The organism is Nocardioides alcanivorans, from assembly GCF_021555175.1.
GTDB lineage: Bacteria > Actinomycetota > Actinomycetes > Propionibacteriales > Nocardioidaceae > Nocardioides > Nocardioides alcanivorans.
On record NZ_JAKGRW010000006.1, the window covers coordinates 167,715 to 224,616 of the forward strand.

Genomic DNA, 56,902 nt, shown 5'->3' on the forward strand with positions numbered 1-56,902 from the left:
TCAGCAATGACCTCGGTCGCATCCAGCAGGGCCAGGCGCAGTACACCCTGTGCCTCGACCCGGAGACCGGTGGGATCGTCGACGACCTGATCGCCTACCTCCACGACGACGAACACGTGCTCATCGTGCCCAACGCGGCGAACTCCGCCGAGGTGCTCGGTCGCCTCGGCGACGAGCTCCCCGACGGCGTCAGCATCACCGACCACCACGAGAAGTACGCCGTCCTCGCAGTCCAGGGGCCGAAGTCCGACGAGACGTTGGAGGCTCTCGGCCTGCCGGTCGGCCACGACTACATGTCCTTCGTCGAGGCCGAGTTCCAGGGCTCCGGCCTGGTGTTGTGTCGCACCGGATACACCGGTGAGCGGGGCTATGAACTCATCATCAACAACGATCTCGCCGAGGCGTTGTGGGACGCACTCCTCGAGGCCGGGGCCGAGTACGGCATCGTGCCCTGCGGGCTGGGGGCACGAGACACCCTGCGCACCGAGATGGGTTATCCACTGCACGGGCAGGACCTCTCGCTCGACATCAACCCGCTCGAGGGCCGCGTCGGTTGGGCCGTGGGTTGGAAGAAGCCCGAGTTCTGGGGACGCGACGTGCTGCTGGCCGCCAAGGAGAAGGGCGCCGAGCGGGTGCTGCGCGGCCTCATCGCCACCGGTCGCGGCATCCCGCGTCCGGGCATGGGCGTGAGCCTCACCGCCGACGTCCTTCTCGGCGAGGTCACGTCGGGCACCTTCTCTCCCACCCTGCGCAAGGGCATCGGTCTGGCGTTGCTCCCGAAGTTCGTCGAGGACGGCGCCGAGGTCGGTGTCGACATCCGAGGCCGTCGCGAGATCTTCACCGTCGTGAAGCCCCCTTCGTCGACACCTCCGTGCGCGAGGCCTGACCCGCTCGTCGTTGGTCGAGCCGCTGTCGTTGGTCGAGCTTGTCGAGACCCCGCCCGTCGTTGGTCGAGCCGCTGTCGTTGGTCGAGCCGCTGCCGTTGGTCGAGCCTGTCGAGACCTGCTGCTAGACCCGCGCAACCTCGGCGGGATTCCGCGCAACCTCGCCCAGAATCCGGGCAACCTCGGGCAGAATTTGCGCGCCCTCGACGGGGTCAGAGGGAGGCGCCGAGGGCGGCGGTGACGAGGGCAGCGGTGAAGGCGATCTCGATGGAGGCCCCGTAGACATCGCCGGTGACCCCGCCGAAACGGTCCTTGGCGGTGATGGCACGCAGCAGGCCGGCGAGGATGCCGAGCGGCCCACACGCGCACAGCCACAACCGCCCCTGGCCCGTGAGGACGGTCTGGCTCGCGAGGAGTCCGGCCGTCGCCACGACGGCGACGATCAGGAGCATCCCCACCACGAGTCTCGCGCCGGTGACGCTCTGGGCGACGGTGGCTCCGAGGCCGCGGTCGCTGGCCGCCGGATAGCCGCTGGTGCCCAGGAGGACCAGGGTTCCGCGGCTGCAGGCGATGGCGGCGAAGAGCACCAGGCTCGTGCCGTCGACCCCGAAGCTGACCATGATCTGGCTCAGCGCGCCGACCTGCAGAAGCAGCACGAGCACCACGGTGATCACGCCGAACGGGCCGATGTCGGAGCGCTTCATGATCGCCCGTGCTTCGGTGGCCGCCTTGCCCGAGCCGAGGCCGTCCGCGACGTCGGCCAGCCCGTCGAGATGCATCGCCCGGGTGGCCCACGCGATGCTCCCGACGAGCAGCACCGAGATCAGCAGCGGGGACGAGTTGGGGAAGATCTCGTGCGTGACCGTCCACACGAGCACCACGAGCCCGCCGAGCAGGGCTCCGGTGAAGGGGAGAGCGCCAGCGACCAGCCTGCTGCACCGCGGTCGACCTTCTTCGGCATCGGCACCGGAAACCGGGTCAAGGTGCCGAGCGACAACCACAGCGCGCTCACAGTGCCACCACCCGGCCGGCCACGACGAGCCGCACGTCTTCGCTGACCGCGGCGATCGCTGCGTTGAGCCGGCCCATCTCGTCGCGGAACCGGCGAGTGCCCGCCCCGTCCGGCACGACGCCCTGGCCGACCTCGTTGGAGACCGCGACGACGCGCCGCGTCGTGGTCTGCCAGGCCTTGACGAGCGCGGTGATCTCTTCGCCGACGGCCTTCTGGGCGTTCGCCTCCCAGGTCTCGTCGTCCCAGGCGTCGTGGCGGTCCATCACCCGGGTCAGCCACAGGGTCAGGCAGTCGACGAGCAGGGGAGCTCCGTCGTCCTGCAGGAGCCCGACCAGGTCCAGGGTCTCCAACGTCTGCCAGTGGTCCGGCCGTTGCGCCACGTGTCGGGCCACGCGCTCCTGCCACTCGACATCGGGCCCCGGCGGATAGGAAGTGGCCACATAGGTGACGTCGGCGACGCCTGCCAGGATCCGCTCGGCCTCCCTCGACTTGCCTGACCGGGCACCGCCGATCACCAAGGTGCGCAGGGTGCCCCGCCGCTCCGGTGCTGCAGCCCCGGTCAGCACCTCCGCCCCGTCCGGGAGTACGTCGACTCCCCAGTCAGCGAGCCGACGCGTCAACTCCGGGGTGGGCGGGTTGTGGTGCGAGAGATGCGTGGCGACCACGCGTGTGCCCGCGACGACCGCGCCCACGGCGCGGAGGCGGCGTACCTGTTCGGGGAAGGTGGTGAGGTCCAGGTGGCGGGTGCCGTGGTCGTGCTTGTCCCCGAAGGACTCCTCGAGCACCACCGCGTCGAAGGCGGCGTCGCGGACCGCACCGACCGTCGCCTCCGGGAGCGGGCCGGTGTCGGTGGCGTAGAGCACTCGACCGGAAGGGCCCGAGACGTCGAAGAGCACGGCGTCCGGCTCGTCCTCGACGCCGAGTCCGGTGGCGTGGTCGGCCGCGAGCACCCGCACCCGGTGGGCGCCGTGGGTGAAGGAGTCCCCGGGACGCACCGGCACGAAGTCGACTCCGCTGTCGGGGAGCACCCACTGGGCGGCGGTCCGCACCACGTCGGGAGGACCGGCCACGGTGAGGGGAGCAGCACTGCTCCAGGAGCGATACATCAACGTGGCGGGCGAGAAGTGGTCGCTGTGCTGGTGCGTGAAGAGCACCAAGGACACGTCGGCGAGCGAGATCCCGAGCCGTTCGGCCGCCAAGGGCGTGCTGGGAGCGCAGTCGAGCAGCACGCTGTCGTCAAGCAGTGCCGCTGACTGTGCCCGCACCCGGCCCGCGGCGCGCTCGGTGGTGCACGACGAGCAGGTGCAGAAGGCAGCGGGCCAGCCGTCGGCGGCACCGGTCCCGAGCAGGCGAAGAGTCACGGGCGACAGACTACGGACCCCGCGCCGACCGCTGGCTCCGCGCCGTGCGGCGGCGCCGCCACCGCGTTGGCGGCGCGCTGATCTAGGCTGGGCGCATGCTGCCCGACCAGCCGCCAACGTTCCGTGACTCACCCGCTTCCGACCAGCCGTGGCGTTGGCGCCTGCTCGACGCGAGCGGCGCAGAGGTTGCGGTCTCCGGCGACCTCGCCGATCAGGCCTTCCCGAGCCAGTCGGACGCCGAGTCGTGGTTGGGTGAGTTCTTCCCCGACCTCGCCGACGCGGGGGTCGACCAGGTGACGCTGCTCGAGGCCGACCGCGAGGTCTACGGCCCGATGTCCCTGAGCGCCTGACGGAGCACGGGAGAGATGCAGCAGTACCTCGACCTGGTCCAGCAGATCCTCGATGAGGGTGTCGACAAGGGTGACCGCACCGGCACCGGGACCCGCAGTGTCTTCGGCCACCAGATGCGCTTCGACCTGCGCAAGGGTTTCCCCCTGGTCACCACGAAGAAGATCCACACCCGCTCGGTCTTCGCGGAGCTGCTGTGGTTCCTGCGCGGCGACACCAACGTGCGTTGGCTGCAGGAGCGTGGTGTCTCGATCTGGGACGAGTGGGCAGACGAGGACGGCGATCTCGGCCCGGTCTACGGCTACCAGTGGCGTTCCTGGCCCACGCCCGACGGCCGGAGCATCGACCAGATCAAGGGCCTCGTCGACGGCATCCGCACCAACCCCGACTCGCGCCGCCACATCGTGTCGGCGTGGAACGTGGCCGACGTCGACGACATGGCGCTGCCGCCGTGCCACACGATGTTCCAGTTCTACGTGCGCCCCGTCGAGGACGGCCCGGCCGAGCTCAGCTGCCAGCTCTACCAGCGCAGTGCCGACGTGTTCCTGGGGGTGCCGTTCAACATCGCTTCCTATGCTCTCCTGACCCACATGGTCGCCCAGGTGACCGGCCTGGCGGTCGGCGACTTCGTGCACACGATGGGCGACGCCCACCTCTACAGCAACCACCTCGAGCAGGCGCAGCTCCAGCTCACCCGAGACCCGCGCCCGTTGCCCACCCTCTGGCTCGACCCGTCGGTGACCGAGATCGATGCCTTCGACCTGCCACACATCGAGGTGCGCGACTACGACCCGCACCCCGGCATCAAGGCGCCGATCGCGGTATGACGCTCACCTTGATCGCTGCCCACGCCCGGGGCCGGGTGATCGGCAACGGGCCCGACATCCCGTGGCACAGTCGCGAGGACTTCGCGCACTTCAAGGCAACGACCCTCGGACACACCCTCGTCATGGGGCGGCTCACCCACGAGTCCATCGGCCGTCCGTTGCCCGGCCGGCGGACCATCGTGATCACCCGCAACCCGGACTGGGCCGCTGACGGTGTCGACGTCGCGCACTCACTCGACGAAGCCCTGGCCCTGGCCGAGGGATCCGAGGTGTTCGTGGCCGGCGGCGCGCAGATCTATGCCCTCGCGCTGCCACGCGCCACCCACCAAGTGCTCACCGAGATGCACATCGAGGTGGAGGGCGATGCCTTCTACCCGGCCTTCGACGAGGCCGAATGGGTCGAGACGAGGCGCGAGTCCCGCAGGGATCTCGACCCGCCGCTCGACTGGGTCTGGTGGGCCCGACGGTGAAGATCGTCATCGACGTCCATGCCGCAGAGGCGCCGTACGAGCAGGTGAAGTTGCAGATCGTCGCCGCGGTGGATGCCGGTGTCCTGGCGCCGGGCGACAAGCTGCCACCGGTCCGTACCCTGGCCACTGAGCTCGGCCTTGCCGCCAACACCGTCGCGCGCGCCTACAAGGAACTGGAATCCACCGGGGTCGTCGCGACTCGTGGTCGGGCCGGGACCGTCGTGCTGGGCCCCGGACGGGAGAGAGCCGTCCGCGAGGCGGCGGCCGGCTTCGTGTCGCGCATGCGGGAACTCGGCGTGAGCGACGCGGAGGCCGTCGAGCTCGTACGTCGGACCCAAGGTTCCTGACCTTCATCGTCTTGCCAGCCAGTGGCAGGGTGGGCCCCATGGAACTGCGCATCTTCACCGAGCCCCAACAGGGGGCGACCTACGACGACCTCCTCCGCGTCGCCCTCGCCGCCGAAGACCTCGGTTTCGGGGCCTTCTTCCGCTCCGACCACTATCTGGGGATGGGCACCGAGGGCCTGCCCGGTCCCTCGGACGCATGGACCACCCTGGCTGGCCTGGCCCGCGACACCAGCACGATCCGCCTCGGCACGATGATGACGTCTGCCACCTTCCGGCATCCCGGCGTGCTGGCCATCCAGGTCGCCAACGTCGATCAGATGAGCGGGGGCCGCATCGAGCTCGGCATCGGTGCTGGCTGGTTCGAGGCCGAGCACACGCAGTACGGCATCCCGTTTCCGGCCACCGCGGACCGTTTCGACCGCTTCGAGGAGCAGTTGGCGGTCATCACCGGGCTCTGGACGACGCCGTTGGGGGAGCGCTACGACTTCGCGGGTGAGCACTACCAGCTCACGGACTCGCTCGCGCTTCCCAAGCCCACCCAGGACCCGCACCCGCCGGTGCTCATCGGAGGACTCGGCAAGCGCCGTACGCCGGCCCTCGCTGCCCGCCATGCCGACGAGTTCAACCTGCCGTTCGTCTCGCTCGAGACCACACGTGACCAGTTCGCCCGGGTGCGCGCGGCGTGCGACGCCGTGGGCCGCAACCCCGATGACCTCACGTGGTCCAACGCGTTGGTCGTCTGCGTAGGAAGGGACGAGGCCGAGATCGCCCGTCGGGCCGGCCGGATCGGGCGTGAGTCCGACGAACTGCGTGAGAACGGGCTCGCTGGCACGCCGGACGAGGTGATCGCCAAGATCAAGCAGTACGGCGAGGTTGGTGCCGAGCGCATCTACCTGCAGGTGCTCGATCTCGAGGACCTCGACCAGCTGCAGCTCATCGCCGACGAGGTCATGCCGCACGTCTGAACGGCATGACCGTGGCGGGTCAGATCCAGCCCGGGTCGCGCAGGGCTGCTGCGGCCTCCTGCCGCGACACGCGCGAACGCGACGACGTCCGGCAGCGCCCGGCCACCTCGACCAGTGGCTGGGCGTCGCCCTGCGGCTGCTCCACCACCACCAGCTGGTTGCCGTCATCGAACGTGAGTCTGAGACCGATGGACGCGTCTCCTCGAGGTGAGTCGATGTCGAGGAGGACGGCGGTCACGGCCCCGTAAGGGGCGCCACGCACGCCACCGCGGAGACGTTCGACCACGAGCCCGCCGTCGAACGTGTGCAGCATCAGGTGTGCGGCCTTGCGTCGACGAGCTCCGCCGAGGGTGGCGAGGAGGCCGCTTCGGGCCTGCTCCGAGCCGAGGCTCGTGCGCACCTGGGTGCTGCGCTCCCAGAAGCCGAGTCCGGCCCCGAGCGCGAGCTCGTAGGCTCGGTGCGTCACGTCGCCGCATGTGTCGGCCATCACACCTCCCAGTGGACGGCGGTCAGGCTAGTTGGGGCAGGCAAGCTCTGTCGAGGGCTGCCCCCGCGTGGTGGCCGCGTCCTCGCAGACCGAGCTGGGCGAGCCCATCCGCATCGGGCCCGGCGGAGAGGGATAACCTCATGCCATGACCTCCGCTGCTCCGCAGGCCCCGCTCGGCACCGTGCTGACCGCGATGGCCACCGCGTTCAACGACGACGGTTCCGTCGACTTCGTGGGCACTGCCCGCATTGCCCAGCACCTCGTGGCCCACGGGCACGACGGACTGGTCGTCTCCGGAACCACCGGTGAGTCGCCCACCACCAGCATCGAGGAGGACGGCGAGATCCTCGCCGCCGTGCGCAAGGCTGTCGGTCCCGACACCAAACTCGTCGCCGGCGTGGGCACCAACACGACCGTGCACTCTGTCGAGTTGGCCAAGCAGGCCCAGGAGCGCGGCGCCGACGGCGTACTCCTGGTGACGCCCTACTACAACAAGCCCTCGCAGAAGGGCCTGCTGCACCACTTCGAGCAGGTCGTCGCCGCCAGCGACCTGCCGGTGATGCTCTACGACGTGCCCAGCCGCACTGGCACGACCATCGCCTTCGACACCTACCGGGTCGCAGCGCAATGGGACCAGGTCGTCGCGGTCAAGGACGCCGTCGGTGACTTCGTCCGTGGCCTGAGGATCTCCGAGGAGCTCGGGCTGGCCGTCTATTCCGGTGACGACGGCAACAACCTCGGCTGGCTCGCGCATGGTGCCGTCGGCTTCGTCTCCGTCGCCGGCCATGCCGCTGGCGACCAACTGCGAGCCATGCACGACGCCTGGTTCGCGGGTGATGCGGCCGGGGCCCGACAGATCTTCTCGCGGATGCTCCCCGCGATCGACGCCATCATGGGCGTCCCCAACTACGGAGCCACGACCGCCAAGGCAACCCTGCAGTTGCTGGGAGTGATCGACAACCGGTTCGTGCGAAGCCCGCTCGTCCCGCTCGACGACGACGAGGTCGTGGCCCTCCGGGCCGGGCTCTCGGCGTCCGGCCTCCTGTGAGGGGCCCCATCCGATCAAAGGAGATCGATGAGCCATCCGCATCCTGAACTGAGCGAACCCAGCGCGCTGCCGAGTGGGGGTCTGCGGATCACCGCGCTCGGCGGCCTCGGCGAGGTCGGCCGCAACATGACCGTCTTCGAGTACGACGACCGTCTCCTGATCGTCGACTGCGGGGTGCTCTTCCCCGAGGACCACCACCCGGGCGTCGACCTGATCCTTCCCGACTTCACGTCGATCCGTGATCGGCTCGACAAGGTCGAGGCGCTCGTGCTCACCCACGGTCACGAGGACCACATCGGCGCCACTCCCTACCTGCTGCGTGAGCGTCAGGACATCCCGCTGGTGGGCTCCGAGCTCACTTTGGCGCTGCTCGGCTCCAAGCTGCGAGAGCACCGGCTCCGCGAGACCGTGCACCACGTGGTCAAGGAGGGCGAGCGGATCCAGTTCGGTCCCTTCGACCTCGAGTTCGTCGCGGTCAACCACTCCATCCCCGATGCGCTCGCCGTCGCGATCCGCACCGGCGCCGGCATGGTGCTCCACACCGGCGACTTCAAGATGGACCAGCTGCCGCTCGACGGGCGCATCACCGACCTGCGTGCGTTCGCCCGCCTCGGTGAGGAGGGCGTCGATCTCTTCATGACCGACTCCACCAACGCCGAGGTGCCGGGTTTCACTACAGCCGAGAAGTCGATCTCCCCGGTGCTCGACCGGGTCTTCCACGAGAGCAACCAACGCATCATCGTGGCCTGTTTCGCCTCGCACGTGCATCGCGTGCAGCAGGTGCTCGACGCCGCGGTCACCCACAACCGCAAGGTGGCCTGGGTGGGCCGGTCGATGGTGCGCAACATGGGCGTGGCCCGTGACCTCGGCTACCTGCAGGTGCCTCCGGGGGTCGTCGTCGACGCCAAGGCGCTCGCCGACCTGCCACCCGAGCGTCAGGTGCTCATCTCCACCGGTTCACAAGGCGAGCCTCTCTCCGCCCTGAGCCGCATCGCCCAGCGCAGCCACAACTTCGTGCACATCGAGGAGGGCGACACCGTCGTGCTCGCCTCCTCGCTGATCCCTGGCAACGAGAACGCCGTCTACCGGGTGATCAACGGCTTGGCGCGCTGGGGTGCCAAGGTGGTCCACAAGGGCAACGCGCTCGTCCACGTCAGTGGCCACGCCAGCGCCGGTGAGCTGCTCTACTGCTACAACATCGTCAAGCCGCGCAACGTGCTGCCCGTGCACGGCGAGATCCGTCACATGCAGGCCAACGCCGAGCTGGCTCGCCAAACCGGCGTCGAGAACGTCGTGATCGCCGAGGACGGCGTGGTCGTCGACCTCATCGACGGCAAGGCCGAGATCGTCGGCAAGGTCGAGTGCGGCTATGTCTTCGTCGACGGCCAGTCGGTCGGCGACATCACCGAGGCGTCGCTCAAGGACCGCCGCATCCTGGGCGAGGAGGGCTTCATCTCCGTCATCGCCGTGGTCGACACCAGCGCCGGCAAGGTCGGCGAGCTCGAGATCCATGCGCGTGGCTTCGCCGAGGGCGACCAGACCTTCGCCGCCATCCGTGAGCCGATCCTCGACGTACTCCAGCGGGCGCTCGACGAGGGCGTCAGCGACACCCACCAGCTGCAACAGCAGATGCGCCGGGTCATCGGTCGCTGGGTCTCCAACACCCACCGCCGACGCCCGATGATCGTGCCCGTGGTGATCGAGGTCTGACCTCCCACCCCGGATAGTCCCGGACGAACTTGTTCCTCGCAGTGTCGAATGAGGACAAGTTCGTCCGGGACTATCGCGATTTCAGCCTTCAGCGGATCAACTTGGCGTTGTTCTTGATCTTCACGGCCTTGGTGGTGATGACCAGCGGGTGGTGGCCGGGGCGGGTGATGGTGATGCGGGCCTTGAGCCTCTTCTTGCGGTCGGCCTTCTTGATCTGGTGGGCCTTCTTGGTGGACTTCTTGAGCGCCTTGCCGTTGCGGAGCCACTGGTAGGTGATCTTCGCGTCCGGTGCCGCTGCCCGCTTCAGGATCTTCTTGGGGCCGAGGGCGACCTTGACCTTCTTCTTCACCTTGTCCTTGCCCTTGAGGGCGACCTTCTTGCCCGTCCACACCGGCTTCGGTGCGAGCTGGACCTTGCCGACCGCCACGGTCGCCGTGCCGGACGGATGGCCGTCGCGCTGGGCGTTCACCCGGACGCTGACGGTGGTGCCGACGTCCTTCACACCCGGCTGGTACGTCGCCGCGGTGGCTCCGGCGATCGGCTGTCCGTCGCGCAGCCACTGGCGGTCGATGCTGGTCGGGGTGGGTGCCCAGGCTCCGTCGTCGACGGTGAGGGTCTCGCCGTAGACCGGGTTGCCGGTGACACTGGGAGCGGTGCTGGCGGTGACGGCGTCACCGGGGAGCACGGTGGCCGTCGTCGGCGTCCTCGTCGCAGCGAGGTGACCGGCCAGGACGGTGCTGACCTCGACCCGCAATTGCTTGCCCTGGTCGGCGCCGGTCGGTGTGTAGTCACGGCCGGTGCCGCGGTGGGTGCCGTCATCATCGCCCCCGTGCCAGCGCCAGACGTACTCGAACGAGTCCGGTGTGGGACTCCAGACGCCGGGGTTGGCCCGAAGGGTGACGCCGACCTTGGGGGTGCCGGTGACCGTGGGGGCCGACGACGGGACCGGGGCACTGCCCTGGGTCGCGGCGGCGGTGTCATCGGAGAACTCGTCCTTCACACACGCTGGGTCCGACCCGAGGCCACGGACCCAGAGACGAACAGGTTTGCCGATGTCGTCGGCCTTGACGGTGTAGGACAACGTGCGGTTGGAGACGTAGCTGGCGAAGCTCTGGGTGCTGCCGACGCCGCTGGTGCCGACGTACCAGCGGACCTTCATGCTCGAGGCATTGCTCCAGACGCCGGTCCGGGCGGTGACGGTGTCGCCGACCTTGGGTTGAGCCGGGCTCACCGGGGCCTCGATCCACGGATCGGTGGTGGCATTGATGGTGGGACAGTTGGGTCCGCCGGGGCCGGGGAGCTCCGGGTCATCACAGCCGTGGCACGGACGCGCGGTGGCGCTGGGTGCGGTGAGCAGTGCAGCGACGACGGTGGTCGCCACGAGGGTGGTGGTGGTTCGCATCAGGGTGCGCAAACCCATGGGAAGGACTCCTCCGGTCGAGAGATGGACTCGCCCCGGAGAGCTGGTCATCAGCGACCGCGGGGCGGGCCGATGAGTCTAGAAATTGTTACTGGCCGTTCACATCGCCCGAAGGTCGCGAATCTGGATCAACCTTCGGATGACGGACGCGGGTGCGGAGGAGTGGGGGCCTCGAGGTGCAGCCCGGACTGGAAACCGAGCACGACGGCCTGCACCCGGTCGCGCACCTCGAGCTTGCCGAGCAGCCGGGTCACGTAGGTCTTGACGGTCGCCTCGCTCAGGTGGAGGCGTCGCGAGATCTCCGCGTTGCTGAGGCCCTCGCTGAGGGCACGCCAGACCTCGAGCTCGCGCTGGCTGAGCCGGCCGAGCAAGTGGGCCAGGGCTGCCTGTGGGGAGTCGGGTCGTTGGAGGTAGGCGTCGACAAGCCGCTCCCCGACGGGCCGCGAGAAGACCAGCCTGCCGGCATGTGCGTCGCGCACCGCTGCGGTGATCTCCTCCGGCGGGCTGGTCTTGAGCAGGAAGCCGTCGGCACCGGCGCGGAGGGCACCGGTGACGTAGTCGTCGAGGTCGTAGAGGGTGAGCATGAGAACGGCGGCGCGCAGCTTGCGCTGTCGGATGTGGTGGAGCCCGCTGAGTCCGTCGTGGGTGGGCATCTCGACGTCCATGAGCACCACGTCGACGTCGTGGTGAGCGGCCAGATCGGCCGCTTCGAGCCCGTTCGCGGCCTCTGCGGTCACCGAGATGTCGTGCTCCGCCTCGAGCACGGCGCGGATGCCGTTGCGTACGAGAGGGTGGTCGTCCGCCACCACCACGCTGATCATGAGCGACTCCGAGATGAGGGTAGTTCGAAGCGGGCCGTCACCCGAAAACCTTTACCCCGGGAGACAGCGGTGAAGTGGCCCAGATTGGCCACCACGCGTTCGCGCAGCCCGGCCAGCCCCATTTCGCCGCTTGATGTGGAAGATACCGCTTTGGTGGCACCGGTGTCCTCCACTTCGACCAAGAACTGTCTGCGATGGGTGAGCACGCGCACCTCGACCTCGCCTCCCGGGGCATGGCGTGAGGCATTGGTGAGCGCCTCCTGGACGACGCGGTAGCAGGTGACGGCGAGTTCCGGCGGCACGAGCAGCGGTGGGTTGATCGTGGCCTTCACCCTCATCCCGCAGGCGCGCCACTGCTGCACCAGGGCCACCAACTCGGTCCTCAGCGTGTCGACCCCCGGCAGGTCGGACGCGCCCAGTCCCGGTAGCAGGGGGTTGCTGGCCTCCTTCGCCTGCTCACCAGCCTGCTTGGCGGTGGCCAGGGCTGCCAGGGCCAGCTGCGGGTCGGTACGCAGCTGGGCCTCGGCAGCGCTGACCTGGAGCAGCATCACGCCCACTGCGTGGCTCGTCGCGTCGTGCAGGTCGCGGGCGATGCGCAACCGCTCCTGACGGACGGCCTCGGCAGTGGCCTCCTCCAGCGCAGTGCGCAGCAGCTGGCTGCGCGCTCGGGCACGGATCAGCATGCGATCGGGTTCATACCAGGCCATGCCCGAGGCGAGGGAGATCACGAGGACGACGCCGATGAAGGCGGCACCGTCGGCACCGAAGCGGCTACCGAGCGCCAGAGAGACCGCTGCGAGGGCGGCGATCACCGCAATGCGGCGGCGGCCACCGAGCGTGCTCAGGACCCAACAGACAGCCGCATCGCCAGCCGCGATGAGGAGCAGCGACTCGGGGTCCTGGGGCGGGACCAGCGCCAAGGGGATCGCTGCGATGGTGAGGATCGAACCGGCGACCAGCGGCGCCGTACGGCGGAGCGCGAGCGCCGTGACCACGCCCGCGTAGGCGAGTGGCAGCCCATGGTTGCCCGCCCAGCCGTCGACCCGCCACAGGCCCAGGAGTGCGAAGGCCGCAGCGACAGCAGCCAGGGCCAGGTCGAAGCGCAGCGGGTTCGGGGAGGTGGCGCGGAGCCGAGCGTGGGTGCAGGCTCGGCACGGAGGATCACGAGGAGGTTGCGCAGCTCCTCGACGGTACGGGCGCCGCGCTCCCGGACGCGGCGGACGGCAGCCAGGTCCGGAGCGTGATCGCTCAAGATGGCGTCGATCGCCGTGACCATGTCGTGGACGGCGACGCGGAGGTTGCGAGCGGCGCCGTCGGCCACCCGGCGCCGCTCGTCGGCTGTTCGCGGGTGGGCCAGGGCGCGGGGATCGGTGTGGGCAAGTTCCTCGGCCTCCTCGATCGCGCGCGCGGCGGCGATCGCGCGGTGCCGGACGAGTCGTCCGAAGAGCCATACGGAGCCGAAGACGAACGTGCTGACGACGAGCTTGCGCAGGGTGAAGCCGTCGCGCAGGGATGCGGACCCGGCGACGAGGGCGACGCCCAGGATGCCGACCCACACGGAGATGGCGTAGCGGCCAGCCCAACCGAGCACGACGAGGCAGCCCACGAAGAGCTCGAGCTCGCCGTAGCTCAGACCGATGAGCACGGCAAAGGCGCCGGTCGCTCCCAGCACCAGCACGCCGAGCAGCGGCCGGCGCAGGCCCACCGCCACGGCCGCCATGAGCATCGGGACGATCAGCAGGTTGGGGCCGGAACGGTCCTCGAGGAAGACGAGCGCCCAGACCCCTGAGTTGAGCGCGGGAACCAGCGATGCGCCCAGCCGGGAGAAAATTCCCATGGGAGGTGCTTACACCTGATCAGCCCCGTGCGTCAGAGGTTTGCCGGATCGAGTCACAACGTGACGACCTCGTCCATCCGATCGAGCGCGATGCCGTCGTGGGTGATCCACACGAGTGGGCGCGCAGGATCTGTGTCGAGGAGGGTGTCCGCCACGGCGCGGGCGGTCTCGGGATCCAGATGGGCCGTGGGCTCGTCGACGACCAGCACCGGAGTGTCGGCCAGGACCGCACGAGCGATGCCCAGCCGCGCCCGCTCTCCGCCGGAGACTGCGGCCGCACCGTCGCCGATGTGGGTGTGCATGCCGTCGGGAAGGTCAGCGACCCACGCATCCAGCTGGGCCGCCTCGAGCGCCCGCCACACGTCGGCGTCGCTCGCTTCTGGCCGGGCCAGGCGCACGTTCTCCAGCACGCTGGAGGCGAAGACGTGCGGGTCGTCGGCAAGGTGGCCGACCGTCGCGCGGACGTCGTCGAGACGCAGGTCGCGGCTGCGCGTGTCACCGAGGGTGTGCGAGCCGGTGTCGGTGTCGAGGTGGCGCACCAGCACGGCGGCGAGTGTCGACTTGCCGCTGCCCGAGGGACCGACGACACCGATGCGGCTGCCGGGGCCGATCGCCACGTCGGGCAGGTCGATCGCAGGGTGCTGGGCTCCCAACGCGCCGTGGCACCGGCGAGGCGTACGTCGCCAGCGTGCCCCGGCAGCGGAGCCGGGCGTACGGGGTCGCTCACCGCGGGGGCGGTCGAGGCCAAGGCGTCGATCCGTGCGCGGGCGGCGCGGACCCAGGTGGCGAGGGCGCCAGCATCTGCCAACGGCGTGATGACATCGGCCAGCGCGAGGGGAGCAGCAGCGCCAGGGCTGCCATCGGGGCGCGGAGCTCTCCGCCCGCGAGTGGCCCGGCCAGCAGGGCAGCCGTGCCCACGACTCCGATGACGGCGACCGTGCCGGCGACCGCTCGAGCTGTCGCGACGGCTCGAGCTGCGGCGACGGAGGCCTGAGCGATTCCCCGGTCGGCTGCGGCCACCGCCTCGAGTCTCTCGCGGTCCCGCTGCCACAGCACCAGTTGCCGGGCGTCCGTCACCAGGTCGTGCACGTTGCGTGACACCTCACCGCGTCCGGTGACCACGTCGGCCTCGTGACGATGCCCCCGACTCGCCCCACGACGTACGCCAGAGCGCCTCCGAGAAGCGAGACCGCGGCCACGACGGGAGCGGTGATCGGCAGGATCCATGCGGCCACGGCCGTGGCGATCGCCGTCACGCCGAGCCAGACGAGGAGGGCAGGCGGACCCGAAGCAACTCGTCGACCAGCGCGTCGACGTCGTCGACGACCGCAGCGAGGGCGTCGCCGCGTCGCCCGAGTCGGGCGGGCGCCAGGGGCACGAGGTCGGCATAGACCTGGGCGCGACGATCGGCCAGCAGCGACAGGGCCACGTCGTGGGACACGAGGCGCTCCAGCCAGCGCAGGACCGGTCGAGCCAGGCCGAACGTGCGGACGCCGACGATCGCGACCGTCAGCACCATCACGGGGGCTGCTCGGCACTGCGTGCGATCAACCAGCCGGCGGTGGCGGTGAGCGCGATGCCGGAGGCGGCAGCGAGGGTGCCCAGCAGGACCGCGAGCGCCCAGCGCCACCGCGACGTCGCGAGAATCGGGCCGCGAGGTCGCGCTCCTGGGGCGTCGAGGTCGCGCTCCTGGGGCGCCGAGGTCGCCCTTCTGGGGCGTCGAGAGAGCGTCTCTTGTTGTGCTGCGCGATGGCTGGTGCCGCGCTGTGGCGGCGTTCGGCGACCCGGCAGCCGCACCACGTGATCGGCGGCCACGGCCACGGCCGGACGGTGGGCAACGACCAGCACCGTGCGGTCGCGGCCGAGGGCGGCGATGGCGTCCAGCAGGAGTGACTCGCTGGTGTCGTCCAGGTGGGCCGAGGGCTCGTCGAGCAGCACGATCGGGCGATCCGTCAGGAGTACCCGCGCCATCGCGAGCCGGGCACGTTGTCCCGCCGAGAGGCCGGCGCCGTCTTCGCCGAGCGTGGTCTCGAGCCCCTCCGGGAGCGCCCGTACGGCGTCACGCAGCCCGACCCTGTCGAGTGCGGTCAGGAGCTCCTCATCGGTGGCCCGGGCCGCCCCGATGCGGAGGTTGTCGGCGATGGTGTCGGGCGTGAGCCACGGGCGCTGAGGGAGGTGGGCGACTTGTCGCAGCCAAAGATCGCGGTCGAGCCCGGACAGGTCGTGGCCGTCGACCAGGATCCGCCCGGTGACGAGCGGAAGCTCACCGAGCAGGGCTTGGAGCAGGGTGGTCTTGCCCGCGCCGGAGGGCCCGACGAGCGCCGTCACACCGGGCCCCGGGATCGTGAGATCGAGGTGTTCCTGCACGGGGGAGCGGTCGGGCCAGCCGAGTGAGACGTCGATGAACTCCAGGGTGGGCGCGGTCGGGCGGCAGGGCGCCGCATCCGGAGCAGCGGAGGCGCAGGAGCCGTCACCTCGGCTCCCCACTCGTGCAACTTCGATGCGCGACTTGAGGAGGGCGTTGACCTCGGTGAAGGCAGCCGTGCCCTCGGCGGCGGCGTGGAACTCGGCGCCGACACGGCGCAGTGGCCAGTAGGCCTCGGGCGCGAGGAGCAGGACCGTCAGTGCCGTCTGGAGCTCGATGTGGCCGGCTGCGAGTCGGAGGCCGACGCAGACCGCGACCAGGGCCACCGAGATCGTGGCGATCAGCTCCAGCACGGCAGACGAGGCGAAGGCGACTCGCAAGGTCGCCCGGGAGGCGAGGCGGTAGCGCTCGGTGACCTCCCGGATCTTGCCGACCTGGGGCCGGGCGCGGCGATGGGCGACCAATGTCGGGAGCCCCTTGACGACGTCGAGGAAGTGGCTGGCGAGCTGGCTGAGCGTCCGCCACTCCTGGTCCGCCTTCTCCTGGGTGGCCATCCCGATCAGCACGGCGAAGACCGGCACCAGGGGCAGGGTGCACAGCACGATCAGGGCGCTCCACAGATCCTGGGTGGCGATCGCGATGACGGTGGCGACCGGCAGCAGCACTCCGAGCACCAGGGCGGGCAGGTAGCGCGTGACGTAGGGCTCGACAGCGGTGACGCCGCGCGTCGCCAGGGCGGTGACCGAGCCGGTGCTCCGGCTGGACAGGTCGGTTGCCGGGAGGTCGAGGGCATGTTGCAGCACCCGCTGCCGGAGATCCGCGCCGACCCTGCTGGCGGCGCGGGCCGAGGCCGCTTCCACGAGCCACGCGACGGCGTACCGGACGAGGCTCAGGGCGACCAACCAGGCCCCCGGCGTCTGCCAGCCACCGGCGGGGTCATCCAGGAGACCCGCCACGAGAGCACCGACCGCGAAGGCCTGGCCGACGACCAGCAGGGCCACGACGGTGTTGCCGACGAGCACCGTGCCGAGTGGTCGGGCGGCGGGCTTCAGCAGGGGCAGGACCTGCGGGTCGACGGGCTTCACTTGGCCAGTGCCTCGGTGGGGATGTGGTGCGTGCCGATCCGCTTGCGGAAGACCCAGTAGCTCCAGGCCTGGTAGCCGATCACCATCGGCGTGAACGCCAACGCCACCCAACTCATCACCTTCAGGGTGTAGGCCGTGGCCGATGCGTTGACCACCGTCAACGAGTTCGCCGCGTCGGTGCTCGAGGGCATCACGTCGGGGAACAGGGCCAGGAAGAGTCCGCCGACCGCGAGGCCGATGGCCACGAAGGTGCCGGTGAACGCCCAGCCCTCGCGTGCCTTCGACGCCGCGCTCAGGGCCAGCAGGAGCAGGACAGCGGCGCCGGTGAACGCTGCCAGGGAGCGAGCGTTGCCGGTCTCCGCCTGGGTCCACAGGCAGAAGACGACGGCCGCTGCCGCTGCGGCGAGTCCGGTACGGATGCCCAGGACACGGGCACGGATCCGGATGTCGCCCACCGTCTTGAGCGCCACGTAGAAGGCGCCGTGGGTGAGGAAGAGGAGCAGGGTCACCACACCGCCGAGCAGCCCGTGCGGGTTGAGCAGCGTGAACACCGTGCCGGTGAACTCGAAGTCCGCATCGATCGGTACGCCGCGCACGATGTTGGCGAACGCCACGCCCCACAGGAAGGCCGGCACGAGTGAGCCCCAGAAGATGGCCTTGTCCCAGTTCGCCTTCCACGCAGCCTCATCGCGCTTGTGCCGGTACTCGAAGGCGAGTCCGCGCAGGATCAGGGCGACGAGGATCAGCAGCAGCGGCAGGTAGAAGCCGCTGAACAACGTCGCGTACCACTCGGGGAACGCGGCGAAGGTCGCCCCGCCAGCGACCAGCAGCCAGACCTCGTTGCCGTCCCAGACGGGACCGATCGTGTTGATCATGACCCGGCGTTCGGTCTCGTTGCGGGAGAGCACCGGGAGGAGCATCCCGACGCCGAAGTCGAAGCCCTCGAGGGTGAAGTAGCCGATCCACAGGACGGCGATCAGGATGAACCAGACAGTGGTGAGTTCCATGGCATTCCTTTCGGTGAGCGCCGTCGAGATCAGTAGGCGAAGGTCATCGGTTCGTCGTCGGCGGGCGCCGCCAGCGACGGGTCCGGGGGCTCCACGAAGGGTTCAGGCCCCTTGCGGATGTAGCGCGCCAGCAGGCCGAACTCGACCACGGCCAGCGCTGCGTAGAGGAGGGTGAGCACGGTCAGTGAGGTCAGCGCCTCAGCGACCGAGACGCTTGGCGACACCGCGTTCTCGACGGTCATGAGGCCGTAGACGACCCAGGGCTGACGTCCCATCTCGGTGAAGATCCATCCGAAGGAGCTGGCCAGCACGGTCGCCACCGGCACCATGAGCGCGAAGCGGCCCCACCACACGCTCTTCGGCCGGCGACCGCCTCGGGTCACCCACAGGATCAGCGCCGCACCGAAGGCGGCCGCCATGCCGAGGCCCATCATGAAGCGGAAGCTCCAGTAGGTCACCGGGACGACCGGCACGTAGTCGTCGGCGTGGAAGTAGGTTGCACCCGGGTCGGTGCCGTAGGTCTCGGCATACTTCTCGCGGAGCGGGTTGATCCCCTCCACCTTGCCGTCGAAGGTGCCGGTGCCGAGGAACGACAGCAGGCAGGGCACGGTGACGGCGAACTTCTCCTCCTTGCCGTCGGGCGTGCCGATGGTGAAGACCGAGAACGGGGCGCAACTGTCCGACGTCTCGTAGAGGCCTTCGGCGGCCGCCATCTTCATCGGCTGTACGTCGGTCATCACCTTGCCCTGGAGGTCACCGGAGATGGTCACGCCCAGACCAGCGACCAGGGTCACGACGGCGCCGATGCGGATCGCCTTGCGGTAGAGGCTGGCGTCCTCGGCAGCGAGCTCGGCGTCCTCGGTGCCCTCGACCAACGAAGCGGCCTGCTTGCGGCGACGCAGGTAGAGCCACGCGGAGACCCCCAGCACGAACGCGCCGCCGGTCATGTAGGCCGCGGTGATCACGTGCGGGAAGGCAACGAGCTGCACGTCGTTGAACATCACTGCCCAGAAGTCGGTGAGCTCGGCGCGGCCGGTCTCGGGGTTGTAGGTGTGACCGACGGGATGTTGCATCCACGAGTTCGCGGCGAGGATGAACCACGACGAGATGAGCGTTCCGATGTGGACGATCCACATGCAGCCGGCGTGGAGCGCCCGCGGCAGCTTGTCCCAGCCGAAGATCCACAGGCCGAGGAAGGTCGACTCGAGGAAGAACGCGAGCAGGCCCTCGATGGCCAGCGGCGCGCCGAACACGTCTCCGACGAAGCGGGAGTAGTCCGACCAGTTCATGCCGAACTGGAACTCCTGCACGATGCCGGTGACGACGCCGATCGCGAAGTTGATCAGCAGCAACTTGCCGAAGAACTTCGTCAGGCGGAGATAGGCCGGATCCTTCTTGACCACCCAGATCGTCTCGAAGGTGGCCACGACCGCTGTGAGGCCGATCGTCAATGGGACGAAGAGGAAGTGGTAGACGGTGATGATGCCGAACTGCCACCGTGCGATGTCGAGGACTTCCATGGGTTTCCCTCCGGGCTCGCTACTACGCCGCGTAGTAATTACTACCGATCGTAGTACGTAGAGATTCGTAGGTACACTTGACCCCATGGCAAGGACGCGTACGAACATCGGTGACCTCGAGCGCTCGGTGATGGAGGTGCTCTGGGCCACGCCCGACGGCGGCTCGCGGACGGTGCGCGAGGTGCATGCCGAACTGGCCGAGCAGCGCGACATCGCCTACACGACCGTGATGACGGTGATGGATCGTCTCGCGCGCAAGGAGATGGTCAACCAGGAACGCGACGGACGCGCCTATCGCTACAGTCCGCGCGGAACTCGGGGCGAGATGACCGCCGACCTCATGCGCGACACCCTCGACGAGTTCTCCAGTCACGACCGGCAGACGGCACTCGCGGCCTTCGTCGAGGATGCCTCTGCCGAGGACGTCAAGGCGCTGCGTGAAGCGCTGGCCCGCCTCGACGGGGCCTGACTGCAGCCATGACGCCCCTCGTGCTCGCCGTGATCGCGGTGTTGCTGGCCGGCCCAGTGCCGGCAGGGCTCGCACGCCTGTCGTGGGTCCGGCGTACGCCGATCGCCGCGCTGGTGCTGTGGCAGAGCGTCGCGGCCGCCGCGGTGCTCGCCGCACTCGGGGCCGGTCTCTCCCTGGTCACCCACCACGCCTGGCGGGGTACGTCGGAGCTCACCCAGTGGGCGGTCGCGGCGGCCTCGTTGGGGCTCACCGTGCTGGTGGCCGCCCGGCTCCTGCTCAGTGCCCACCGGGTCGGCACGTCGCTGCGTGCGATCCGCAGGCGCCACAGCGACCAGCTCGACCTCGTGGCCCGTGCCGGCGGCCGGGTGCACATCATCGAGCACGAGGTGCCGGTGGCCTACTGCATCCCCGGCTTCGGGCACCAGCGGATCGTGGTCAGTGAGGGCGCCCGGGGAGTGCTGAGCCCCGAGGAGCTCGACGCGGTGCTCGAGCACGAACGCGCCCACCTGCGGGCTCGCCACGACCTGGTGCTGGAGGCGTTCAGCGCATTGCGTGAGGCATTCCCGCGCTGGGTCTCCAGCGATGCGGCGCTGCGGGAGGTGCGATTGCTGGTGGAGGTGCTGGCGGACCGCGTCGCCGTCCGCGTCAGTGGCCGTCACGCGCTCGGACGAGCGCTGGTCCAGCTCGCCGAGGGCCGCGCCCCCGAAGCGGCGCTGGGTGCAGGTGGCAACGGGCTGCTCACCCGGGTCGAGCTGCTCGCCGACACCCGGGCCCGTCCGGTCCAGGCGGCAGGGCTCGTCACCCTCGCCGTCGGCGTGCTGGTGCTGCCCACGGCCTTCGTCGTCGTGCCTTGGCTGACCGCCCTGTTCTGACCCGCGAACCGGAGGTCGCACGCGAGGAATGCGCCGAACCGGCAGAGAGTGCGGGTGCGCAGCTTCTCTGCCGGTTCGACTGATTCCTGTTGCTGGTTTGCGCGGGTGCTACTTCTTGCGCTTGATCACGAACTTCGCAGAACTCGACGTCTTCACGGTGTCGGATCCGAGGTAGTTGGCGACCAACTTGTTCTTGCCCTTCGTGAGCTTCTTGCCCTTGACGTTGAGCGTGACCTTGCCGTTGGACAACGTGCCCTTGGCGACGACCTTCTTCTTCAAGGTGATGGTCACCTTGCCGGTCGGCGTCATGCCTGCCGCGGTCACCTTGACGTTCACCTTGGCGGACTTCTTCTTGTTGGCCAGCTTCTTCGGCTTGGCGTTGGCCTTCGTCTTCGAGGCGACCGGCTCGGTGACCGGAGCCACGTCGCAGACGGTCACCTCGACGTCGTCGACATACCAACCGTCGAAGCCGTTGCAGCCGTCACGACCCATCACGAAGGAGAACCGGACGGTGTCGCCGGCCTCCACACCGAGCTGGGTCAGGTCGACCCGGCTGGTGCCCCAGGTGCCATGCAGCTTGCCACCGTCGGTGCCGGTGAAGCCCTCCTGCCCGGCCAACGGGCTGGTGTTGTTGGGCGCCGGGGCCATGGTGTCGTTGGGGCCGTTGACGATGTAGGCGTCCGTGGGGATCGCCTCGAAGTCGCCGCCGTTGACGCTGGCTCGCACCAGCCCACCGTCATAGCCGAGCTCGGTTGCCACGTAGTGGTCGAAGGAGAGCACCGGGTGCTCGCCGTCGTCCGGCACCGTGACCTCCGGGCTGATCAACGAAGCGGCCGACGAGTAGTCGTCGCTGTCCGGGATGCAGTCGCCGTACGACGGGGGTCGGGCGCGAACGCCGTCGCCGAGTCGTGCTGGGGTGCATCGTAGGTCTGCTCCCAGTCCATGGTCTTGCTGCCTTCGGGGATCTCGGCAGTCTGCTCCCAGCCGTCGATCCCGGCCTCGAAGTCCTCGCTCCAGACGGTCCGAGCAGTGAAGCCCGTGCCGCAGGGGGCGCCAGCCTCGTCGGGCAGCAGTGGCTCGAAGGCGCACTGGACCGGCTCCTTGCGGAGCTCGATGGCCTGGGTCATCTTCGCCACCTGGGCGCAGTCGCCGGCGTTGATCTTGTCGTTGAACGGCTGCTGGTCGTCCTCGGCCGTGCTCAGCTTGTTGAGCTTCTTGCCGGTCAGGTCGGCGCAGGATGCCTCCAAGGAGTTCGCGTGGTCGACGAAGTCGCTGATGGGGGTCTGGTACTCGTTCATCGCCTTGTAGTAGATGTGAGCGGCCTTCTGCAGGCCGATCCCCTCCACCGTCACGCCGTTGAACGTGCCACCGTCGACGAGCAGCGCATAACCGTGGTTGGGAACACCCGAGTTGCCGTGCACGCCGCCGTTGTCGTCGGTGCTGCACTTGTATTCGGCATCGGACACCTTGCCCGGGTCGCCGTAGCAGTTCGGGTTCCACATGTCGCGGATGGCGCCACCGAAGGCCGTCGACTTCTCGCTGAGCAACCAGCGGTAGGAGTCGACCCGGTCGCCGCCCGCGTCCTTCATCGTCACGTTGACGGTCTCGCCGGCACCGAGCGCCGTACGGATCGCCTCCCGGTCGCTCAGGCCGATCGAGACGGTGCTGACGAGATCGGGATCGTCACCCGACATGCCGATGGGGAGTCGTCGGTGTTGCCGATGATGAGCGCGGCAGCTCCCTCCTGCGTGGCCACCTCTGCCTTTTCGGTGAAGGCGCAGGTGCCCCGGTCCACGAGCACGACCTTGCCCGTGACGTCCTCGTTGTAGGCGGAGCAGCCATCGGTCGCGGTGCTGCCGTCGTCGGAGGCATCGGTCGGCGCGACGACGTCACCGGTGAGGCCGTCGGCATCCAGCTGCTGACCGAAGGAGGCTCCTCCGGTCAGGCACTCCTTGGCGATCGACGGCGGGGCGTTGATCGTCAGCACGGGAAGCGCGGGGGAGTTGCTGGAGCACTGTCCCACGGGACGCTTGGTGTTGAGGTTGCCCTCGCCCTCGTCCTCGCGACGGTTGATGAGGTCGATGGTCTCGCCCCAGATGTCGGAGTAGGACTCGTTGAGGGCACCTGCCTGCCACTGGTAGATCAGGCCGTGGGTGTATTCGGTGTAGGCGTGCCCCCACTCGTGGGCGACGACGTCATCGGAGGTGACGCCGTTGCAGTAGTTGGTGGTGACGCCGTTCCAGTTGGCGTTGGGGCACTGGATCGCGGGGTCGTTGTTGATGGTGCGCATGATCGCACCCTTGCCGTCGTAGGAGTCGCGGTTGAACGAGTTCATGAAGAACCAGTAGGTCTCGCCGGCGGAGGTCACCAGGTTCTGCTGGTCCTGGTTGAGGTCGCCGGGGAACTCGTCGCCCTCCTTCCACACCTGGGTGAGGTTGCGATCGGGATCGGCCTCGTAGAGCTCGCGGTCGAGCGCGTCGTGGATCATCGAGTAGCGGTTGACCGGCTTGTTGGTCATCGCGTCGATGAAGACGATGTCGCGCACGTTCTTCTCGTTGGTGACCTCGACGCGCCACACGAGGACGTTGTCACCCTCGTCGCCCTTCACGAGACCTGTCCGGTAGACCATGAGCTCGGGGGTCACGGCCTTCACCCCGGTCGTGTCGGCGCTGCCGTCGTGCCCCGGCGGATCGGCCTTGACCATGCTCACCGCACTCGCGCCGGCCTGGTCGGCGTCGAAGCGGGGTTCGACCGACAACTCGATGTCGGGAACCGCCTCGCCGTTGACCCCGGTGAGGTCGCCGTCGGCGTCCACGTGGGCCCGGAGCAGCGCGCCGAAGACCGGCACGCCCCGGTAGGTCTGCGTGTAGTCGACAGTGGTGCCGTGCTCGCCCTTGGTGACGTTCTGGCGCACGAGTTGTGCTCGCGGTGCGCCGAAGGCCTCGGCATAGGAGTCCAGGTAGGCATCGGCCTTGGCGGCCGGGGCGAGATCCTTGCCCGGGAGGAGGTCGCCGTTGCCCTTGGCTCGGATGAATCCGACCTGACCGGTGGCCTTTTCGCGCTGGACGACGGTGTTGCCGTCGGCCTGCGACTGCATCTTTGCGACCATGGACGTGGTGTCGTCCGGTCCCTGGGGCGCTGCCTGTGCGGTGAGGGTGGGGACTGCCGCGAGCCCCGCGCCCACCATCAGCAGGGCTACGCCCGGCTTGATCAACTTCACTGTGGATCCCTTCAGGCTGTTCCGAGATGCTCGGAAGGGTTGTTGTGGCCTGCGCCACACTAGGGAGAGTTGCCGGTTCGGGTCCAGACACGCCGGAAGTTGTTGCCGCTCCGTGACGGTGCGGGTGTGGGCGACACGCACCTGTGGGGTCCCTGTGGCTGGTGGGACTTTAACCTAGGGTGCTGAGCATGGCGACCCGTACGTCTTCCCCGCCGGGGTCGCGGAGTTCGAGCACGTCCCGGAGCAAGAGTTCCGGCTCGAGTGCGAGCACCCGATCACGGAGTACCTCCAAGAAGCCCACCTCCAAGGCCGCGTCGAAGAAGGCGCCGGCCAAGAAGGCGACTTCGCGCAACTCTCGACCGGCCCCTCGTGCCGTGCGCAGCGGACCGGGCCCGGTGGCCCGGTTCTTCACCGCGCTCGGACGCGGACTGGCGGCGATCTGGATGGGCATCGCCCATGGGCTGGGCTCGTTGGCCCGCTCGATCGGTCACGGTGCCCGCGAGATCGAACCCGAGCAGCGTCGCGACGGCGCCGGTCTCTTCCTCTGCGGCCTCGCCGTGGTGGTTGCTGCCTCCGTCTGGTGGCGGCTGCCCGGAGGGATGATGGACGGGGTGCGTACGGCGGTCGCCGGCTCGGTCGGCAAGCTCGCCTGGTTCGTGCCGATGGTTCTCGTCTACGTGGGCTGGCGCAACATGCGCGACCCCGAGCGCAACGGCCCGGTCGGACGCCAGGTGATCGGTTGGCTGGCGCTGTCGTTCAGCGTGCTGGGCATCGTGCACATCGCCAACGGCAGCCCGCGCCCGAAGATGAGCGACACCGAGGAGCTCCAGCAGGCCGGCGGCGCCGTCGGCTACGTCATCTCGAGCCTGCTGCTCGACCTGCTCCGTGAGCCCTACGTCGTCATCCCGGTGCTCGCACTCGTGGGCATCTTCGGGGTCCTCATCATCACGGCGACCCCGATCTACCAGATCCCCGAGCGGTTGGCCGATGTGCGAGACCGCCTGCTCGGTCGTGACTACTACGACGACGACGATTCGAGCTCACGACGTGGTCGCCGCGACGACTTCGAGCTGGACCCCGAGGCCGGGGACCCGGCCTACGACACCGCCCTGGTCGTCGAGGAGGAGAAGGCCAAGCGGGGCCGCAAGAAGTCGGAGGCCGACGAGCCCGTCGACGAGGACGATGTCTTCGACCCGTTCTCCTCGACGTCGGTGCCTGCGGCGCCCGAGAGCGTCGCGGTCGTCGCCGACGACAAGGTCGAACTCGTCCCGCCGCCACACAGCGAGTTGCCGCAGCGCGTGGAGCAGCTGGCGCTGTCCGGCGACATCACCTACTCGTTGCCCGCGAGTGACATCCTGAAGCCGGGCTCGCCCCACAAGCCCAAGTCGGCCGCGTCCGACGCGGTGGTCGACAGTCTCACCCGGGTGCTCGACGAGTTCGGCATCGACGCTCGCGTGACGGGCTACAGCCGGGGTCCGACGGTGACCCGCTACGAGGTCGAGCTCGGTCCGGCGGTCAAGGTCGAGAAGATCACCGGCATCCAGAAGAACATCGCCTACGCCGTCGCCTCTGCCGACGTACGCATCCTCAGCCCCATCCCGGGCAAGTCGGCCGTCGGTGTGGAGATCCCCAACACCGACAAGGAGGTCGTCTCCCTCGGCGACGTGCTGCGTTCCAACACCGCGCGCAGCAACCACCACCCGATGGTCGTGGGATTGGGCAAGGACGTGGAGGGTGGCTTCGTCGTCGCCAACATGGCGAAGATGCCGCACCTCCTGGTCGCCGGTGCCACGGGCTCCGGAAAATCGTCCTTCATCAACTCGATGATCACCTCGGTCCTCATGCGCTCCACGCCTGACGAGGTCCGGATGATCATGGTCGACCCCAAGCGGGTGGAGCTCAACGCCTACGAGGGCATCCCGCACCTGATCACCCCGATCATCACCAACCCCAAGAAGGCCGCGGAGGCGCTGCAGTGGGTCGTGCGCGAGATGGACATGCGCTACGACGACCTGGCGAACTTCGGTTTCCGTCACGTCGACGACTTCAACAAGGCGGTGCGGGCCGGCACCGTAGAGGTGCCCCCGGGCAGCGAGCGCGTGCTGTCGCCGTACCCCTACCTGTTGGTGGTCGTCGACGAGCTCGCCGACCTGATGATGGTCGCCCCGCGAGACGTCGAGGACGCTGTCGTACGCATCACGCAGCTGGCGCGTGCGGCGGGCATCCACCTGGTGCTGGCGACGCAACGTCCGTCGGTCGACGTCGTGACCGGTCTGATCAAGGCCAACGTCCCGTCACGCCTGGCCTTCGCCACGTCGTCGCTCGGCGACAGCCGCGTCATCCTCGACCAGCCCGGCGCCGAGAAGCTCGTCGGTCAAGGTGATGGGCTGTTCCTGCCGATGGGGAGAGCAAGCCCATCCGCGTCCAGGGTTCGTGGGTGACCGAGGCCGAGATCGCCGAAGTGGTCAAGAGCTGCAAGACGCAGCTCGAGCCGACCTACGTCGAGGACGTCACGGCCAGCGCTGCCTCCAAGCGCGACCTGGACGACGACATCGGTGACGACCTGGAGCTGGTCATCCAGGCGGTCGAGCTGGTGGTCAACTCGCAGTTCGGCTCGACCTCGATGTTGCAGCGCAAACTGCGTGTCGGTTTCGCCAAGGCGGGCCGTCTCATGGACATCATGGAGAGCCGCGGCGTCGTGGGCCCGAGCGAGGGTTCGAAGGCGCGCGACGTGTTGATCAAGCCCGATGAACTCGACGGTGTGCTGATGACCTTGCAGGGGGAGATGTGACCACGACGGAGCACTACGACCCGGTCGCCCGGGAGACGGTGGAAGTACGCCGCAACGCAGGTCTCGCAGCCCTCATCGGCGTCCTTGCCGCTGCGGTGGCCATTGCCTGGCTCGGCCGCGCGACCCAGTCCGCCGCCGTGCTCGACTGGATCGTCGTCGCGGTCATGACCGTCGTGGCTGTCGGCTGGTTGGCCTCGTTCGTCGATGCACGCTCGCCACTGCTGGTCGCCGACGACCACGGGGTGCGGATCCGTCTCGGTCACGCGTGGCAGGGACTTCCGTGGGACGCACTTGCCTCGATCGAGCACCACCCGCGTCAGGCCTGGTGGCGTGACGGCGTGCTGGCGCTCGAGCCGAGCGACGTCGATCACGTGCTCACCGAGGCCGACGCCGGTGTCCGTCGGCGGGCCTGGCTCAACCGTCGCCTGCACGGCGCCCCGCTGGCGGTGCCGATCGGCCTCGCCACCCGCACTGTCGGCGCCGGTGACGACCTCACCGCGACCCTGCGCCGGCTGGCCCAGGGGCGCGACCGCTGTCGTGGTCGCCGAGCCTGCTGCCGCGGTCGAGGACGGCGAGCCTGGCGGACGATGTCACCGAAGACGTCGCCGACGGCGTCGGCCCCGTGCCCGGGACGGACGACCTCGACGCAGCGTTCGAGGGGTGCTGGTGTTCGAGCGCATGCCCGACGCGCCCTTCGGCGAGGAGGTCGTCCTCGAGGAGATCGGCGACGAGGCTCCGCGGCCGCCACGGAGGCCGACGAGGTGGGTGTCGACGTACCGTTCTCCGACGGCAGCGCTCCTGCCGCCGGCTTCGGTCTCCGGGTGAGGCGCCGCGTCGCCCGGATGGTCGAGCTGCGTCGTGAGACCGCAGCACGTCGCGACGAGGTCGTGGCTGAGGTCGAGGCCGATCTGGCCTTCGCCGAGGCCGACACCCAGGATTCGATCCCTGCCGTGGAGCCGGTGCGCCCGGTGGTCCAGGCGCGCCGGAGCGTCGTGCACCACGAGGTCGAGGAGGCGCATCCGGTCCCAGGTCGCGAGTTGCGACGTGACGGACGCGTCAGCCTGGTCGAGGAGTCCGGGGCCCAGCCCAGCGTGACGCTCGGCGAGGTCGACGAGGTCAGTGGGTTCGACGAGGCCGACGAGGCGATGCCGCGTCCGGAGCCGGTCATCGGGCCGGTCCTGACCCGGGCTCGCGAACGCATCGGACTCACGGTCGATGCCCTGGCCGAGCGCACCCGGATCCGTCCGCACGTGATCGAGGCCATCGAGGTCGACGACTTCGCGCCGTGCGGTGGTGACTTCTACGCTCGCGGCCACCTGCGGACCCTGGGCCGGATCCTCGGATTGGAAGCGGGACCGCTGGTCAAGCTCTATGACGAGCGCTACGCCGACGCACCCATCAACGCGCGCAAGGTCTTCGAGGCGGAGCTCGCGACCGGTACCGGCGGCATCCGTGCCGTGCGGGGAGGTCCGAACTGGTCCGTCGTCGTGGCCGCGGTCATGGCCGTGGTGCTGGCCTGGTCGGTCGCCAAGTTGGCGATGGACGACAAGCCCGAGCCTGACGGCGTGATGTCGCTCAGCCAGGGGTCCGGCGGCCCCAACGGCTCGGCGCAACAGGCCGAGCGGGTGACCATCAAGGTCACGGCGACCAGCAGCTCCCAGGTGGAGATCAGCAATGCGAAGGGCCGTGTCGTGTTCAGCGAGGAGTTGTCGGCGGGTGACATCCACCGCATCGACGTCGTCGCGCCGGTGAAGGTCAAGGCCACCGACGCAGGCGCGGTGGAGGTCGAGATCGACAACGTTGCGCAGGGGACGGTCGGCAAGGCCGGTCAGGCCGGCAGCAGGAAGTTCGGCGGCTGAGCGACGCGGTGGATCCTCACCAGACGTGCCGAGGCCCGTCGCGGAGTTCGGCTCCGCGGCGGGTTTCGGCCCTTTCGGGCCACGGGGGCGAGGCCGAAGCGGGGGAACGTGCCGTCACACGGCATACTTCACGGTAGCCATGACGACTTCACAGACCACCCAGCCCGACGACCTCGTGTCCGTCGCGATGGTGACCCTCGGATGTGCCCGCAACGAGGTGGATTCCGAGGAGCTGGCCGGCCGCCTGGCCGCCGACGGTTTCCGCCTGGTCGACGACCCGGAGGACGCCGACACCGTCGTGGTCAACACGTGCGGATTCGTCGAGGCCGCGAAGAAGGACTCCGTCGACACCCTCCTCGAGGCGGCGGACCTCAAGGAGACCGGACGCACCCAGGCCGTGGTTGCCGTGGGCTGCATGGCCGAGCGCTACGGCAAGGACCTCGCGCAGTCGTTGCCCGAGGCCGACGCCGTGCTCGGCTTCGACGACTATCCCGAGATCGCCGATCGGCTCCGTTCGGTCCTCGCGGGGGAGACGCTCCACCCGCACACGCCGCAGGATCGTCGCAAGCTGCTCCCGATCACGCCGGCAGAGCGTGACGCGTCCACGTTGAGCGTCCCCGGCCACCAGCCGGTCGCCTCGGTCGACGACGTGGGCGCTGGTGGTCCCGCGACCGGGCCCCGCGCCGTACGCCGCCGTTTGGGCTCCGGCCCCACCGCACCCTTGAAGCTCGCCAGCGGCTGCGACCGTCGGTGCACGTTCTGCGCCATCCCAGCCTTCCGCGGCGCCTTCGTGAGCCGTAGGCCCTCCGACGTGCTGCAGGAGGCCCAATGGCTGGCCACGCAGGACGTCAAGGAGATCTTCCTCGTCAGCGAGAACTCGACCTCCTACGGCAAGGATCTCGGTGACCTGAGGTTGCTCGAGACGATGCTCCCCGAGCTTTCCGCCATCGAGGGGATCGAGCGGGTGCGGGTCTCCTACCTTCAGCCCGCCGAGACCCGTCCCGGGCTGATCGAGGCCATCGCCACGACGCCCGGTGTGGTGCCCTACTTCGATCTCTCCTTCCAGCACGCCAGTGCCACGGTGCTGCGCCGGATGCGTCGCTTCGGTGACCCCGAGAGCTTCCTGGGACTGCTGCAGCAGATCCGCGCGCTGCGCCCCGATGCTGGGGTGCGCTCCAACGTGATCGTCGGTTTCCCGGGCGAGACCGAGGAGGAGTTCCGCACGCTGTGCGACTTCCTGGTCGAGGCCCGCCTCGACGTGACCGGTGTCTTCGGCTACTCCGACGAGGACGGCACCGCCGCCGAACAGCTGCCCGGCAAGCTCGACGCAGATCTCATTGCCGAGCGCACTGCTGAGGTGAGCGCACTCGTGGAGGAGCTGAACGCCCAGCGGGCCGAGGATCGGATCGGTGACCGGGTGAGTGTGCTCGTCGAGTCCCTCGATGACGGCGTCGTCGAGGGGCGTGCCGAGCAGCAGGGGCCCGAGGTCGACGGCTGCACCCGGATCGAAGGCGATGTCGCGGCACTGCGGATCGGCGACATCGTCGAAGCGACCGTCATCGCGACGGAAGGTGTCGATCTGGTGGCCGAGCTGGGGAGGGATCGTGACCGAAGCCGAGGCCAAGCCCAGCAACTGGAACATCCCCAACGCGCTCACGACTCTGCGCATCCTCATGGTGCCGCTCTTCGGGTGGGCCCTGCTGCAGGACGGCGGTGACTCGGTCGGCTGGCGGGTCGTGGCCTTCGTGATCTTCGCACTGGCGATGGTCACCGACAAGATCGACGGCGACATCGCGCGTTCACGCAACCTGGTCACCGATTTCGGCAAGATCGCCGACCCCATCGCTGACAAGGCGATCACCGGCATGGCCTTCATCGGCCTGTCCATCGTCGGTGACGTCTGGTGGTGGGTGACGATCCTGGTGCTCGTTCGGGAGTGGAGCATCACGCTGCTGCGACTGTCGATCATGAAGAACGTCGTGATCCCCGCGGCCCAGAGCGGCAAGATCAAGACTGCTTTGCAGGGCGTGGCGCTGGCCGGGCTGGCGCTGCCGCTGCGGCAGGTGGACGGATGGATGGACCTGCCCGGCGACGTCCTGTTCTACGCGAGCCAGGCCCTCCTGGCCGGTGCCGTGGCCATGACCGTCTGGTCGGGTTACGAGTTCTATCGCGAGGCGTGGAAGCAGCGGCACGCCTTGTCCGGCCGTGGCTGACTGGTCGTTCCTGCGTCTCGCATTTCGCCGTTGCTTCTCGCGCTGCGATGTGACCGAGACCACTTCGTGACCTTTTTGGGCTCCCGGAGTCGGTGATCCTGTCCTAGGGTGACGGGATCCTGACGACAGATCTTCGTCCTTCCTGGACCATCAACGGCGAATCGCGGTTCGCGCCTGAGGGCTGCCGGAAACCTTCTTTTCACCGAGTGCTCACGCATTCGACGGGTTGCTGCACGCGTGATGTGTGTGTGCTGGGGATCTGACCGTCGGGAGATCTCGGGGACGGTTTCGACGGTGACGAGGCGAGGAGCAACGCAGAATCATGACAATCTTGCAGAAGAAGGCAGCCGTAGGAGCTGCCGCGGCGCTGGTGCTGGGGGGACTGGCGGCACTGCCCACCGGCGCGGCCCAGGCAGCGCCCGAGGACGTGGTGCAGGTCCAGATCCTGGCCACCAACGACTTCCACGGCCGGATCCTGCCGAACGGGGCGGAATCGGGCGCGGCGGTGATCGCGGGCGCGGTGCAGGAGCTTGAGGCCGACAACCCCAACACGGTCTTCGCGGCCGCCGGTGACCTGATCGGCGCGTCCACGTTCGAGTCCTTCATCAGCCAGGACAAGCCCACGATCGACGCGCTCAACGCAGCCGGCCTCGACGTGTCGGCCGTCGGCAACCACGAGTTCGACCAGGGCTACGACGACCTGGTCAACCGGGTGATGGCGCCGTACGACGCGACGACGAACCCGCTGGGCGGCGCGGAGTGGGAGTACATCGGCGCCAACGTGAAGAAGAAGGTCGACGGCACGCAGGCAGACGGCATCGAGGCTTCCTGGATGGAGACCTTCACCGAGGGCAGCAACACCGTCGACGTCGGTTTCGTGGGTGCGGTCACCGAGCACCTCGACGAGCTGGTGTCTCCGGCCGGCATCGCCGACATCGAAGCCGCCGACATCGTGTCGTCGGTCAACGCAGAGGCAGCTGACCTGAAGGATGCCGGCGCGGAGCTCGTCGTGCTGCTCGTTCACGAAGGTGCCGCGACGACCGCCTTGGCGTCCGCAACCGACCCGGCGTCCGACTTCGGCAAGATCGTGACCGGGGTCAGCGACGACATCGGTGCGATCGTCTCGGGCCACACCCATCTGGCCTACAACCACACCATCGACGGGATGCCGGTGGTCTCCGCCGGTCAGTACGGCGTGAACCTCAACCAGCTCGTCTTCGACATCGACTCGGCCACCGGCGAGGTGGAGGTCGTCTCGCAGGAGATCCTCCCGCTGATGCGCAACGAACCTGTCGGCGGTCAGGACAACTGGATCGCCAACTATGCGCCGGACCCGGTGGTCGCGCAGATCGTCCAGGACGCCAAGGACGAGGCCGACGTGCTCGGTGCCGAGCAGATCGGCGAGATCGGTGCTGCGTTCCAGCGCGCGAAGCTGAGCAACGGCACCACGGAGAACCGCGGCGGTGAGTCGACCCTCGGCAACCTGGTCGCCGAGGTGCAGCGCGCCCAGACCCCTGAGTCCATCGGGGGCGCCGAGATCGCCTTCATGAACCCCGGCGGTCTCCGGGCCGACATGGTCGGTGAGGACGGCAAGCTCACCTACAAGCAGGCCGCCGTCGTGCAGCCCTTTGCCAACACCCTGGTACGCATGGACTTGACCGGCGCACAGATCAAGCAGGTTCTCGAGGAGCAGTGGCAGCCGGACGGTGCCTCGCGCCCCTTCCTGCGGCTCGGCATCTCGGAGGGATTCACCTACACCTACGACCCGTCGGCTGCGCGCAACAAGCGGGTCACTGGGATGTGGCTGGACGGCACGGCCATCAAGCCGGCATCGAGCTACTCGGTGACGGTGAACTCCTTCCTCTCCACGGGTGGTGACAACTTCTTCACCCTGAACGCCGGTGCGAACAAGCAGGACACCGGGGTCACCGACCTGCAGGCGATGGTCGACTACATGGCTGCGGCGGAGGACGCCGTGTCCCCGGACTTCAGCCAGCGCTCGGTCGGTGTGTCCACGGACAAGGCCAGCTATGCGCCGGGTGACACCGCTACGGTCGATCTCAGCTCGTTGATCATGACCGGCCCCGGTGACACCGTTGACGAGGAGGTCAGTGTCGCTGTCGGGAGTGCTGCCCCGGTGAGCGTGCCGGTCGACGCGACGGTCACGGACGAGGTGACCGACGAGGACGGCGTTGCCCAGGTCCAGCTCACCATCCCTGCCGGGACCAAGCGCGGTTCGTCGCTGGCCGTCACCGTCACGGGTGAGGCCAGTGGCACGCAGCTCTCGTTCAGCCTTCCCGTCGCGCCGAAGGTCGCCCCGAAGCTGCAGGTGAAGGTCAAGCCCAAGAAGGTCAAGGCGAAGAAGACCAAGGCCAAGGTGGTCATCGCGGTCAAGGCCAAGGGCGTCGACGTCACCGGCAAGGTGCAGGTCAAGGCCAACGGCAAGAAGAAGACGGTCAAGGTGAACAAGGCGGGGAAGGCGAAGGTCAACCTCGGCAAGTTCAAGAAGAAGGGCAAGAAGAAGGTGGTCGTGACCTACCTGGGCGACGACAACCTGAAGAAGGCCAAGAAGAAGTTCAAGGTCAAGGTCACGCGCTGACCCAGGTGCGTCGACACAGTTGACCCCGATGACAGGGGGCCGCCACTCGGGCGGTGGCCCCCTGTCGTCGTCCCCGCAGGTCTCGGTTGCCTGCTCCAGGAGACACATTCACGCGGTTCTCGGAGGAACCAACATGTCCCGACACAAACTCGTGGCACCGCTCGCGGTCGCCGCCCTCACCGCGGCCACGCTGGCCGCGGTCCCCACCACTGCACAGGCAGCACCCGTTGCGGATTCAGCGCTGGTGATCAGCGAGGTCTACGGAGGTGGCGGCAACTCTGGAGCGCCGCTCAACCAAGACTTCGTGGAACTTCACAACAAGGGCGACGTGCCCATCGACCTGACCGGTTATTCGGTGCAGTACAAGAGCGCCGCCGGCGCGGTGTGGACCGGTCGGATCGATCTGTCAGGAACGCTGGCGCCCGGGGACTACTACCTCGCAGCGGGCGCAACCGGCGCCAACGGCGGGCCGCTCCCGACGCCGGACGTGGTCAACACGGGCGTCAACCTGTCCGGAACGACGGGCAATGTTGCTCTGTCATCCTCGACGACAACCCTGACGTGCGTGACCACGGCCTGCGCCGCTGACCCGGCAGTGGTCGACCTCGTGGGTTTCGGCGGAGGCGACACCTTCCTCGGCACAGCTCCAGCCCCGGCCCCGTCCAATTCCACCTCGGTGGCTCGTGACGTGGACTCCTCCAACACCCTCCAGAACGTGGACGACTTCACTGCCGGCGCGCCCACGCCGGGCGAGGAGCCAGCGGTGGTCGAGCCGCCGGAAGAGGTCGAGCTGACGATCCCCGAGATCCAGGGCACCGGGCTGGTCTCCGACCACGTCGGCGACATCGCCACGACCACCGGCGTGGTCACGGCGGCCTATCCGGCAGGTGGCCTCTTCGGGTTCTACCTGCAGACACCAGGCACCGGTGGCGCGACCGATGTCGCCTCGCGCACGGCCTCCGACGGCATCTTCGTGCGGGTCGCCGCATCGGCGGGCGCCGTCACCGTGCAGCCGGGTGACCACGTGCAGGTCAAGGGCGCCGTGGCCGAGTATGCCGGTGCCACCCAGGTCGAGGTGACGGCGGCGGCCGACATCGTCCCCCTCGACGACGATGCCGATCCGGTGACCCCAGTGACGCTGGAGGCCTGGCCGAGCGCCCCCGCCGAGCGGGAGGTGCTGGAGGGCATGCTTTTCCAACCGACCGGTGACTTCACCGTCACCAACACCTACTTCGGGGGCAGCAACCCCGGTGACAGCCGCTACGGCGAGGTCGGTCTGGCGCAGGGCGACAAGCCGCTGATGACGCCGACCGAGGTGGCCGATGCGCAGGACGCTGCCGCGGTTGCCGCGGTCGAGGCCGACAACGCGGCCCGGCAGGTCGTGCTCGACGACGGCTCGTCGTGGAGCTTCTTCGGTGGCAGCTATGACGGCAATGGCACCCCGGCCTACGTCTCCCAGTCCCAGCCGGCCGTGGTCGGTGCCTCGGTCACATTCGACGAGCCCGTGGTCTTCACGGAGGGCGGTAGCCCCTCCGCGCCGACCTGGCGCTTCCAGCCCACCTCGTGGGTGCAGGGGCCGGACAACACGACGAGCCCGGTGACGTTCGAGAACACGCGTACGCCGGCACCGGAGGCGGCGCAGATCGATCCGGACGGTACCGCCGACGTGCGGGTGGCGTCGTTCAACGTGCTCAACTACTTCACCACCCTGGGTGACGCGGACGACGACAACGTCGGCGATGGTGGCTGCACCGCCTACAACGACCGCAACGGCGACGGCAACAACGTCAACACCGGGTGTGCCCAGCGCGGCGCCTGGGACCCCGAGGACCTGGAGCGTCAGCAGAACAAGATCGTGGCCGCGATCAACGCGCTCGACGCCGACGTGGTCGGGCTGATGGAGATCGAGAACTCCGCAGCCCTCGGTGAGGAGGCCGACGAGGCAACCGAGACGCTGGTGGCCGCACTCAACGCGGATGCTGGCGACGAGGTCTGGGCGGCCAACCCGTCGTCCGAGGAACTGCCCGACGCCTCCGAGCAGGACGTGATCACCAACGCGATCATCTACAAGGTCGCCTCGGTGGAGCGGGTCGGTGAGGCGCACGCTCTCGGCGATCAGAGCAGCGGTTCGGGCGCGTTCGCCAACGCTCGTGAGCCCATCGCGCAGACGTTCCGCTCGACCGACGGCGGCGACTCCTTCCTGGTCGTCGTCAACCACTTCAAGTCGAAGGGGTCGGGGGCCGACGACGGCACCGGGCAGGGCGCGGCCAACCCGGACCGCATCGCCCAGGCCGAAGCACTGCGCGACTGGGTGCCGTCGGTGCAGGCGAGCGAGGACGTCGAGGCGGTGCTGCTGACCGGTGACTTCAACGCCTACACGATGGAGGACCCGCTGCAGGTGCTCTACGACGCCGGCTACGCAGACGCCGCCACCGAGTTCGGCAGCGGGGACGAGTGGACCTACTCCTTCCAGGCGATGTCGGGTTCGCTCGACCACGTGCTGCTGAACGAAGCGGCGCAGGCAGCCACGACCGGAGCAGACATCTGGGGCATCAACTCGGGTGAGTCGCTGCTCTTCGAGTACAGCCGGTGGAACTACCACGCCACCGACTTCCACGAGGACACGCCGTATCGCTCCTCCGACCACGACCCGGTGCTGGTGGGCCTCGACCTGGTGGCCGACGACTCCGAGCCGGAGCCGGTCAAGGCCCAGAAGGCCGTGATCAAGGCGAAGTTCAAGCCCGCCAAGCTCAAGGTCGGCAAGAACGGCAAGATCGTCGTCACCGTCAAGGGCAAGCAGGGCGCCAAGGCGACCGGCAAGGTCAAGATCAAGGTGAAGGGGAAGGTCACGGGCAAGAAGACCATCACCGTCAAGCTGAACAAGAACGGCAAGGCGAAGATCAAGCTGCCCAAGGCCAAGAAGGTCGGCAAGCTCCAGGTCGCGGTCAAGTACCTCGGCTCCGATGCCGTGAAGGCCGGCAAGAAGAAGTTCAAGGTCAAGGTGGTTCGCAAGAAGTAGCGGCACACCAGCGTCGTGAGGGGTCGGGTCGACCCGACCCTCACTGCGCCGTTCCGTCCACAGAAGTGGTGAGTCACTCGACGGGAACAACCCACCTCGGGGTAGCGTTGTGACATCACCTGACGGTGGAAAGAAAGGACCGGCCCATGACGCTCTTCCGACGACTGCTCGGAGAGGCGCTGCGCGCGCAGCGCATGGAGCGTGGGTTGACCCTGCGTGAGGTCTCCGCAGACGCCCGGGTGAGTCTGGGCTACATCTCCGAGATTGAGCGTGGCCAGAAGGAAGCCTCCTCCGAGCTGCTCGCCTCCCTGTGCGGCGCGCTCGAGATGCCGTTGTCGCTGCTGCTGCACAACGTGAGCCAGGCCGCTGCCATCGAGGAGCAGCTCCTCACGGTGCCCGCCACGACGCTGCCGGTGCGTACCGGTGCCGACGTGGTCGCCTCCGCCGCCTGACCCTGTCTCCCGAGGGCGACCGGCCTCAGTTGCCCCAGGGCGGCTGGCACGACGGGCACCAGTACGTCGCCCGCTCCCGCCCCTCGGGGCCCAGCATTGCCTGCTCCACCCGACTTCCGCACCTCAGGCACGCTCGGCCCGCGCGGCCGTAGACCCAGGTCCGACGCCCCCTGGCCAGCGAACCGGTGGTGGTCTGCACGTCGCGCTCGACGTTGGCTCGCAGCACCTTGCGGGCCAGCTCCACCACATCGGCCAGCCGGGGAACGCTCGCGGTCGGCGTGCGGGGATCCACGCCGGAGAGGAAGAGCACCTCCGACAGATACATGTTGCCGATGCCGGCGAGGTTGCGCTGGTCGAGGAGGGCCTGGCCGACGGGTCGGTCTGGGACCGCGGCCAGCCGGCCCAGTGCGATGTCGAGGTCCCAGTCGTTGCCGAGCAGGTCGGGGCCGAGATGACCCACGACCGTCTCCTCGTCGTTGCGAGCCAGCAGCTCGACCACGCCCAGGGCGAACCCGACAGCCTGCCACTCGGTAGTGCTCAGCACGACGCGCGCCTCGTGGGCCGGTCGTCTCCAGCGACCGCCCGGGCGCAGCAGGTGCCACGATCCCTCCATCTTCAAGTGGGTGTGCAAGGTCCACTGCGCACCGATCCGGAGCAGCAGGTGCTTGCCTCGCGCCAGGGACTCCACCACCACCTCACCGGTCAGGTCCGTGGTGGCCAGGGCCGGCACCCGGAAGTCGGTCCCGGTCAGTGCCCGGCCCCGCAGCGCCGCACCCAGCCGGCGTGCGGTGCGATGCACGGTGTCGCCCTCAGGCACGGATCCGCAGTCCCTTCGAGGTCGCCACGAATCCCGCGGCCGTCAGCGCCTCACGCAGCGGGTCATCACTACGGCCAAGCAGCTGCGATCCGTCAGCCTTCTCGACGGTGAGCTTGCCGAGCGCACCGCGTCGTACGGCGTCTGCCAGCGAGCGGCACGCAAGGGTCAGGATCTCGACGGAGTCGTCGTAGGTGAGCAGGGTACGACCACCGCGTTCGACATAGAGCACCAGTCGACCGTCGACGAGCACCACCAGTGCGCCCGCCTTTCGTCCCGGTCGGTGGCCCCTTTCCGCAGCCGGCCAGGGAGCGCCGCGCCGTAGGGACTGGCAGGGTCGGTGGCAGCAAGTGTCAGCGTCGTCGGCGAGTCGCCAGCCTCCAGGTGGCTGCGCAACCGGTCGACCGCGCCACTGGTGCCGAACTGCGCGGCGCCGAGACCCGCGACGAAGTAGCCTCGCCGGCAGCGGCCGGACTCCTCCCAGGCCGAGAGCACCTTGTAGATCGCGGCAAAGCCACCCGGAAGACGCTCGCTGGCCACGGCACCTCGGGTGACGACCCCATGTCGCTCCAGCAATGCCTCGGCACGGGCGTGGGTACGGCGGGTGGGGTCGGTCTCCCGCTCAGGGAGCAACCCCCAGCGACCGGCGGTTCCCGGCGGGCCAACGCGTGGTGGCACCGCCAGGCGGCCACCGATCCGTGCCCGCGGCGGTCGGCGCCGGGACCGATGGCTGGGAGCACCGCTGCTGGTCAGGGCGCGCAACGGAGCGAGCGTGTCGTTGCCGACGTGACCACTCCACACCAACTGCCACAGGGCGTCGGCGAGAGCGGCGTCGGTGCACGGCTCACCCAGCGCGGTGACCTGGTCGAAGAGTTGCCGGAAGAAGAACCCGCCGCCGCCCGACAACACCGTCAGCAGCCGGTGCCCGAGCTCGGGCAGCTCCTCGTCGTCGGGCTCGGGGAGGGTGAGATGGGCCTGGTCGGCGAGGTGCAACGAGACCCAACCGTCGCTGCCGGGCAACTCCCCGTGACCTGCCCAGATCACCTCACCGGACGCGGTGAGCTCGTCGAGCATCGCCGGCTCGTAGTCGCGCACACGCGCAGCGAGCATCAAGGGTTCCAGCGCCGACGCCGGCACCGGGCAGCCGGCCAGCTGCTCCACCGCGGCGAGCACGCCGTCAACGCCGCGCAGACCGCCTCGAGCGGTGCGCCCGGTGCCGACCAGCTGCTGCCAGGTGGGCAGGAACCTTGCCAGCACGTCGTGGTCAACGGGCTCGATCTCGTGACGCAGCTTGGCCAGCGATCGGCGTCGCAGCCGGCGGAGTACGTCGGCGTCACACCACTCCTCGCCCGTGCCCGCCGGGCGGAACTCTCCTCGAGTACCCGACCACGGGCGGCCAGCAGGCTGAGCGCGTGCCGGACGACCGCCGTACCGAGGCCGAAGCGGGTGGCCACCTCGTCGACCCGGAAGGGGCCGTGCGTGCGGGCATGGCGGCTGACCAGGTCGCCGAGCGGATCAGCGACCGGATCGAGGAAGGCCTGGGGCACTCCGGGTGGGACGGGCACGCCGAGCGCGTCACGAAGTCGACCGATGTCTTCGACGGCAGCGACGTGGACGACGCCGCCGACGAGCACGTCGACGGCCCGGCGGGAGACGCGCAACTCGGCGAGCCACGCCGTGGGGTCGTCGGTGCTGCGGGCCGCGATCTCTGCTTCGGTGAGAGGACCGAGCAGGCGGAGGAGGTCGGCCACGCCCTCGGCGGAGCGGGCCCGTCGATCGGGAGCGAGACGCTGCAGCTCGGACTCCACCTCGGTCAGGACGTCGGGGTCGAGCAGCTCGCGAAGCTCAGCGCGCCCCAGGAGCTCGGCCAGCAGACCTTGGTCGAGGCTGAGCGCGGCCGCCCGGCGTTCCGCGATGGGGGAGTCACCCTCGTAGACGAACTGGGCGACGTAGCCGAAGAGGAGGTTGCGGGCGAAGGGTGAGGGCATCTCGGGTGACACCTCGACGATGCGCACCTCACGACGGTCGAGGCGACGCAGCAGCTCAAGGAGCCCCGGCAGGTCGTAGACATCCTGCAGGACCTCCCGGACCGCCTCGAGCACGATCGGGAAGGACGGATAGCGGACGGCCACCTCGAGGAGCTGAGCCGAACGCTGGCGTTGTTGCCACAGCGGAGAGCGACGACCGGGGTCGCGGCGGGGCAGCAGCAGCGCCCGGGCGGCACACTCGCGGAACCGACTGGCGAAGAGCGCGGAGCCGCCGACCTCGGTGGTGACGATGTTCTCGATCTCGTCGACCTCGAAGAGCACCACCTCCGCGCCGGGCGGCTCCGCATCGGAGTCGGGGACTCGGAGCACGATGCCGTCGTCGGAGGCCACTGCCGACGCCTCGACGCCGTAGCGCTCACGCAGCCGGGCGTTGATCGCCAGGGCCCAGGGAGCGTGGACCGGCGTCCCGAAGGGGAGTGCACGACGATGCGCCAGTCGCCGAGCTCGTCGTGGAACCGCTCGACCACGATGGTGCGGTCGGTGGGCAGGGCCCCACCAGCGTCGCGCTGCTCGGCAAGGTGGTCGAGCAGGTTGCCCGCTGCCCAGTCATCGAGCCCTGCTCCGAGCAGCCGCTCGGTGGCCCCTTCCCGGGTCTGTGCGTCGAGATCACGCATCAGCGCCCCGATCGCGGCCCCGAGCTCCGCTGGGCGCCCGAGGGTGTCGCCCTTCCAGAAGGGCAGCCGGCCGGGCACGCCAGGGGCGGGCGTCACCATCACCTTGTCGTGGGTGATGTCCTCGATGCGCCAGCTGGTGGCACCCAGCGCGAAGACGTCGCCGACCCGCGACTCGTAGACCATCTCCTCGTCGAGCTCGCCGACCCGACGGCCGCCTCCCTCGCCGACGAGGAAGACCCCGAAGAGCCCGCGGTCGGGAATGGTGCCGCCGCTGGTGACGGCCAGCCGCTGTGCGCCGGGCCGCCCGGTGATCTCGCCGGCGACGCGGTCCCACACGATGCGTGGGCGCAGCTCGGCGAACTCGTCGCTGGGATAACGGCCGCTCAACAGGTCGAGAGTGGCCTCGAAGGCAGAGCGCGGCAGCGTCGCGAAGGAGGCGGTGCGGCGTACGAGTGCGAAGAGCTCGTCGACGTGCCAGGTGTCGACCGCGGTGGCCGCGACGACCTGCTGGGCCAGCACGTCGAGTGGGTTGGTGGGGATGCGCATCGACTCGATGGAGCCGGTGCGCATGCGCTCGACCGCCACTGCCGTGGGAGCCAGGTCGCTGCGGTGCTTGGGAAAGAGCACACCTCGTGACACCTCGCCGACCTGGTGACCGGCGCGGCCGACGCGTTGCAGCGCGCTCGCCACGCTGGGTGGCGACTCGATCTGCACCACGAGGTCGACGGCACCCATGTCGATGCCGAGCTCGAGGCTGCTGGTGGCGACCACGCAGGGCAACCGTCCCGACTTGAGCTCGTCCTCGATGAGCGCGCGCTGCTCCTTGCTCACCGAGCCGTGATGGGCGCGGGCAATCACAGGGAGCCGCCATCGGCGGGAGCGTGACCGGCGCCGGACTGAGCCATCACCTGGGCGGGCACACCGTCGGGCAACGTCACGCCGGCCCGTTCGGCCGCGATCTCGTTGAGACGGGCAGTGAGGCGTTCGGCCAGCCTGCGCGAGTTGGCGAAGACGATCGTCGAGCGATGCTGCTGCACGAGGTCGGCCACCCGCTCCTCGACGTGTGGCCAGATGGAGGCGCGATTGGCGCCGGCGGTGGGCCCCTCCGGGATCTCGTCGACCAGGTCGCCGAGTGCTGTCATGTCTTCGACGGGTACGACGACCCGCAGGTCCCAACGCTTCTCCGCCGGGGGCGCGACGAGGGTGACTGGCTGGTCGCCGCCGAGGAAGCGGGCAACCTCGTCGAGTGGTCGGACCGTGGCCGAGAGTCCGATGCGTTGTGCCGGCCGAGGCAGGAGGGCGTCGAGACGGGCCAGGGAGAGTGCGAGGTGGGCGCCACGCTTGGTGCCGGCAACGGCGTGGACCTCGTCGAGGATCACCGTCTCCACCCCTCGCAGGCTCTCGCGAGCCTGCGAGGTGAGCATCAGGAAGAGTGACTCGGGCGTGGTGATCAAGATGTCGGGCGGTTGGGTGCCGAGCTTGCGGCGTTCGGCCGGCGAGGTGTCTCCGGAGCGGACTCCCACCCGGAGGTCGTGGTGGTCCTCACCGAGGCGGCGCGCAGCATGCATGATGCCGGCCAGCGGCGCCCGCAGGTTGCGCTCGACGTCGACGGCCAGGGCCTTGAGCGGGGAGACGTAGAGGACCCGACAGCGTTGGCTCCTCTCGTCGGGCGGCGCGGTGGTGGTGAGCCGGTCGATCGACCAGAGGAAGGCAGAGAGCGTCTTGCCGGATCCGGTGGGGGCCACCACGAGGGCGTGCTGGCCGGCCGCGATCGCCGACCAGGCGCCGGTCTGGGCGGCGGTGGGTGCCGCGAAGGACGCGCCGAACCACGCGCGTGTCGCGGGGCTGAACTGGCTCAACGGATCACTCACGTGCCCATCCTTGCCGATGGCCCCGACAACCGACGTGGATCAGTCGTCGGAATCCAGCACCACCGGCCCGAGGCGGTCGCAGGCCGCGCAGAGTGCGGCGCACCATCCGGCGAGTGGAGGTGAGGTCGACCGACGGCAGCGCCGGTGTCGTGGAGCGAGGCAGCTGGGACGTGCGCGACTGCGTTCGGGAGCAGCCGTGGTTGCCCAACGGACCGATACCGTTGCAGGTGAACTGGACCGCCGACGGATTCCGCCGGCAGGCCACCTTGACCACCGGAAGGGACGCGGTCTCATGACGAGCGCAGTCGTGGTGGGGAGCGGTCCCAACGGGCTGTCCGCCGCCATCAGGCTGGCCTCTGCCGGCGTGGAGGTGCTCGTGCTCGAGGCGCAGTCCGAGCTCGGCGGTGGGACCAGGACCAGCGAGCTGACGCTTCCGGGCGTACTGCATGACGACTGTGCAGCATTCCATCCGACCGGCGTCGCTTCGCCCTACTTCCGCTCGCTCGGCCTGGAGCGCCACGGTCTGCGGTGGTCGTGGCCCGAGATCGACCTCGCACACCCGCTCGATGACGGGCGTGCCGGCCTCGCCGCCCGGGATGCTTCCTTCACCGACTCCTCGCTGGGCGTTGACGCTCGGCGCTGGCACCGAATGTTCGATGCCCCGGTGCGCAACTTCGACGACCTGGCTCGGGAGGTCTTCCAACCGGTCGTGCACGTGCCGCGCCATCCGGTCACCCTGGGCCGGTTCGGGCTGAGCGCCGCACAACCGGCGACCTGGTTGGCGCGACGCTTCTCCGACGAGCCGGCGCGCGCGCTGCTCACGGGAGTTGCGGCGCACGCCTTCAGCCGGCTCGACACCCCGTTCAGCGGATCGGTGGGCATGTTGCTCACGGCGGCAGCGCATGCCGTCGGTTGGCCGGTGGCCGAGGGTGGCTCGGCCGCGATCACACGCGCCCTTCTCGCCGAACTGGCCTCGCACGGCGGCACCGTGCGCACGGGCACTCGAGTGACCACGCTGGCAGATGTCGCCGAGCAGGCCGACGGCATGCCCGACATCTTGATGCTCGACACCTCGCCGTCCGGCGCAGTGGAGATCCTGGGTGGGCGTCTGCGGGCCGGTGTACGCCGGGGACTCACCCGGTACCGCTTCGGTCCGGCGGCCTTCAAGGTCGACATCGCCCTCGACGGCGACATCCCCTGGCGCAATCCGGACTGCGGTCGCGCCGGCACCGTTCACCTCGGTGGGGGCGCCGATGAGATGGTCGCGACCGAAGCGCGAGTGGTGCGCGGTGAGCTGCCGGAGCGTCCCTTCGTGCTGCTCGGACAGCAGTACCTCGCCGACCCCTCTCGGTCTGCCGGCGGGATCAACCCGATCTATGCCTACGCACACGTGCCTCACGCCTACTCCGGCGATGCGACGGAGGCAGTCCTGGCGCAGATCGAGCGCTTCGCCCCGGGCTTCAGGGACCAGGTGGTGGCGATCTCGGCGCGCAATGCGGTCGGCCTCGCCGACCACAATGAGAACTACGTCGGAGGAGACATTGCGACCGGCGCCAACCATGCTCGTCAGATCCTCTTCCGGCCGCGCATCGCCGGCAATCCCTATGCCCTGGGCGCCCTGCGGGGCTCGTCCCGGGACGACGCCGTTCGCGCCTACCTCTGCTCTGCTGCGACACCGCCCGGTGCCGGTGTGCACGGGATGGGCGGCTTCCACGCGGCCGAGGCCGCCCTTCGGCACGCCGGCGGCTAGCACTCCCGGGCCTCGGCGGCGCGGTGGGTGGCAGAGCGAGGTTCGCTGCTCGGAGGGCAGCCATTACGGTGGCGCCATGACCGCACCCACCAGCACCGTGATCCGCAGGGCGCGGTTGGTCGACCTCGACGGCTCCGCGGAGATCGATCCGGTCGACGTACGCCTCGAGTCCGGTCGCGTGGTCGCCCTGGCCCGGGACCTTGCGACAGCCGGCGCCGACGTGGTGGAGGCCGACGGGCGGTGGCTGATGCCGGGCCTGTGGGACTCCCACGTGCACCTCGGCCAGTGGGCTGCGGTGCTGCGTCGACTCGACGCCACGTCGGTCGGCTCCCCGGAGGAGTTGTTGGCGCTGGTCGGGGCAAGGCTGCGGGGAGCACCCGAGAGCCCGGTGGTGAGCTGGGGGCACGCGGCGGGCGCATGGCGAGCCGTCACGACTCGGGAGTTGGACGCGGTCACGGGCCGTACGCCGACCGTCCTGGTCTCCGGCGACGTGCACCAGGCGTGGGTCAACAGTGCCGCCCAGCGACTGCTCGACCTGGAGTGGCGCGACGAGCCGGTGCGGGAGACGGAGTGGTTCGAGGCCTATCCCTTGTTGGAGCGGATCACCGGAGCGGTGTCCGACCACGACTACCGGGTGGTGCAGCTCGAGGCGGCGCGGCTGGGAGTCGTGGGGCTGGTCGACTTCGAGTTCGCCACGAGTCCGCATGACTGGGCGGTCCGCCACGCCGGCGGAGGCGGGTTGCTGCGGGTGCGTTGTGCCACCTATGCGATCGGCCTCGACGACGTGCTCGCCACCGGGCTGCGATCCGGTGACGCCGTGCCCGGCACGCGGGGCCTGGTGACGATGGGCCCGTTGAAGATCATCGGCGACGGTTCACTCAACACCCACACGGCCTGGTGCTGCGAGCCCTACGCGGAGTCCGAGCCCTATGCGGACGATGCCCGACAGCCTCACCACGGCGCCGCCAACCTGGAGGCAGGGGAGTTGCGCGACCTGTTGCGCCGCGCCACCGACGCGGGCCTCGAGGTCGCCGTGCACGCAATCGGCGACCGGGCGGCTGCGGTGAGCCTGGAGGCCTTCGAGGTGACTCGGGCCCGTGGCTCCCTCGAGCATGCCCAGCTGATCCGCGCCGAGGACGTGCAGCGCATGGCGCGCCTCGGCATCCGCGCATCGGTGCAACCCGCACACCTGCTCGATGACCGGGACCTCTCCGAGTCCGTCTGGCCGGGTCGGGGCGGCGACTGCTTCCCGTTCCGACGCATGCTGTCGGCCGGTGTCGACCTGCGGTTCGGTTCCGACGCCCCGGTCGCCCCACTCGACCCGTGGACGGCCATGGCTGCCGCAGTTCACCGCAGTGCCGACGTACGCCCGCCGTGGGGAGGCGAGCAGGCGCTGACCGTCCGTGAGGCGCTGGCAGCATCGACCGACGGATGGAGCACGGTCGAGATCGGCCACCCTGCCGACCTCGTGCTGTTGGACGACGATCCGCTTGCCGTGCCGGGGGAACCGGAGGACACGGCCGCCGCGGCCGCCCACCTGAGGTCGATGCGGGCCGTGGGCACGTGGGTGGCGGGGACACGCGTCGTCTGAACGATCGGGCTACGAGGGTGCTGTCACACCTGTTGTTCCGGGTGTGACGTGGGTAACGTCGGGCCATGGAGTCCTACGCGGCAGGTGAGACGTCTCCAGCACTGCTGGAGGAGACCATCGGGGCGAACCTCGAGCGGACGGTGGCAGCACACCCCGACGGGGAGGCGCTGGTCGAGGTGGCCAGCGGCAGGCGCTGGACGTGGCGCGAGTTCGACGACGACGTCAACGCCCTGGCACGGGGCCTCATGTGCGCCGGTGTGGCTGTCGGTGACCGGGTGGGCATCTGGGCGCCCAACTGCGCCCGGTGGACGTTGACGCAGTATGCCGCGGCAAAGATCGGCGCGGTCCTGGTCAACGTCAATCCGGCCTACCGCACCCACGAGTTCGCGTACGCCGCCAACCAGTCGGGGGTGAGCCTGCTGGTGAGCGCGACCCGCTTCAAGGACTCCGACTACGCCGCCATGATCGCGGAGACCGCAGGGGAGTGCCCGACGATCGAGCGGGTGGTGTTCCTCGACGAGGAGGCGTCTTGGCAGGCGTTGGTGGCCGAGGGTGAGGCCGTGCCCGAGGCAGAGCTGCGGGTGCGTTCGGCCGGTTTGCTGCCCGAGGACCCGATCAACATCCAGTACACCTCCGGCACGACGGGGCGCCCCAAGGGCGCGACGCTGAGCCACCGCAACATCCTCAACAACGGGTTCTTCACCACCGAGCTGATCAACTTCTCCGAGGTCGACCGACTCTGCGTGCCGGTGCCCTTCTACCACTGCTTCGGCATGGTGATGGCCAACCTCGGTTGCACCTCGCACGGCGCCACGATGGTCGTCCCGGCGCCTGCCTTCGACCCCGAGGTCACCCTGCGCACGATCGCTGCGGAGCGGTGCACGGCGGTCTACGGCGTGCCGACGATGTTCATCGCGATGCAGAACCACCCGACGTTCGCCGAGCACGACCTGAGCAGCCTGCGCACGGGAATCATGGCCGGTTCCGTCTGCCCGGTGGAGGTGATGAAGCGGTGCATCGAGGAGATGCACATGGCGGAGGTGTCGATCGCCTACGGGATGACGGAGACGTCGCCGGTGTCGTGCCAGACGCGTGATGACGACGACCTCGAGCGTCGTACGGCGAGCATCGGCAGGGCGCATCCGCACGTCGAGGTGAAGGTGGTCGACCCGGTCACGGGCGCCACCGTGCCGCGGGGGAGCCCGGGGAGTACTGCACCAAGGGCTACTCGGTGATGCTCGGCTACTGGAGGGACGAGGAGAGGACCGCTGAGGCAATCGACGCGGAAGGCTGGATGCACACCGGTGACCTCGCACAGATGCGTGACGACGGCTACTGCACCATCGTCGGTCGGATCAAGGACATGGTGATCCGCGGTGGCGAGAACATCTATCCGCGGGAGATCGAGGAGTTCCTCTACACGCATCCCGACGTCGAGGACGTGCAGGTGGTCGGCGTCCCGGACGAGCGCTACGGCGAAGAGTTGTGCGCCTGGGTGAAGCTGCGTTCGGGCGCGGAGCCGTTGGACGCGGACGCGGTGCGGGCCTTCGCGACGGGTCGGCTCGCCCACTTCAAGATCCCGCGTTACGTGATGGTCGTCGAGGAGTTCCCGATGACGGTCACGGGCAAGATCCGCAAGGTCCAGATGCGTGAGGAGTCGGCCAAGGCGCTGGGGCTGGCCTGATGCGCCCTCGGTGTCGGTTGGTTGAATGGCACCATGACACCGGACACCAAGGACTGGACGTGGGTGATCGAGGGCTCCTGCCCCGACTGCGGATTCGACGGTCCCGCGGTGTCGGTGCCCGAGATCCCCGAACTCCTCCGGACCACCGCCGACCGCTGGTCGACAGCGCTGGCGCGCGACGACGTACGGGTGCGGCCGGAGGCGGAGGTCTGGTCGCCGCTGGAGTACGCCGCCCACGTACGTGACGTGCACGGGATCTTCGCCGAGCGGGTGCGGTCGATGCTTGCCGAGGAAGCGCCGACGTTCGCCAACTGGGACCAGGACGCGACTGCGATCGAGGCCGACTACGCCCACGCCGATCCCGTGGAGGTGGAGCTCGCTCTCATCGAGGGCTCCGGCGACTGCGCGGGCCTCTACGCGTCGGTGACGCCCGACCAGCTGCCGCGGACGGGCCTGCGCAGCAACGGCAGCGTGTTCACGGTCGAGACGATCGCGCGCTACCACCTGCACGACGTGGTGCACCACCTGTGGGACGTGCGCGGGTGAGGCACACGGAGTTCTGGGACCGGATGGACCAGGTGCTCGGCGACGACTACGCGCGCGCCTGGGCCGACAGCCAGTCGATCACCGAGCTGGGCTCGTGCACGGTGCGCGAGGCGCTCGACGCGGGGAGAGCCCCAAGGCGGTGTGGGCCGCCGTACGCCGCCACCTGGGACTGTCCGACACGTGGCGGTGAGCTCGGTCGAGTCGTGCACCGACACGCCGTGACGAAGTGTTGCGTCGAACAGGTGTTCGCCTAGGCTGTTGTCCACAGGCATGACGGGTGGTGGACGTTCTCCACAGCTCTCGGCCTCCTGATCAGGGAGTGTCGGTGGGTTCGCCTAACGTCGCAGATGTGCCTGGACCACGACGAGAGAAGAAGAGGAACGACACCATGGCTGGTGGAAACCGCGACAAGGCGCTCGACGCAGCGCTCGCCAACATCGAGAAGCAGTTCGGCAAGGGTTCGATCATGCGCCTGGGCGACGAGACCCGGGCTCCCCTCGAGGTGATCCCGACGGGATCCATCGCTCTCGACGTCGCGTTGGGCCTCGGTGGCCTTCCCCGCGGTCGCGTCGTGGAGATCTACGGTCCGGAGTCCTCTGGTAAGACCACCGTCGCCCTGCATGCCGTTGCCAGCGCGCAGAAGGCCGGCGGCATCGTCGCCTTCATCGATGCCGAGCACGCGCTCGATCCCGAATACGCCAAGAACCTCGGCGTCGACACCGACGCCCTGCTGGTCTCCCAGCCCGACTCCGGTGAGCAGGCCCTCGAGATCGCCGACATGCTGGTGCGCTCGGGCGCTCTCGACCTGCTCGTCATCGACTCCGTCGCGGCCCTCGTGCCGCGTGCCGAGATCGAGGGTGAGATGGGTGACTCCCACGTCGGTCTGCAGGCCCGACTCATGAGCCAGGCGCTTCGCAAGATGACCGGTGCCCTCAACAATTCCGGCACCACCGCGATCTTCATCAACCAGCTGCGCGAGAAGATCGGTGTCATGTTCGGCTCGCCCGAGACCACCACCGGTGGTCGGGCGCTGAAGTTCTACTCCTCGGTGCGTCTCGACGTGCGCCGCATCGAGACCCTGAAGGACGGCACCGACATGGTCGGCAACCGGACCCGGGTCAAGGTCGTCAAGAACAAGGTCGCGCCGCCGTTCAAGCAGGCAGAGTTCGACATCATGTATGGCAAGGGCATCAGCCGCGAGGGCGGTCTGATCGACGTGGGCGTAGAGGCGGGTCTCGTCCGCAAGGCCGGCGCCTGGTACACCTACGAGGGCGACCAGCTCGGGCAGGGCAAGGAGAACGCGCGCAACTTCCTGCGTGACAACCCCGACCTGGCCAACGAACTGGAGAAGCGGATCCTCGAGAAGCTCGGGGTCACCCCGACTGTCGATGCGCCTGCCGATCTCGCTGAGCCGGTCAACGTCGACTTCTGATCATGACCGGATCCCGGCGCGGGAGTCGGTCCGACTCAGATCAAGGAGTCGGACCGGCACCTGAGTGGGCAGGCGTCAGTGGTGTGCCCTCGGTGCCCGACTGGGCCGGCGACGTCTCCTTGGGAGTGGCCGCGTGGGCAGGCACTGATCGCTCGGACGACCCGGCTGAAGCGCGCCCGCGTGCCCGCCACGCCGATGGTTTCGGGCAGGCACGGCGGGGCAAGGGGGCGCGCGGCCGTCGACGCACAGAGGGTTCCGCTCCGCCGCCGCGTGACAAGGCGATGGATCCGGACGCCGATCCGGAGTCGGTGGCTCGCAAGATCCTGCTCGACCAGCTCACTGGCCGCGCGCGTACCCGCAAGGAGCTCGCCGACAAGCTGGCTGCCAAGGAAGTCCCCGGAGACGTGGCCACCGCGCTGCTCGATCGGTTCGAGGAGGTCGGGCTGATCGATGACGCGGCGTTCGCGCGGCTGTGGATCTCCTCGCGCCAGCCGGGCAAGGGACTTGCGCGTCGGGCGCTGGCGCAGGAACTGCGTCGCAAGGGGATCGACGATGAGGTCGCCCGTGAGGCGCTCGATGAGATCGACTCCGCCGACGAAGACGCTGCAGCGCGTGGATTGGTGCGCAAGAAGCTCCGCTCGCTGCGCAACGTGCCGCCCGAGGTGGCGACCCGCCGCCTGGTGGGCATGCTCGCTCGCAAGGGATATGGTCCCGGCGTGGCCTATCGGATCGTGAAGGAGGAACTGCAGGCAGATCCCGACGAGGCGTCGGACAACCTGTGGTGACCGTGGTGGAGGTGCGCACCGCCCACGGGGTGCTGCGTGCTGAGGTCGACGCGCGAGAGTCGTGGCGGGCCGCTGCGGAGCGCGTTGCCGGCCGACGGGTCGTGCCCGTCGACCTGTCCGCAGATCCGCCCCTCTTCGCCACCGAGTCCCCTTGGCAGGTGGCACTGCGTCCGGCCACGCCGGGCGACCTTCCCGATCTGCTCCGGTGGCGGCAGCACGAGCACGTTCGCCGGTGGTGGGCCGCAGAAGGGGAGCCCACCCAGGAGTTGGTGCGAGGTCAATATGCACCGGTGATTGCTGGCGAGACGCCCGACTCCTTGTGGATCGTCGAGACCAACGGTCGTTCGCTCGGGTTCTTGATCGACTACCTGTTGCGCGACCACCCGGACTACGCCGTGCTCACTCCTGACCCGGAGGCGATCGGGGTCGACTATGCGATCGGGGAGCCGGGTTGGGTGGGCCGCGGTGTCGGTCCGCAGATGCTGTGGGCCTGGATGCTCACGGTGGGCCGGCGCCATCCCGGCGTGGCCACGGGATTCGCGGCGCCAGATCATCGCAACGTCGCGTCGTTGCGAGTGCTTGCCAAGGCTGGCTTCCGTGCGGGGACGTGGTTCGACGAGCCACAGCCTGACGGCACGGTCGACACGGTGGTCGGGTGCAGCATCGGGTTCGCCACCGTCTTGGGATGACAAACTGCTGCTCGCGGCGGGGGTGTTCGTGGCAGCAGTTCTCGGTGGGCGATAGTTCTTCCATGCCCTTCGACTCCGACATCCGCGAAGCCCTCCGTCCGCCCGGGCCGGCCGTCGACCTCGGCACCATCGATCCCCGAGGCCTCGTGGGGCATGACGGTGACAAGGACCGTGCCGAGGACGAGCTCGTGCAGGTCGGCGAGGAGTTGGCCGACCTGCAAGAACGTCTCTTCGCGCATCGGGGCGATGCGGCCGCACGCAGCGTCCTGTTGGTCCTGCAGGGCATGGACACCTCCGGCAAGGGCGGCGTCATCCGACACGCCGTGGGCCTGGTTGACCCGCAGGGAGTGCGGATCACCTCCTTCAAGGCCCCGACGCAGGAGGAGTTGGCCCACGACTTCCTGTGGCGCATTCGCAAGGGCATCCCCGACGCGGGCTACCTCGGCGTGTTCGACCGCTCCCACTACGAGGACGTGCTCATCGGCCGGGTCCGCGCCCTCGCGAGCCCCGACGAGCTGGAGCGCCGCTATGACGCAATCAACGCGTTCGAGCAGGAGCTGGTCGAACGAGGCGTGGTGATCGTGAAGTGCATGCTCCACATCTCGCCCGATGAGCAGAAGGAGCGCCTCCTGGCCCGGTTGGAGAATCCGGACAAGCACTGGAAGTTCAACCCCGGTGACATCGACGAGAGGGCGCAATGGGGTGCCTATCGCGAGGCATATGAGATCGCCCTCACGCGCACCCACACCGAGCACGCCCCATGGCACGTCGTGCCGAGCGACCGCAAGTGGCTGCGCAACCTGGCTGTCGCGCAGCTGCTGCTGGAGACCTTCCGGGACCTCGACCTCGGGTGGCCGCCGGCCGACTTCGACGTCGAGGAGCAACTCGAGCGTCTCAAGGAAGAGGACCCCATCGGATGATCGAGATCCACCGGATCACCCGGTACAACACGCCGCTGCGTGAGGGTGGGTCGCTGCCCGGCATCGTCGAGGCCGATGACCTCGGCACCTACGTGTGCAAGTTCCGCGGGGCCGGCCAAGGTCTCCGAGTGCTCGTGGCGGAGGTCATCGTCGGCGAGCTGGCCAGAGCCATCGGTTTGAGCACACCCCGTCTGGTGGGGCTCGACCTGAGGCAGGAGATCGCCCGCTACGAGGCCGACGAGGAAGTGCAGGACCTGCTGACCCGGAGCCTGGGCCTCAACCTGGGTGTCGACTTCCTGCCTGGCTCGTTCGGTTTCGACGGGGCGATCCCCGACGGGGACGACGACGCCGGCAAGATCCTGTGGCTCGATGCCTTCTGCGCGAACGTCGATCGATCCTGGCGCAATCCCAACATGCTCGTGTGGCACCGGAAGCTCTGGGTCATCGACCACGGGGCGAGCCTGTACTTCCACCACGGTTGGGGTGGCGGCGTCACGGACCCCTACGTTTCGCCAACCAAGCATGGGACGCCAGTGACCACGTGCTCCTCGATCACGTCAGCGAGCTTGCTTCGGCGGACAAGGTCATCTCTGCGTTGCTGACCGAGGAACTGCTGGGTGACATTCTTGCGCAGGTCCCCGATGAGTGGCTCGAACCGGTCCCCGGTGCGGAGACGGCCGCCGCGCTGCGCGATGCCTACGTGAGGTTCTTGGTCGCACGCCTGTCCACCCGCCAGTGGCTCCCGGGGGTGGGCGCATGAGCTTCGCCTACGAGTACGTCGTGATTCGCTGCGTGCCTCGGGTGCACCGCGAGGAGTTCATCAACCTCGGCGTCGTCCTGCACTGCCAGGGCGCAGAGTTCCTCGACGTGGAATGGCGCTGTGACGACGACCGGGTCCGAGCCCTGGACCCGCATGTCGACCTGCACCAGGTGCGCGACGGCATGGCCTACATCGAGGCGATCTGCCGCGGCACCGGGCGTGCCGGGGCTGCTGCGAGTGCCTCGCTCGGCACCCGATTCGGGTTCCTCAAGGCTCCGCGCAGCACGGTGCTGCAACCTGCTCCGGTCCACGGTGGTCTCACCGACGATCCCGCGGCCACGCTGGCGCGACTGTGCTCCGTCCTCGTCGGCTGAGATGCGGGCGCTCTCGTGGGTCAGACGGGGACGAGCTCGACGGCGCCGACGGCATACCTGGCGAGTACGACGCGGGCCAGCTCCTGGTGGGCGCCCAGCGGCGCGGAGACCGCAACGGCGCCGGCCTCGAGGGCAAGCTCAGCGGCACGGTCGGGCAGGAAGCCCGGCGCAAGGAAGAGCGATCCGACGGCGATGTGACGACGGCCCTCGGCCCGGAAGGCACGCACGGCCTCGCCGGTTGCCGGGGAGCCGTCGAGGCGAACGCCGCCTTCACGGGGAGGTGGTGGTGCGCACCCCAGACCCGGGCGAGCCGGGCGACGGTACGGTTGGCGAGTTGATCGCTGGAACCGGCTGCAGCGAGCACCAGGGCATCGAGCTCGAGCACCCGCGCCTCCTTGAGGGCGGCCCGAAGCCGCAGGTCGAGCACCTCGAGGAATGCGTTCTCCAACCCGAGGATGGAGGACGCGCGGATCTTGAGGCCCTCGTGCTTGGCGCTCTGCTCGGCGATCGCTGCCGGAACGTCGACCTTGGCGTGGTAGGCCTCGGTCAGCAGCAGCGGGACGACGACGATCTCCTCGACGCCCGCGCGTGCGAGCTTGCCGACGACGGCGTTGAACGACGGCTTGGAGAACTCGAGGAATGCCGTCTCGATCCGCAGATCCGGCCGCAGGGCGCGGACTTCGTCGACGAGAGCGGTGATGGTCTCGGCTGAACGAGGGTCGCGGCTGCCGTGTGCCAGGCACACCAGTGCAGGAGCGGTCATGGCCGAACGCCTCCCTTCGGGAATGTGGTGCATCGGTTCTCGTACGGGTTGTTCATACGTGGATCCCGCACTCGGTCTTGTTCTGACCCGCCCAGCGGCCGCTGCGGGGGTCTTCGCCGGGCGCGACCCGCGACGTGCACGGCCAGCACCCGATGGACGGGTAGCCGTCGTACACGAGCGGGTTGACCAGTACGCCGTTGTCCTGGATGTAGCGCTCGACCTGCTCGTCGCTCCACCGGGCGATGGGGGAGACCTTGACCTTCCCCTTCTTGGCATCCCAGCCGATCACCGGGGCGATGACTCGATTGTGCGTCTCGGCTCGCCGCAGCCCGGTCGCCCAGGCGTCGTACTCCTCGAGGCCCTCGGCCAGGGGCTGGACCTTGCGCATCTTGCAGCACAGGTCGGGGTCACGCTTGAAGAGCTCGGGGCCGAACTCGGCGTCCTGCTCCGCCACGGTCTGCCGCGGGGTGAGCGTGATCAGGTTGATGTCCATGGTGTGCTTCACCGCGTCGGCGGTGCCGACGGTCTCGGTGAAGTGGTAACCGGTGTCGAGGAAGACGACATCGATGCCCGGGGCGACCTTGCTGGCGAGGTGTGCCAGCACGGCGTCACCCATCGAGGAGGTGATGCAGAAACGCTCCCCGAACGTGGCCACGGCCCATTCGATGATGTGCTCAGCGGGTGCCAGCTCCAGTTCGGCGCCGGCGTGCGAAACGATCTCGCGCAGTTCCTCGGGGCTGCGCCCCTCGGTGTGGCTGCCCCGGTAGGCGGCGGCTTGCGTCGTTGCGAACGCAGTCATCGCTCTCCTCCCAGGTTGGGCCGGGCAATCATGCCCAGCATCTTGACGGTGAAGGCCCTCAAGCAGGACCGGCATTCCCATGCGCCGTGCGGCGAGGTGATCTCGCCGTCCTCGCCCTCCACCTCGTGGGGACGAAGGTCGCCGTCACCGCAGTACGGGCAGAGGTAAGGCGTGGCGCGGGAGTTCATCGGGTCAGACACCCACCAGTTCGGGGGCGGTCTCGCCGCGCAGCGCGTCGTCGTCGGCACGGGTGACCCAGGCAGCGAAGGTCTCGTCTTCCTCACGCTGGATGAGGTAGGCGTTCACGACGTTGGTGATGTAGTCGTCCAAGCCGGAGCTCGTCACCTTGTGGGCGCGCAGCTTGCGACCGAACCCGGCTCCGAGCCCGAGCGCGCCGCCCAGGTGGACCTGGAAGCCCTCGACCTGGTCGCCGTTCTCGTCGAGCACCAACTGGCCCTTGAGGCCGATGTCGGCGACCTGGGTGCGGGCGCAGGCGTTGGGGCAGCCGTTCACGTTGACGGTGATCGGCTGGTCCAGGTCGGGGAACCGGCTCTCGAGCTCACCCACGAGCTTGCGGGCCCGTTCCTTGGTGTCGACGATCGCGAGCTTGCAGTACTCGATCCCGGTGCAGGCCATCGTGTTGCGACGCCAGTTCGAGGGGTTCGCCTCCAGCCCGATCGTGTCGAGGTCCGCGACCAGGGCGTCGACGGCGTCCGGCGCGACGCCGAGGACCACCAGCTTCTGGTACGCCGTCAGCCGGGCGCCTGCGGCACCGTGCTTCTCGACGACGTCGGCCAGGTCGACCAGTGTCTGACCGTTGATGCGGCCAACGGTCGGGGCGACCCCGACGTAGAACTTGCCGTCCTTCTGCTCGTGCACACCGATGTGGTCGCCCTGGCGCAGGGGCGCGACCGGGGACGGGTTGTTGACGAGCTCACGCTTGAGGTACTCGGTCTCGAGCACCTCGCGGAACTTCTCCTTGCCCCAGTCGGCCACCAGGAACTTCAGGCGGGCGCGGGAGCGGAGGCGTCGGTAGCCGTAGTCGCGGAAGATCGACGCGACACCCTCCCAGGCATCGGCCACCTCATCGAGCGGGATCCACACACCGAGCTTGACGGCCAGGTGTGGATTGGTCGACAGTCCACCACCGACCCACAGGTCGAAGCCGGGACCGTGCTCGGGGTGCACCGTGCCCACGAAGGACACGTCATTCGCCTCGGGGGCCACGTCGTGGCTCGGGTGTCCGGTCACCGCGGTCTTGAACTTGCGGGGGAAGTTCGAGAACTCGGGGTTGCCGATGTAGCGACGCTTGATCTCGGCCAGGGCCGGACTGCCGTCGATGATCTCGTCCTTGGCGACGCCCGCGACGGGCGAGCCGAGGAACGGTCGCGGAGAGTCGCCGCATGCCTCGAGGGTGCTCAGGCCGGCAGCACCGAGGCGCTCCCAGATCTCGGGCACGTCCTCGATGCGGATCCAGTGGTACTGGATGTTGCAACGGTCCGTGATGTCTGCGGTGTCACGGGCGAAGTCGACCGAGACGCTGCCGAGGGCGCGCAACGCGTCCGCATCGAGCAGGGCGCCGTCCGAGCGGACCCGCATCATGAAGTAGCGGTCGTCCAGCTCCTCTTCCTCGAGCTGGGCGGTCTTGCCGCCGTCGAAGCCCGGGGCGCGCTGGGTGTAGAGGCCCATCCAGCGGAAGCGGCCGCGCAGGTCCGCCGGGTCGATCGAGTCGAATCCCCGCTTGGAGTAGATGTTGAGGATCCGCGACTCGACGTTGAGCGGGTTGTCGTCCTTCTTGGACTGCTCGTTCTTGTTGAGCGGCTCCATGTAGCCCAGGGCCCACTGGCCTTCGCCCTTCTTGGGGCGGGGGCGAGGTTTGCGGGCAGGTGCCTGGTCATTCATGTGCGAGTTCCTTCGCAAGCAAGAGACGCGCGACGCGGGGTGCCGGTGTGCCACATCCTTGGGGCACTGGGCTCCTGCGACCGTGCGCCCGGACGGAAGATCTGGTCTGGGCGCCCGCCAACTCAAGTGTTTCGGGCGGCGGGGGTCGTCAGCAGGGCCAACACATCATGCTGCGGGTACGCCCGAAGTCCACGTGGCGTCGGACCACGAGGTAGGCGTGAGTGGCAGCACTGATCATGGGCATGAGTCTCACGTCGCGGACACCGCTTCCACAACCTGACATCTCATGCAGTGAGATGCATGTCCAATGCTCGAGACGGTAACCGAGGTGGCCGGCCGATCCTGAGTCTGAGGCGGGGATCCGGCATGGTGCGCATCACATCGCGCCCCGGGAGATCGACGTCAGCGTGAAGCCGGGGAGCACTAGTCTGTGCGGCATGAGTGACCTCTCCTCCCTGACCAGCTCCGCCTACCAGCAGGCTCTCGAGGTGATCGCCTCGGTCGAGCCGCGCATCGCCGAGGCCACCCGGCAGGAGCTCGCCGACCAGCGCT

At 69.0% G+C, this 56,902-nt stretch carries 53 protein-coding genes and 3 pseudogenes (2 of these 56 only partly in view); 32 read left to right on the plus strand and 24 right to left on the minus strand.

Going from position 1 to position 56,902, the window contains the following annotated elements:
• A protein-coding gene (gcvT, locus tag L1066_RS03695) for a glycine cleavage system aminomethyltransferase GcvT (protein ID WP_312006905.1) crosses the window boundary here: on the plus strand, positions 1–1,166 show its 3' portion. The gene continues 259 nt to the left of window position 1, outside the view; only the last 1,166 of its 1,425 coding nucleotides appear in the window; its start codon lies off the left edge, out of view; the stop codon is at positions 1,164–1,166.
• Here the strand turns inward: gcvT and L1066_RS03700 are convergent.
• The gene (locus L1066_RS03700) at positions 1,097–1,885 is read right to left on the minus strand and encodes an adenosylcobinamide-GDP ribazoletransferase (RefSeq protein WP_235735032.1); all 789 of its coding nucleotides are present in this window, start codon (positions 1,883–1,885) and stop codon (positions 1,097–1,099) included. The two genes, gcvT and L1066_RS03700, sit on opposite strands and share 70 nt — an antisense overlap.
• Before the next feature lie 7 nt (positions 1,886–1,892).
• Entirely contained in the window at positions 1,893–3,257 is a 1,365-nt protein-coding gene (locus L1066_RS03705; RefSeq protein ID WP_235735033.1) for a bifunctional adenosylcobinamide kinase/adenosylcobinamide-phosphate guanylyltransferase, read from the minus strand.
• 95 nt (positions 3,258–3,352) lie between these two features.
• On the opposite strand from L1066_RS03705, the gene L1066_RS03710 reads away from it, so the two are divergent.
• Genes L1066_RS03710 through L1066_RS03730 form a run of 5 tightly spaced genes read left to right on the plus strand, consistent with a single transcriptional unit; the run spans position 3,353 to position 6,214 of the window.
• Complete coding sequence (locus L1066_RS03710; protein WP_235735034.1) at positions 3,353–3,607, plus strand: hypothetical protein; 255 nt, start codon at positions 3,353–3,355, stop codon at positions 3,605–3,607.
• A 15-nt stretch (positions 3,608–3,622) separates the two neighbouring features.
• Positions 3,623–4,432 (plus strand): thymidylate synthase, encoded by an 810-nt coding sequence (locus L1066_RS03715; protein ID WP_235735035.1) that lies wholly within the window; start codon positions 3,623–3,625, stop codon positions 4,430–4,432.
• On the plus strand, positions 4,429–4,902 hold the full coding sequence (locus L1066_RS03720) for a dihydrofolate reductase (protein ID WP_235735036.1): 474 nt from the start codon (positions 4,429–4,431) through the stop codon (positions 4,900–4,902). Before L1066_RS03715 ends, L1066_RS03720 begins: the two co-directional genes overlap by 4 nt.
• The gene (locus L1066_RS03725) at positions 4,887–5,249 is read left to right on the plus strand and encodes a GntR family transcriptional regulator (RefSeq protein ID WP_235735037.1); all 363 of its coding nucleotides are present in this window, start codon (positions 4,887–4,889) and stop codon (positions 5,247–5,249) included. Before L1066_RS03720 ends, L1066_RS03725 begins: the two co-directional genes overlap by 16 nt.
• A 38-nt stretch (positions 5,250–5,287) precedes the next feature.
• Positions 5,288–6,214 (plus strand): LLM class F420-dependent oxidoreductase, encoded by a 927-nt coding sequence (locus L1066_RS03730; RefSeq protein WP_235735038.1) that lies wholly within the window; start codon positions 5,288–5,290, stop codon positions 6,212–6,214.
• A 19-nt stretch (positions 6,215–6,233) separates the two neighbouring features.
• Here L1066_RS03730 and L1066_RS03735 read toward each other — a convergent pair whose 3' ends face one another.
• A complete protein-coding gene (locus tag L1066_RS03735) occupies positions 6,234–6,701 on the minus strand; it encodes a hypothetical protein (RefSeq protein WP_235735039.1) in 468 nt (155 codons plus the stop codon).
• Positions 6,702–6,846: 145 nt separating this feature from the next.
• Here L1066_RS03735 and dapA point away from each other — a divergent pair, with 145 nt between their 5' ends.
• Both dapA and L1066_RS03745 read left to right on the plus strand, forming a co-directional pair.
• Complete coding sequence (gene dapA / locus L1066_RS03740; RefSeq protein ID WP_235735040.1) at positions 6,847–7,749, plus strand: 4-hydroxy-tetrahydrodipicolinate synthase; 903 nt, start codon at positions 6,847–6,849, stop codon at positions 7,747–7,749.
• A 27-nt stretch (positions 7,750–7,776) separates the two neighbouring features.
• Positions 7,777–9,459 carry a ribonuclease J gene (locus tag L1066_RS03745; RefSeq protein ID WP_235735041.1) on the plus strand — a complete coding sequence of 561 codons (1,683 nt, stop codon included), beginning with the start codon at positions 7,777–7,779 and terminating at the stop codon, positions 9,457–9,459.
• 88 nt (positions 9,460–9,547) lie between these two features.
• Here the strand turns inward: L1066_RS03745 and L1066_RS03750 are convergent, their stop codons facing one another.
• The 10 genes from L1066_RS03750 to L1066_RS03795 all read right to left on the minus strand — a co-directional run bounded on the left by L1066_RS03750 (position 9,548) and on the right by L1066_RS03795 (position 19,514).
• Entirely contained in the window at positions 9,548–10,879 is a 1,332-nt protein-coding gene (locus tag L1066_RS03750) for a hypothetical protein (protein WP_235735042.1), read from the minus strand.
• A 128-nt stretch (positions 10,880–11,007) separates the two neighbouring features.
• Entirely contained in the window at positions 11,008–11,700 is a 693-nt protein-coding gene (locus tag L1066_RS03755) for a response regulator (RefSeq protein ID WP_235735043.1), read from the minus strand.
• Positions 11,697–12,407, minus strand: a complete 711-nt coding sequence (locus L1066_RS03760; RefSeq protein WP_312006974.1) for a sensor histidine kinase — start codon at positions 12,405–12,407, stop codon at positions 11,697–11,699. Before L1066_RS03760 ends, L1066_RS03755 begins: the two co-directional genes overlap by 4 nt.
• Positions 12,408–12,541: 134 nt before the next feature.
• Positions 12,542–13,537 (minus strand): hypothetical protein, encoded by a 996-nt coding sequence (locus L1066_RS03765; protein ID WP_235735044.1) that lies wholly within the window; start codon positions 13,535–13,537, stop codon positions 12,542–12,544.
• A 53-nt stretch (positions 13,538–13,590) separates the two neighbouring features.
• On the minus strand, positions 13,591–14,190 hold the full coding sequence (locus L1066_RS03770; RefSeq protein WP_235735045.1) for an ATP-binding cassette domain-containing protein: 600 nt from the start codon (positions 14,188–14,190) through the stop codon (positions 13,591–13,593).
• Positions 14,191–14,260: 70 nt separating this feature from the next.
• Entirely contained in the window at positions 14,261–14,659 is a 399-nt protein-coding gene (locus L1066_RS03775; RefSeq protein WP_235735046.1) for a hypothetical protein, read from the minus strand.
• 130 nt (positions 14,660–14,789) lie between these two features.
• On the minus strand, positions 14,790–15,056 hold the full coding sequence (locus tag L1066_RS03780) for a hypothetical protein (RefSeq protein WP_235735047.1): 267 nt from the start codon (positions 15,054–15,056) through the stop codon (positions 14,790–14,792).
• Positions 15,056–16,987, minus strand: coding sequence for a thiol reductant ABC exporter subunit CydD (gene cydD / locus L1066_RS03785; RefSeq protein ID WP_235735048.1), 1,932 nt, complete (start codon positions 16,985–16,987; stop codon positions 15,056–15,058). The genes L1066_RS03780 and cydD overlap by 1 nt, the downstream gene beginning before the upstream one ends.
• The gene (gene cydB / locus L1066_RS03790; protein WP_235735049.1) at positions 16,984–17,994 is read right to left on the minus strand and encodes a cytochrome d ubiquinol oxidase subunit II; all 1,011 of its coding nucleotides are present in this window, start codon (positions 17,992–17,994) and stop codon (positions 16,984–16,986) included. Before cydB ends, cydD begins: the two co-directional genes overlap by 4 nt.
• A gap of 29 nt (positions 17,995–18,023) precedes the next feature.
• On the minus strand, positions 18,024–19,514 hold the full coding sequence (locus L1066_RS03795) for a cytochrome ubiquinol oxidase subunit I (protein ID WP_235735050.1): 1,491 nt from the start codon (positions 19,512–19,514) through the stop codon (positions 18,024–18,026).
• A gap of 85 nt (positions 19,515–19,599) precedes the next feature.
• Between L1066_RS03795 and L1066_RS03800 the strand changes: the two genes are divergently transcribed.
• Positions 19,600–19,983: a BlaI/MecI/CopY family transcriptional regulator gene (locus tag L1066_RS03800; protein ID WP_235735051.1), complete on the plus strand. Its 384-nt coding sequence runs from the start codon at positions 19,600–19,602 to the stop codon at positions 19,981–19,983.
• Positions 19,984–19,991: 8 nt separating this feature from the next.
• The gene (locus tag L1066_RS03805) at positions 19,992–20,855 is read left to right on the plus strand and encodes a M56 family metallopeptidase (protein ID WP_235735052.1); all 864 of its coding nucleotides are present in this window, start codon (positions 19,992–19,994) and stop codon (positions 20,853–20,855) included.
• A 108-nt stretch (positions 20,856–20,963) separates the two neighbouring features.
• On the opposite strand, the gene L1066_RS03810 is transcribed toward L1066_RS03805, so the two are convergent.
• From L1066_RS03810 to L1066_RS03825, 4 genes are all read right to left on the minus strand, one after another.
• Positions 20,964–21,680, minus strand: coding sequence for an Ig-like domain-containing protein (locus L1066_RS03810; protein WP_235735053.1), 717 nt, complete (start codon positions 21,678–21,680; stop codon positions 20,964–20,966).
• Positions 21,677–22,549 (minus strand): M4 family metallopeptidase, encoded by an 873-nt coding sequence (locus tag L1066_RS03815; protein WP_235735054.1) that lies wholly within the window; start codon positions 22,547–22,549, stop codon positions 21,677–21,679. Before L1066_RS03815 ends, L1066_RS03810 begins: the two co-directional genes overlap by 4 nt.
• Positions 22,501–24,075: a PA domain-containing protein gene (locus L1066_RS03820; protein ID WP_235735055.1), complete on the minus strand. Its 1,575-nt coding sequence runs from the start codon at positions 24,073–24,075 to the stop codon at positions 22,501–22,503. The genes L1066_RS03815 and L1066_RS03820 overlap by 49 nt, the downstream gene beginning before the upstream one ends.
• Positions 24,076–24,244: 169 nt before the next feature.
• Positions 24,245–24,526, minus strand: a complete 282-nt coding sequence (locus L1066_RS03825; RefSeq protein WP_235735056.1) for a hypothetical protein — start codon at positions 24,524–24,526, stop codon at positions 24,245–24,247.
• Here L1066_RS03825 and L1066_RS03830 point away from each other — a divergent pair.
• From L1066_RS03830 to L1066_RS03860, 7 genes and pseudogenes are all read left to right on the plus strand, one after another.
• Positions 24,519–26,866 (plus strand): annotated as a pseudogene (locus tag L1066_RS03830) (FtsK/SpoIIIE family DNA translocase). The gene L1066_RS03825 and the pseudogene L1066_RS03830 overlap by 8 nt on opposite strands.
• Complete coding sequence (locus L1066_RS27440) at positions 26,863–28,725, plus strand: helix-turn-helix domain-containing protein (protein WP_235735057.1); 1,863 nt, start codon at positions 26,863–26,865, stop codon at positions 28,723–28,725. Before L1066_RS03830 ends, L1066_RS27440 begins: the two are co-directional and overlap by 4 nt.
• A gap of 175 nt (positions 28,726–28,900) precedes the next feature.
• Complete coding sequence (gene rimO / locus L1066_RS03840; RefSeq protein ID WP_235735166.1) at positions 28,901–30,442, plus strand: 30S ribosomal protein S12 methylthiotransferase RimO; 1,542 nt, start codon at positions 28,901–28,903, stop codon at positions 30,440–30,442.
• Positions 30,330–30,938, plus strand: coding sequence for a CDP-diacylglycerol--glycerol-3-phosphate 3-phosphatidyltransferase (pgsA, locus tag L1066_RS03845; RefSeq protein ID WP_235735058.1), 609 nt, complete (start codon positions 30,330–30,332; stop codon positions 30,936–30,938). Before rimO ends, pgsA begins: the two co-directional genes overlap by 113 nt.
• Positions 30,939–31,260: 322 nt before the next feature.
• Entirely contained in the window at positions 31,261–33,537 is a 2,277-nt protein-coding gene (locus L1066_RS03850) for a 5'-nucleotidase C-terminal domain-containing protein (protein WP_235735059.1), read from the plus strand.
• 133 nt (positions 33,538–33,670) lie between these two features.
• Positions 33,671–36,556 carry an ExeM/NucH family extracellular endonuclease gene (locus L1066_RS03855; protein WP_235735060.1) on the plus strand — a complete coding sequence of 962 codons (2,886 nt, stop codon included), beginning with the start codon at positions 33,671–33,673 and terminating at the stop codon, positions 36,554–36,556.
• A 146-nt stretch (positions 36,557–36,702) separates the two neighbouring features.
• Entirely contained in the window at positions 36,703–37,008 is a 306-nt protein-coding gene (locus L1066_RS03860; protein WP_235735061.1) for a helix-turn-helix domain-containing protein, read from the plus strand.
• 25 nt (positions 37,009–37,033) lie between these two features.
• Here L1066_RS03860 and L1066_RS03865 read toward each other — a convergent pair whose 3' ends face one another.
• Both L1066_RS03865 and L1066_RS29090 read right to left on the minus strand, forming a co-directional pair.
• The gene (locus L1066_RS03865; RefSeq protein WP_235735062.1) at positions 37,034–37,825 is read right to left on the minus strand and encodes an Fpg/Nei family DNA glycosylase; all 792 of its coding nucleotides are present in this window, start codon (positions 37,823–37,825) and stop codon (positions 37,034–37,036) included.
• Positions 37,818–42,355 (minus strand): annotated as a pseudogene (locus L1066_RS29090) (ATP-dependent helicase). The gene L1066_RS03865 and the pseudogene L1066_RS29090 overlap by 8 nt, the downstream one beginning before the upstream one ends.
• Positions 42,356–42,474: 119 nt before the next feature.
• Here L1066_RS29090 and L1066_RS03875 point away from each other — a divergent pair.
• The 14 genes from L1066_RS03875 to L1066_RS03935 all read left to right on the plus strand — a co-directional run bounded on the left by L1066_RS03875 (position 42,475) and on the right by L1066_RS03935 (position 52,886).
• Entirely contained in the window at positions 42,475–42,651 is a 177-nt protein-coding gene (locus L1066_RS03875) for a DUF3556 domain-containing protein (RefSeq protein ID WP_312006978.1), read from the plus strand.
• On the plus strand, positions 42,648–44,105 hold the full coding sequence (locus L1066_RS03880) for a phytoene desaturase family protein (protein WP_235735063.1): 1,458 nt from the start codon (positions 42,648–42,650) through the stop codon (positions 44,103–44,105). Before L1066_RS03875 ends, L1066_RS03880 begins: the two co-directional genes overlap by 4 nt.
• Positions 44,106–44,181: 76 nt before the next feature.
• A complete protein-coding gene (locus tag L1066_RS03885) occupies positions 44,182–45,696 on the plus strand; it encodes an amidohydrolase (protein WP_235735064.1) in 1,515 nt (504 codons plus the stop codon).
• Between the two features lie 65 nt (positions 45,697–45,761).
• On the plus strand, positions 45,762–46,931 hold the full coding sequence (locus L1066_RS03890) for an AMP-binding protein (RefSeq protein ID WP_376707635.1): 1,170 nt from the start codon (positions 45,762–45,764) through the stop codon (positions 46,929–46,931).
• Positions 46,931–47,380, plus strand: a complete 450-nt coding sequence (locus L1066_RS26395; protein ID WP_376707636.1) for an AMP-binding enzyme — start codon at positions 46,931–46,933, stop codon at positions 47,378–47,380. The genes L1066_RS03890 and L1066_RS26395 overlap by 1 nt, the downstream gene beginning before the upstream one ends.
• Positions 47,381–47,413: 33 nt before the next feature.
• Positions 47,414–47,926 carry a DinB family protein gene (locus tag L1066_RS03895; protein ID WP_235735065.1) on the plus strand — a complete coding sequence of 171 codons (513 nt, stop codon included), beginning with the start codon at positions 47,414–47,416 and terminating at the stop codon, positions 47,924–47,926.
• Positions 47,923–48,180: a DUF3046 domain-containing protein gene (locus L1066_RS03900; RefSeq protein WP_235735066.1), complete on the plus strand. Its 258-nt coding sequence runs from the start codon at positions 47,923–47,925 to the stop codon at positions 48,178–48,180. Before L1066_RS03895 ends, L1066_RS03900 begins: the two co-directional genes overlap by 4 nt.
• Before the next feature lie 134 nt (positions 48,181–48,314).
• The gene (gene recA / locus L1066_RS03905) at positions 48,315–49,358 is read left to right on the plus strand and encodes a recombinase RecA (protein WP_235735067.1); all 1,044 of its coding nucleotides are present in this window, start codon (positions 48,315–48,317) and stop codon (positions 49,356–49,358) included.
• 92 nt (positions 49,359–49,450) lie between these two features.
• Positions 49,451–50,143, plus strand: a complete 693-nt coding sequence (locus tag L1066_RS03910; protein WP_235735068.1) for a regulatory protein RecX — start codon at positions 49,451–49,453, stop codon at positions 50,141–50,143.
• A 5-nt stretch (positions 50,144–50,148) separates the two neighbouring features.
• Entirely contained in the window at positions 50,149–50,832 is a 684-nt protein-coding gene (locus L1066_RS03915; RefSeq protein ID WP_235735069.1) for a GNAT family N-acetyltransferase, read from the plus strand.
• Between the two features lie 62 nt (positions 50,833–50,894).
• On the plus strand, positions 50,895–51,752 hold the full coding sequence (locus tag L1066_RS03920) for a PPK2 family polyphosphate kinase (protein WP_235735070.1): 858 nt from the start codon (positions 50,895–50,897) through the stop codon (positions 51,750–51,752).
• Entirely contained in the window at positions 51,749–52,354 is a 606-nt protein-coding gene (locus L1066_RS03925; protein ID WP_235735071.1) for a HipA family kinase, read from the plus strand. The genes L1066_RS03920 and L1066_RS03925 overlap by 4 nt, the downstream gene beginning before the upstream one ends.
• Entirely contained in the window at positions 52,348–52,512 is a 165-nt protein-coding gene (locus tag L1066_RS03930) for a hypothetical protein (protein WP_235735072.1), read from the plus strand. The genes L1066_RS03925 and L1066_RS03930 overlap by 7 nt, the downstream gene beginning before the upstream one ends.
• Positions 52,509–52,886, plus strand: a complete 378-nt coding sequence (locus tag L1066_RS03935) for a DUF3037 domain-containing protein (RefSeq protein WP_235735073.1) — start codon at positions 52,509–52,511, stop codon at positions 52,884–52,886. Before L1066_RS03930 ends, L1066_RS03935 begins: the two co-directional genes overlap by 4 nt.
• Before the next feature lie 20 nt (positions 52,887–52,906).
• On the opposite strand, the gene L1066_RS27475 is transcribed toward L1066_RS03935, so the two are convergent.
• From L1066_RS27475 to L1066_RS03960, 5 genes and pseudogenes are all read right to left on the minus strand, one after another.
• Positions 52,907–53,113 (minus strand): hypothetical protein, encoded by a 207-nt coding sequence (locus tag L1066_RS27475; protein WP_235735173.1) that lies wholly within the window; start codon positions 53,111–53,113, stop codon positions 52,907–52,909.
• A gap of 236 nt (positions 53,114–53,349) precedes the next feature.
• Positions 53,350–53,682 (minus strand): annotated as a pseudogene (locus L1066_RS27480) (CbiX/SirB N-terminal domain-containing protein); the annotation flags it as partial.
• A gap of 19 nt (positions 53,683–53,701) precedes the next feature.
• The gene (locus L1066_RS03950; RefSeq protein WP_235735074.1) at positions 53,702–54,448 is read right to left on the minus strand and encodes a phosphoadenylyl-sulfate reductase; all 747 of its coding nucleotides are present in this window, start codon (positions 54,446–54,448) and stop codon (positions 53,702–53,704) included.
• Positions 54,445–54,636: a hypothetical protein gene (locus L1066_RS03955; protein ID WP_235735075.1), complete on the minus strand. Its 192-nt coding sequence runs from the start codon at positions 54,634–54,636 to the stop codon at positions 54,445–54,447. The genes L1066_RS03950 and L1066_RS03955 overlap by 4 nt, the downstream gene beginning before the upstream one ends.
• 4 nt (positions 54,637–54,640) lie before the next feature.
• Positions 54,641–56,350: a nitrite/sulfite reductase gene (locus L1066_RS03960; RefSeq protein ID WP_235735076.1), complete on the minus strand. Its 1,710-nt coding sequence runs from the start codon at positions 56,348–56,350 to the stop codon at positions 54,641–54,643.
• Positions 56,351–56,787: 437 nt separating this feature from the next.
• Here L1066_RS03960 and L1066_RS03965 point away from each other — a divergent pair, with 437 nt between their 5' ends.
• Positions 56,788–56,902, plus strand: partial view of a glycine hydroxymethyltransferase gene (locus L1066_RS03965; protein ID WP_235735077.1) — the beginning only. The gene runs 1,328 nt beyond the window's last position; the window shows 115 of its 1,443 coding nt (coding positions 1–115); it begins with the start codon at positions 56,788–56,790; its stop codon lies beyond the right edge, outside the window.

Coding starts and splice junctions, on each gene's coding strand:
- recA (WP_235735067.1), top strand. CDS start 48,315: ATGGCTGGTGGAAACCGCGACAAGGCGCTCGACGCAGCGCTCGCCAAC.
- L1066_RS03715 (WP_235735035.1), top strand. CDS start 3,623: ATGCAGCAGTACCTCGACCTGGTCCAGCAGATCCTCGATGAGGGTGTC.
- L1066_RS03885 (WP_235735064.1), top strand. CDS start 44,182: ATGACCGCACCCACCAGCACCGTGATCCGCAGGGCGCGGTTGGTCGAC.
- L1066_RS03815 (WP_235735054.1), bottom strand. CDS start 22,549: ATGTCGGGTGACGATCCCGATCTCGTCAGCACCGTCTCGATCGGCCTG.
- L1066_RS03805 (WP_235735052.1), top strand. CDS start 19,992: ATGACGCCCCTCGTGCTCGCCGTGATCGCGGTGTTGCTGGCCGGCCCA.
- L1066_RS03780 (WP_235735047.1), bottom strand. CDS start 15,056: ATGGTGCTGACGGTCGCGATCGTCGGCGTCCGCACGTTCGGCCTGGCT.
- L1066_RS03880 (WP_235735063.1), top strand. CDS start 42,648: ATGACGAGCGCAGTCGTGGTGGGGAGCGGTCCCAACGGGCTGTCCGCC.
- L1066_RS03745 (WP_235735041.1), top strand. CDS start 7,777: ATGAGCCATCCGCATCCTGAACTGAGCGAACCCAGCGCGCTGCCGAGT.
- L1066_RS03890 (WP_376707635.1), top strand. CDS start 45,762: ATGGAGTCCTACGCGGCAGGTGAGACGTCTCCAGCACTGCTGGAGGAG.
- L1066_RS03750 (WP_235735042.1), bottom strand. CDS start 10,879: ATGGGTTTGCGCACCCTGATGCGAACCACCACCACCCTCGTGGCGACC.
- L1066_RS03960 (WP_235735076.1), bottom strand. CDS start 56,350: ATGAATGACCAGGCACCTGCCCGCAAACCTCGCCCCCGCCCCAAGAAG.
- L1066_RS03855 (WP_235735060.1), top strand. CDS start 33,671: ATGTCCCGACACAAACTCGTGGCACCGCTCGCGGTCGCCGCCCTCACC.
- L1066_RS03950 (WP_235735074.1), bottom strand. CDS start 54,448: ATGACTGCGTTCGCAACGACGCAAGCCGCCGCCTACCGGGGCAGCCAC.
- cydB (WP_235735049.1), bottom strand. CDS start 17,994: ATGGAACTCACCACTGTCTGGTTCATCCTGATCGCCGTCCTGTGGATC.
- dapA (WP_235735040.1), top strand. CDS start 6,847: ATGACCTCCGCTGCTCCGCAGGCCCCGCTCGGCACCGTGCTGACCGCG.
- L1066_RS03920 (WP_235735070.1), top strand. CDS start 50,895: ATGCCCTTCGACTCCGACATCCGCGAAGCCCTCCGTCCGCCCGGGCCG.
- L1066_RS03710 (WP_235735034.1), top strand. CDS start 3,353: ATGCTGCCCGACCAGCCGCCAACGTTCCGTGACTCACCCGCTTCCGAC.
- L1066_RS03720 (WP_235735036.1), top strand. CDS start 4,429: ATGACGCTCACCTTGATCGCTGCCCACGCCCGGGGCCGGGTGATCGGC.
- L1066_RS03730 (WP_235735038.1), top strand. CDS start 5,288: ATGGAACTGCGCATCTTCACCGAGCCCCAACAGGGGGCGACCTACGAC.
- L1066_RS03735 (WP_235735039.1), bottom strand. CDS start 6,701: ATGGCCGACACATGCGGCGACGTGACGCACCGAGCCTACGAGCTCGCG.
- L1066_RS03760 (WP_312006974.1), bottom strand. CDS start 12,407: ATGGCCTGGTATGAACCCGATCGCATGCTGATCCGTGCCCGAGCGCGC.
- L1066_RS03825 (WP_235735056.1), bottom strand. CDS start 24,526: ATGCCCATCCAGATCGCCGCCAGTCCGCGTCCGAGCGCGGTGAAGAAC.
- L1066_RS03895 (WP_235735065.1), top strand. CDS start 47,414: ATGACACCGGACACCAAGGACTGGACGTGGGTGATCGAGGGCTCCTGC.
- L1066_RS03765 (WP_235735044.1), bottom strand. CDS start 13,537: ATGGGAATTTTCTCCCGGCTGGGCGCATCGCTGGTTCCCGCGCTCAAC.
- L1066_RS26395 (WP_376707636.1), top strand. CDS start 46,931: ATGCTCGGCTACTGGAGGGACGAGGAGAGGACCGCTGAGGCAATCGAC.
- L1066_RS03795 (WP_235735050.1), bottom strand. CDS start 19,514: ATGGAAGTCCTCGACATCGCACGGTGGCAGTTCGGCATCATCACCGTC.
- L1066_RS03800 (WP_235735051.1), top strand. CDS start 19,600: ATGGCAAGGACGCGTACGAACATCGGTGACCTCGAGCGCTCGGTGATG.
- L1066_RS03955 (WP_235735075.1), bottom strand. CDS start 54,636: ATGAACTCCCGCGCCACGCCTTACCTCTGCCCGTACTGCGGTGACGGC.
- L1066_RS03925 (WP_235735071.1), top strand. CDS start 51,749: ATGATCGAGATCCACCGGATCACCCGGTACAACACGCCGCTGCGTGAG.
- L1066_RS03755 (WP_235735043.1), bottom strand. CDS start 11,700: ATGATCAGCGTGGTGGTGGCGGACGACCACCCTCTCGTACGCAACGGC.
- L1066_RS03850 (WP_235735059.1), top strand. CDS start 31,261: ATGACAATCTTGCAGAAGAAGGCAGCCGTAGGAGCTGCCGCGGCGCTG.
- L1066_RS03935 (WP_235735073.1), top strand. CDS start 52,509: ATGAGCTTCGCCTACGAGTACGTCGTGATTCGCTGCGTGCCTCGGGTG.
- L1066_RS03860 (WP_235735061.1), top strand. CDS start 36,703: ATGACGCTCTTCCGACGACTGCTCGGAGAGGCGCTGCGCGCGCAGCGC.